At 45.0% G+C, this 57,671-nt stretch carries 42 protein-coding genes (1 of these 42 running past the window's edge); 9 read left to right on the top strand and 33 right to left on the bottom strand.

Features of this window, described 5'->3' with window-relative positions; all coding sequences use genetic code 11:
* Together OH455_RS19380 and OH455_RS19375 are read left to right on the top strand one after the other, a co-directional pair.
* Positions 1-124, top strand: the 3' portion of a protein-coding gene (locus OH455_RS19380) for an immune inhibitor A domain-containing protein (RefSeq protein WP_269982496.1). Its footprint begins 2,633 nt before the window's first position; the window shows 124 of its 2,757 coding nt (coding positions 2,634-2,757); its start codon lies beyond the left edge, outside the window; its stop codon occupies positions 122-124.
* A 478-nt stretch (positions 125-602) separates the two neighbouring features.
* Entirely contained in the window at positions 603-1,844 is a 1,242-nt protein-coding gene (locus OH455_RS19375; protein WP_269982495.1) for an SGNH/GDSL hydrolase family protein, read from the top strand.
* A gap of 54 nt (positions 1,845-1,898) precedes the next feature.
* On the opposite strand, the gene OH455_RS19370 is transcribed toward OH455_RS19375, so the two are convergent.
* The 9 genes from OH455_RS19370 to OH455_RS19330 all read right to left on the bottom strand — a co-directional run bounded on the left by OH455_RS19370 (position 1,899) and on the right by OH455_RS19330 (position 13,961).
* Positions 1,899-3,068, bottom strand: a complete 1,170-nt coding sequence (locus tag OH455_RS19370) for an MFS transporter (protein WP_269982494.1) — start codon at positions 3,066-3,068, stop codon at positions 1,899-1,901.
* Positions 3,065-3,757 (bottom strand): aspartate/glutamate racemase family protein, encoded by a 693-nt coding sequence (locus tag OH455_RS19365; protein WP_269982493.1) that lies wholly within the window; start codon positions 3,755-3,757, stop codon positions 3,065-3,067. Before OH455_RS19365 ends, OH455_RS19370 begins: the two co-directional genes overlap by 4 nt.
* Before the next feature lie 163 nt (positions 3,758-3,920).
* The gene (gene phaC / locus OH455_RS19360; protein WP_269982492.1) at positions 3,921-5,705 is read right to left on the bottom strand and encodes a class I poly(R)-hydroxyalkanoic acid synthase; all 1,785 of its coding nucleotides are present in this window, start codon (positions 5,703-5,705) and stop codon (positions 3,921-3,923) included.
* Positions 5,706-5,763: 58 nt separating this feature from the next.
* On the bottom strand, positions 5,764-6,111 hold the full coding sequence (locus OH455_RS19355; RefSeq protein WP_045976873.1) for a phasin family protein: 348 nt from the start codon (positions 6,109-6,111) through the stop codon (positions 5,764-5,766).
* 59 nt (positions 6,112-6,170) lie between these two features.
* A complete protein-coding gene (locus OH455_RS19350) occupies positions 6,171-7,379 on the bottom strand; it encodes an acetyl-CoA C-acetyltransferase (RefSeq protein ID WP_269982491.1) in 1,209 nt (402 codons plus the stop codon).
* An 11-nt stretch (positions 7,380-7,390) separates the two neighbouring features.
* Entirely contained in the window at positions 7,391-8,131 is a 741-nt protein-coding gene (locus OH455_RS19345; RefSeq protein WP_269982490.1) for an SDR family oxidoreductase, read from the bottom strand.
* Between the two features lie 628 nt (positions 8,132-8,759).
* Positions 8,760-11,831 carry an efflux RND transporter permease subunit gene (locus OH455_RS19340; RefSeq protein ID WP_269982489.1) on the bottom strand — a complete coding sequence of 1,024 codons (3,072 nt, stop codon included), beginning with the start codon at positions 11,829-11,831 and terminating at the stop codon, positions 8,760-8,762.
* Entirely contained in the window at positions 11,828-12,883 is a 1,056-nt protein-coding gene (locus OH455_RS19335) for an efflux RND transporter periplasmic adaptor subunit (RefSeq protein ID WP_269982488.1), read from the bottom strand. Before OH455_RS19335 ends, OH455_RS19340 begins: the two co-directional genes overlap by 4 nt.
* A gap of 1 nt (position 12,884) precedes the next feature.
* Entirely contained in the window at positions 12,885-13,961 is a 1,077-nt protein-coding gene (locus tag OH455_RS19330; RefSeq protein ID WP_269982487.1) for an efflux RND transporter periplasmic adaptor subunit, read from the bottom strand.
* Positions 13,962-14,147: 186 nt separating this feature from the next.
* Here OH455_RS19330 and OH455_RS19325 point away from each other — a divergent pair, with 186 nt between their 5' ends.
* Positions 14,148-14,870, top strand: coding sequence for a TetR/AcrR family transcriptional regulator (locus OH455_RS19325; protein WP_269982486.1), 723 nt, complete (start codon positions 14,148-14,150; stop codon positions 14,868-14,870).
* A gap of 156 nt (positions 14,871-15,026) precedes the next feature.
* Here OH455_RS19325 and icmH read toward each other — a convergent pair whose 3' ends face one another.
* From icmH to OH455_RS19300, 5 genes are read right to left on the bottom strand one after another with little or no spacing between them, the layout of a single operon-like run.
* Positions 15,027-15,818 carry a type IVB secretion system protein IcmH/DotU gene (gene icmH / locus OH455_RS19320; RefSeq protein WP_206373160.1) on the bottom strand — a complete coding sequence of 264 codons (792 nt, stop codon included), beginning with the start codon at positions 15,816-15,818 and terminating at the stop codon, positions 15,027-15,029.
* Positions 15,815-17,140 carry a type VI secretion system baseplate subunit TssK gene (gene tssK, locus OH455_RS19315; protein WP_206369125.1) on the bottom strand — a complete coding sequence of 442 codons (1,326 nt, stop codon included), beginning with the start codon at positions 17,138-17,140 and terminating at the stop codon, positions 15,815-15,817. Before tssK ends, icmH begins: the two co-directional genes overlap by 4 nt.
* 11 nt (positions 17,141-17,151) lie before the next feature.
* Positions 17,152-17,652: a type VI secretion system lipoprotein TssJ gene (gene tssJ, locus OH455_RS19310; RefSeq protein WP_084720252.1), complete on the bottom strand. Its 501-nt coding sequence runs from the start codon at positions 17,650-17,652 to the stop codon at positions 17,152-17,154.
* On the bottom strand, positions 17,645-19,036 hold the full coding sequence (tagH, locus tag OH455_RS19305) for a type VI secretion system-associated FHA domain protein TagH (protein ID WP_269982485.1): 1,392 nt from the start codon (positions 19,034-19,036) through the stop codon (positions 17,645-17,647). Before tagH ends, tssJ begins: the two co-directional genes overlap by 8 nt.
* Positions 19,037-19,048: 12 nt before the next feature.
* Positions 19,049-19,651 carry a hypothetical protein gene (locus tag OH455_RS19300; protein ID WP_269982484.1) on the bottom strand — a complete coding sequence of 201 codons (603 nt, stop codon included), beginning with the start codon at positions 19,649-19,651 and terminating at the stop codon, positions 19,049-19,051.
* A 498-nt stretch (positions 19,652-20,149) separates the two neighbouring features.
* Here OH455_RS19300 and OH455_RS19295 point away from each other — a divergent pair, with 498 nt between their 5' ends.
* Genes OH455_RS19295 through OH455_RS19285 form a run of 3 tightly spaced genes read left to right on the top strand, consistent with a single transcriptional unit; the run spans position 20,150 to position 25,357 of the window.
* A complete protein-coding gene (locus tag OH455_RS19295) occupies positions 20,150-21,472 on the top strand; it encodes a type VI secretion system ImpA family N-terminal domain-containing protein (protein ID WP_269982483.1) in 1,323 nt (440 codons plus the stop codon).
* A 2-nt stretch (positions 21,473-21,474) separates the two neighbouring features.
* Positions 21,475-24,870 (top strand): type VI secretion system membrane subunit TssM, encoded by a 3,396-nt coding sequence (tssM, locus tag OH455_RS19290; protein WP_269982482.1) that lies wholly within the window; start codon positions 21,475-21,477, stop codon positions 24,868-24,870.
* Between the two features lie 34 nt (positions 24,871-24,904).
* Entirely contained in the window at positions 24,905-25,357 is a 453-nt protein-coding gene (locus OH455_RS19285; RefSeq protein WP_045976860.1) for an Lrp/AsnC family transcriptional regulator, read from the top strand.
* Positions 25,358-25,419: 62 nt separating this feature from the next.
* Here OH455_RS19285 and tssG read toward each other — a convergent pair whose 3' ends face one another.
* From tssG to OH455_RS19220, 13 genes are all read right to left on the bottom strand, one after another.
* A complete protein-coding gene (tssG, locus tag OH455_RS19280; protein ID WP_206369130.1) occupies positions 25,420-26,418 on the bottom strand; it encodes a type VI secretion system baseplate subunit TssG in 999 nt (332 codons plus the stop codon).
* Positions 26,415-28,163 (bottom strand): type VI secretion system baseplate subunit TssF, encoded by a 1,749-nt coding sequence (tssF, locus tag OH455_RS19275; protein WP_045976858.1) that lies wholly within the window; start codon positions 28,161-28,163, stop codon positions 26,415-26,417. The genes tssG and tssF overlap by 4 nt, the downstream gene beginning before the upstream one ends.
* Positions 28,164-28,180: 17 nt before the next feature.
* Positions 28,181-28,591 (bottom strand): type VI secretion system baseplate subunit TssE, encoded by a 411-nt coding sequence (gene tssE / locus OH455_RS19270; RefSeq protein ID WP_045976857.1) that lies wholly within the window; start codon positions 28,589-28,591, stop codon positions 28,181-28,183.
* Between the two features lie 62 nt (positions 28,592-28,653).
* Complete coding sequence (gene tssC / locus OH455_RS19265) at positions 28,654-30,129, bottom strand: type VI secretion system contractile sheath large subunit (protein ID WP_045976856.1); 1,476 nt, start codon at positions 30,127-30,129, stop codon at positions 28,654-28,656.
* Between the two features lie 9 nt (positions 30,130-30,138).
* Positions 30,139-30,648 carry a type VI secretion system contractile sheath small subunit gene (gene tssB / locus OH455_RS19260; protein WP_045976855.1) on the bottom strand — a complete coding sequence of 170 codons (510 nt, stop codon included), beginning with the start codon at positions 30,646-30,648 and terminating at the stop codon, positions 30,139-30,141.
* Between the two features lie 27 nt (positions 30,649-30,675).
* Entirely contained in the window at positions 30,676-32,241 is a 1,566-nt protein-coding gene (gene tssA / locus OH455_RS19255) for a type VI secretion system protein TssA (protein ID WP_269982481.1), read from the bottom strand.
* A gap of 3 nt (positions 32,242-32,244) precedes the next feature.
* Entirely contained in the window at positions 32,245-34,239 is a 1,995-nt protein-coding gene (locus OH455_RS19250) for a serine/threonine protein kinase (protein ID WP_269982480.1), read from the bottom strand.
* 212 nt (positions 34,240-34,451) lie between these two features.
* Positions 34,452-35,405: a hypothetical protein gene (locus tag OH455_RS19245; protein ID WP_269982479.1), complete on the bottom strand. Its 954-nt coding sequence runs from the start codon at positions 35,403-35,405 to the stop codon at positions 34,452-34,454.
* A complete protein-coding gene (locus OH455_RS19240) occupies positions 35,402-36,385 on the bottom strand; it encodes a DUF2169 family type VI secretion system accessory protein (protein WP_045976851.1) in 984 nt (327 codons plus the stop codon). Before OH455_RS19240 ends, OH455_RS19245 begins: the two co-directional genes overlap by 4 nt.
* Positions 36,366-37,682 carry a hypothetical protein gene (locus OH455_RS19235; protein WP_269982478.1) on the bottom strand — a complete coding sequence of 439 codons (1,317 nt, stop codon included), beginning with the start codon at positions 37,680-37,682 and terminating at the stop codon, positions 36,366-36,368. Before OH455_RS19235 ends, OH455_RS19240 begins: the two co-directional genes overlap by 20 nt.
* A 19-nt stretch (positions 37,683-37,701) precedes the next feature.
* Positions 37,702-38,187: a hypothetical protein gene (locus tag OH455_RS19230; RefSeq protein ID WP_045976849.1), complete on the bottom strand. Its 486-nt coding sequence runs from the start codon at positions 38,185-38,187 to the stop codon at positions 37,702-37,704.
* Positions 38,187-40,265 (bottom strand): type VI secretion system Vgr family protein, encoded by a 2,079-nt coding sequence (gene tssI, locus OH455_RS19225; RefSeq protein ID WP_269982477.1) that lies wholly within the window; start codon positions 40,263-40,265, stop codon positions 38,187-38,189. Before tssI ends, OH455_RS19230 begins: the two co-directional genes overlap by 1 nt.
* A gap of 71 nt (positions 40,266-40,336) precedes the next feature.
* Entirely contained in the window at positions 40,337-40,855 is a 519-nt protein-coding gene (locus OH455_RS19220) for an Hcp family type VI secretion system effector (protein WP_006961152.1), read from the bottom strand.
* A gap of 449 nt (positions 40,856-41,304) precedes the next feature.
* On the opposite strand from OH455_RS19220, the gene tssH reads away from it, so the two are divergent.
* On the top strand, positions 41,305-43,977 hold the full coding sequence (gene tssH, locus OH455_RS19215; protein WP_269982476.1) for a type VI secretion system ATPase TssH: 2,673 nt from the start codon (positions 41,305-41,307) through the stop codon (positions 43,975-43,977).
* The gene (locus tag OH455_RS19210; RefSeq protein WP_269982475.1) at positions 43,964-45,664 is read left to right on the top strand and encodes a sigma-54-dependent Fis family transcriptional regulator; all 1,701 of its coding nucleotides are present in this window, start codon (positions 43,964-43,966) and stop codon (positions 45,662-45,664) included. Before tssH ends, OH455_RS19210 begins: the two co-directional genes overlap by 14 nt.
* Positions 45,665-45,931: 267 nt before the next feature.
* Here OH455_RS19210 and OH455_RS19205 read toward each other — a convergent pair whose 3' ends face one another.
* The 5 genes from OH455_RS19205 to OH455_RS19185 all read right to left on the bottom strand — a co-directional run bounded on the left by OH455_RS19205 (position 45,932) and on the right by OH455_RS19185 (position 56,103).
* Positions 45,932-47,356 (bottom strand): hypothetical protein, encoded by a 1,425-nt coding sequence (locus tag OH455_RS19205; protein ID WP_269982474.1) that lies wholly within the window; start codon positions 47,354-47,356, stop codon positions 45,932-45,934.
* Complete coding sequence (locus OH455_RS19200) at positions 47,353-48,315, bottom strand: hypothetical protein (protein WP_269982473.1); 963 nt, start codon at positions 48,313-48,315, stop codon at positions 47,353-47,355. Before OH455_RS19200 ends, OH455_RS19205 begins: the two co-directional genes overlap by 4 nt.
* A gap of 87 nt (positions 48,316-48,402) precedes the next feature.
* The gene (locus OH455_RS19195) at positions 48,403-53,166 is read right to left on the bottom strand and encodes an OmpA family protein (RefSeq protein WP_269982472.1); all 4,764 of its coding nucleotides are present in this window, start codon (positions 53,164-53,166) and stop codon (positions 48,403-48,405) included.
* Positions 53,153-54,424 carry a hypothetical protein gene (locus tag OH455_RS19190; protein WP_269982471.1) on the bottom strand — a complete coding sequence of 424 codons (1,272 nt, stop codon included), beginning with the start codon at positions 54,422-54,424 and terminating at the stop codon, positions 53,153-53,155. The genes OH455_RS19195 and OH455_RS19190 overlap by 14 nt, the downstream gene beginning before the upstream one ends.
* A gap of 23 nt (positions 54,425-54,447) precedes the next feature.
* Positions 54,448-56,103: a hypothetical protein gene (locus OH455_RS19185; RefSeq protein WP_269982470.1), complete on the bottom strand. Its 1,656-nt coding sequence runs from the start codon at positions 56,101-56,103 to the stop codon at positions 54,448-54,450.
* A 244-nt stretch (positions 56,104-56,347) separates the two neighbouring features.
* Between OH455_RS19185 and OH455_RS19180 the strand changes: the two genes are divergently transcribed.
* Positions 56,348-56,479, top strand: a complete 132-nt coding sequence (locus OH455_RS19180; protein WP_269982469.1) for a hypothetical protein — start codon at positions 56,348-56,350, stop codon at positions 56,477-56,479.
* On the opposite strand, the gene OH455_RS19175 is transcribed toward OH455_RS19180, so the two are convergent.
* A complete protein-coding gene (locus OH455_RS19175; protein ID WP_269982497.1) occupies positions 56,456-57,667 on the bottom strand; it encodes a hypothetical protein in 1,212 nt (403 codons plus the stop codon). The genes OH455_RS19180 and OH455_RS19175 overlap by 24 nt on opposite strands.
* Between the last annotated feature and the right edge of the window lie 4 nt (positions 57,668-57,671).

Raw genomic sequence — 57,671 nt, 5'->3', positions numbered from 1 at the left:
AAAAGTAAAACGCGGACGCGTATTTACCTCTATCTTCCCAAGCTACGGCAAGCAGGAAGTTCGTTTGACTATTATGGACAACAATGGTGATAAAGTTTCTAAAGTCATCACTGTCGATTTGTAAGGATTTCTCCGTTCCTTAACTTCCCTACTCCTCATATTTGAGTGAGATTTGAGCGCAACTCTGGTTGCGCTCTTTTTTTATCTTTGATTCTTAGTACTACCTATGACTTTTCCTATTCCATAACGCACTCAGCAATTAGTTGAATGAATACTTATTCACACCCCTCGATTCGTGCTTATTTATTGACCAATCAACCCACAAGCTACAAATACATTTGTCGTTTAATTTTGAGACTAAAACACCTTAACAAAATACATAATTAAAATACGCACAATTCAACCAATTGCACAAATAAGATTAAATAACAACCATATTGATCATTAATTGAACTCAATTGTTAATCACTCGTTTCTGTGTAAAGTTTGATCTACGTTCAATCTTAATCCATTTATCAATTGAATGCTTTGACTGCATCATAGTAAATATGCGATCAAAAGATGAGTAAACACTCTACAGTCAGAATGGTAAGTGAATAATTATGAAAAATACGTTAATTTTGGCTGGCTGTATATTGGCAGCTCCAGCCGTCGCAGATGACCTAACAATCACCCCTGAAACTATAAGTGTGCGCTACGCGTCTGAGGTGCAGAACAAACAAACATACACTTATGTCCGTTGCTGGTACCGTCCAGCACAAAACCATGACGACCCTTCCACTGAGTGGGAGTGGGCTCGCGATGACAATGGCGATTACTTCACTATCGATGGGTATTGGTGGTCGTCTGTCTCCTTCAAAAATATGTTCTATACCAATACCCCGCAAACAGAGATTGAAAACCGCTGTAAAGAAACACTAGGGGTTAATCATGATAGTGCCGATCTTCTTTACTACGCGTCAGACAATCGTTTCTCCTACAACCATAGTATTTGGACAAACGACAACGCAGTAAACAACAAAATCAATCGTATTGTCGCATTCGGTGATAGCCTGTCTGACACCGGTAATCTTTACAATGGATCCCAATGGGTATTCCCCAACCGTAATTCTTGGTTTCTCGGTCACTTTTCAAACGGTTTGGTATGGACTGAATACTTAGCGCAAAACAAAAACGTACCACTGTACAACTGGGCGGTCGGTGGCGCCGCCGGCACCAACCAATACGTCGCATTGACAGGCATTTATGACCAAGTGACGTCTTATCTTACGTACATGAAGATGGCCAAGAACTACAACCCAAACAACAGTTTGATGACGCTGGAATTTGGCCTAAATGATTTCATGAATTACGGCCGAGAAGTGGCGGACGTGAAAGCTGACTTAAGTAGCGCATTGATTCGCTTGACCGAATCAGGCGCAAGCAACATTCTGCTCTTCACGTTACCGGACGCAACAAAGGCACCGCAGTTTAAATATTCGACTCAGGAGGAAATTGAGACCGTTAGAGCTAAGATTCTTGAGTTCAACACTTTTATTGAAGAACAAGCGTTACTCTATCAAGCTAAAGGACTGAATGTGGCCCTCTACGATGCTCATAGCATCTTTGATCAGCTGACATCCAATCCTAAACAACACGGTTTTGAGAACTCAACAGATGCCTGTCTGAACATCAACCGCAGTTCCTCTGTCGACTACCTTTACAGTCATGAGCTAACTAACGATTGTGCGTATCATAGCTCTGATAAATATGTGTTCTGGGGAGTCACTCACCCAACCACAGCAACACATAAATACATTGCCGACCAAATCATTCAGACCAAGCTAGACCAGTTCAATTTCTAACTAAGCGAAACAAGGAGGCAGTTTACTTGCCTCCTTTTTTGTTTTCATACCGTGCTAAACTGTGACACGTTTTCCCCTGACAACGTTAATGCTAAACAAAGCAATAACAGCAAGCACAAAGGGCAATACGTAAACATTTAAGCTCTGCCACCCTACCGTTGCTTCAAGCCAACCCGATAACAACGCAGTGATAGTCACGCAGCTAAAGACAAAGAATTCATTAAAGGCTTGAGCTTTCGATTTGTTGTGTATGGCGTAAGATTGGCTGAACAGTCCAGTCGCGGCAATAAACATAAAGTTCCAGCCTACACCAAGTAGAACCAAAGCAAACGAAAAATGCCAAATAGACTGGCCATGGATATTGATCGCAATGCAAAGCACAAATAGGATCCCACCGGTGAGAATTATCTGCCTCGCACCAAACTTTTCAATCAATTTTCCAGTAAAAAATGCGGGGACAAACATCCCAAGCACGTGCCATTCGATAACCCCAGCCGCCTTCTCAAAGTCGAAGCCACAACCTATCATCGCAATTGGCGTTGCTGTCATAAGAATGTTCATCACTGCATAAGCCACCATGGCAGCAAACACCGCCAACATAAAGTTAGGTGCTTTGATAATATCAAGCAGTGGTTCAGCGTTATCCTCAGAAGCTCCTGTATGATGAGCCGGGAACTGAATCGTTTGTAGTAAACACAATGCCATAATATTAAGAACGATCAATGACATGAAAGCGCCGACGTAAAGCGAATCTCCTGTCATGTGTTGTGAGTACACGGCTAAATTAGGCCCAAGGATAGCCGCCAACACACCACCAGCCATGGATATAGAAATAGCACGATGTCTTGCATTTTCTTCACACACTTCAATGGCCGCAAAGCGGTACAATGTACCAAACCCAATGCCAATACCGAGTAAGAAGGTCCCAACACAAAAAAGATAAAATTGCTCACTATACAAGGCATAAGTCGCAACTGTAGCACCAGCAATGCCGACCAAGTTACCAAGACTAAAACCTTTACGCCGGCCAAACTTGCCCATAATCAAAGAGGCAGGGATAGTAGCAATCATTAGCCCTAAGAATTGCAAAGCAACAGGTAAGGTGATCATGCTTTCACTGGGTGCAATTTGTTGTCCCACTAGCCCAATCACAGAGATAAGTAGGATATTGCCCGTCATCAGTAATGCCTGACACAACGACAAAATCCAAACATTCTTATTCACTTTAACGCCTCGTTAACCGCTATGTTTGCGTGTATTTCAGTGGTATCAAACAATGGAATATCGCTATCTTGCTCTGATATCAGTAAGCCGATTTCGGTGCAGCCTAGTATCACGCCTTGCGCACCCTCAGCGGAAAGATCCTCAATAATGGTTTTAAAATCTTGCTTTGAACGCGCGTTAACATCACCTAAGCAGAGCTCATCGTATATCACATCATGGACAAGCCTACGCTGAACGCCATTTGGCACAATAACGTCTATTCCGAACTTATCGGTTAAACGTTGTTTGTAAAATGCCTGCTCCATTGTAAAGGCCGTACCAAGTAAACCCACGGTGCTGATCCCTTGTTCTACTAGCCGCTGGCCAGTCGCATCGGCAATATGAAGCAGCGGAATTGATACAGCTGCCTCGACCTGACTAGCCACTTTGTGCATCGTGTTAGTCGCAATGATTAGAAAGTCTGCGCCCGCCTTTTCAAGTGATTGCGCCGCTTTACTGAGAATAACTGCCGTTTTATCCCAATCCCCTTTGTGTTGCAGCGCTTCTATCTCAGCAAAGTCGACACTATTCAGAATGAGTTTGGCTGAATGCAGCCCCCCTTTTTCTCTCTTGACACTCTGGTTGATGAGTTTGTAGTAACTTGCTGTTGATTCCCAACTCATCCCGCCAATAATACCGATTGTTTTCATCACGACTCCCTTCATATAGATATTGTTTAATTAATCAAATGCATAACGAAATTACAAACAAAAAATGATCTGAGGTTGTTAACCGATAGCCTGTAAGATCCTCACTCCATAAAAAAACCCTGAGCGGTTCACTCAGGGTTTTCGTCTTTTCAGTAGTGTCACGCTAGCTAGTGACTTCTTCTTTTACGGGGAGCACTTGCTTTACATAGTTACCCGGTGCAGGCCCTAGTACAGGGAACTGTTCATTACCTGTGCTGAATGGCTCAACTTGCTCTTCAGGGCTAAAGCCTATCAACCACTGATGCCAATGTGTCCACCAAGAACCTTCTGTGTGAGTGGCATTACTCAACCATTCGTCTGCATTCTCGTCCAAACTATCGTTGGTCCAGAAACCGTACTTATTCTTCGATGGATGGTTAACAATACCAGCAATATGTCCTGACTCACCCAAAACAAATGTTTTGTTTCCACCCACATTCAGCGCACCACGATACGTCCCTTGCCATAAAGCAATGTGGTCTTCTTTCGTTGAAACAAAGTAACTTGGGATCTTAATTTTATTCAGATCAATCCAAACGCCGCCAATTTTGACACCTTTGTCCTGTACCAGCTTGTTGTTTAGATACAGTTCACGAAGCATAAAGTTATGACAACTGGAGCTAACATTGGTGCTGTCGCTGTTCCAATACAGAAGATCGAAGTCTACTGGGCTTTGGCCCTTGAGATAGTTATCTACGTAGTAGTTCCAGTAAAGACTGTTCTCACGCAATAAACTGAAAGTAACGCTTAATGAACGGCCGTCCATATAGCCTTTTGCATTGTTTTGCGCTTCAATGGCACTGACAATGGTGTCATTAATGTATGCACCAACTTCACCAGGTTGCGAGAAATCTAACAAGGTGGTGAAGAAGGTCGCGCTCTTAATACGCTTCTTCATACGCTTAGCCGCATAGTAAGCAATAGTACTAGCCAGAACCGTACCACCAATGCAGTAACCCGCAGCATTGATTTGTTCCTGACCCGTGATGTCCTCTATTGCTGATACTGCTTTCGCCACACCTTCAGTCACATAGTCACCAAATTCTATCTGACTTTGCGCTTTACCCGGGTTGCGCCAAGACATCATAAATACCGAGTGTCCTTGTTCAAGCAACCAGCGAACCATAGAATTCTTCTGACGCAAATCCAGAATATAGTATTTGTTAACGAATGGCGGCACGATCAATAACGGCGTCGCATGAACTTTTTCAGTCATTGGACGATATTGAATTAGCTCAAACAGTTCGTTGCGATACACCACTTCACCTGCCGTATTCGCAACATCGTCACCCAAGCGAAAAGCGTTATTATTGGTCATGCGGATCTTAAGAATATCTGCACTCGATTCAACATCTTCCTTCAGTTGTTCTAAACCTGCCAACAGATTTTCGCCATTTTGCTCAAGAGTCAGCTTCAACAACTCTGGGTTAGTTGCGATGAAGTTACTTGGAGACATAGCGTTAATTGCCTGACGAGAGAAGAAACTGATGCGCTCTTTTGCTTTCTCATCGAGGCCTTCAATACTATCGATTGTCTGTAGGTATGTTTTGCTGAAGAGTAAGTATGACTGCTTGATGAAGTTGTAAAACACATCATTTTGCCATTCTTCGTTCGAGAATCGCTTATCACCCTTTTCCGCTTCAACAATGGATTCACTGTTTTGCGCAAGAGCGACGTTTTGCCAAATTTGCAACTGCTGTTGCCACCATTCAGCTTGGATTTTCAACATTGCAGCTGGTTGGTTCGCAACACTTTCGAAGAGCTGAGTCGTATCTTCGAAATTCACTTCTTGCATTGCTTTATTCAGAGGGGAATTGACGGCTGCCCTGCTAAGTTCTAGATCTTCCCACCATTTTTGATTGGTTTCCTGGAGCTTCACAAGGTAGTCCGAAAAGAAGTGTTGATACATATTGCTACTCCTATGATCGGAAAAAATGCCGCCTTGCGGCGGCACAAACAAGTCAGTGTTATGCGGGCGTCACTGTCTTAAGATTTTCCGTTGTTAGCTGATCAACGTCATCTTTGAACTCTTTAGCAATAGACTGAAGCTTGTTGCTGTCATCCATCATTTGTTGAGAAAGCTTAGTTAAAACTGAAAGCTGCTGGCTGTTGAATGCGGTTAGAGAAGTCACGTCTTTGATTTCACTGGCTGCTTTCATTTGAGTCAGACCCATTTCGCTGTATGTGCGAATAGCGTTCAGTTGAAGTTCAGTCATAACTTCAACATTCTTAGTCACAAGTTTGTTGAACTTTAAGTATGGTTCTAGGCTCTTTTCAGTTTGGTCTGTGAAAGATTTGAAAAAATCAGTGTACATAGTCTTACTCCTGGGTTAATTCCATTTTAATTTGGCTAAAATTCAGGCTCGATTTGAATTTAAGCGATAGATTTGATAACGACTGCGGTTCCCATACCACCACCAACACATAAGGAAGCGACACCATAAGTACCGTTACTTCTGTTAAGTTCGTGAACAAGGGAAACCAAAATACGGTTGCCTGATGCACCTAGAGGGTGACCAAGAGCAATTGCACCGCCATTGACGTTAGCTTTGTCTAATATTGAAGATACGGATACATCGTGTTCTTGCGCTAGCTTGTGGATGACACCGAGTGCTTGCGCAGCAAACGCTTCATTCAGTTCATAAACACTGACATCACCTGTTGTGATGTCGGCGTTGCTCAATGCTCTAGTCACAGCGTCTACCGGACCCAATCCCATGATTTCTGGGTTTAGACCAGATTGTGCGTAACTTGCAATCTCAGCAATAGGCTGCAAACCATGCTTTTTAACCGCCGTTTCGCTTGCCACTATGATGGCACTTGCACCATCGTTAATACCCGACGCATTACCAGCGGTGACAGTGCCTTCTTTTTCGAAAGCCGGACGAAGCTTTTCTAGACCACTCAAGGTTGCATTCGCTTTTGGGTATTCATCCGTATCAAACACAATCGTTTCTTTGCGTTTTTTCACATCAACAGCAACAATTTCATCAACAAACTTACCTGCCTCAATCGCCGCAACGGCCTTCATTTGACTCGCCAGTGCGTATTCGTCCTGCTGCTCACGGCTGATGCCTACTTCACGAGCAACATTTTCGGCTGTTTTGCCCATATGATATTGATTAAAAACATCAGTCAAACCATCATTAATCAGCAGATCAGTCAGGTTCATGTTGCCCATTTTGTGGCCATCACGAATGTTGCTAGAAACAGTGAAAGGAATTTGCGACATCACCTCAACACCAGCTGCAACTACTACAGAAGCATCACCAGATCGGATATGACTGACGGCGTCCATAACCGTTTTCATTCCACTACCACACACCATATTGAGAGTGTATGCAGGTACCGATTCAGGAATACCGGCATAAAGAGCTGCCTGACGGCCAATACCCATGCCTTGTCCCGCGCCTACAACGTTACCAACGATAACTTCGTCAATAAGTTCAGGAGCAACATTGCCTTGCTCCAATGCCGCTTTGATCGCAATTGAGCCAAGGTTTCCTGCCGAGATATCTTTTAACGTTCCGCCAAATGCACCAATTGGCGTACGCTTCGCTGCGACAATATAAACTTTTTCCATTTCTCTAATCCTTAGTGCATGTATAGGCCGCCGTTCACAGACAAGGTTTCGCCTGTAATGTACGCACCGGCATCACTTGCTAAGAACGAGACTGATTTAGCAATTTCTTCCGGCGTTGCGAGACGTTTCATTGGGATTTGGGCTTTGATTGATTCGAGCACTTCTGGCTTCATCTGCTCAACCATAGGCGTACCTGTGTAACCTGGAGCAACAACATTAACCGTCACCCCGCTTCTTGCTCCTTCTGCGGCAAGCGCTTTAGAAAAACCAATCATGCCCGCTTTCGCCGCCGAGTAGTTTGCTTGGCCAAACTGACCTTTTAAGCCGTTGACTGAAGAGATATTGATAATGCGCCCATTACCTTTTTCACACATCGCAGCGAACAGTGGCTGTGTGACGTTGAATACACTGTTAAGATTCGTATCAATAACTTCTTTCCAAGCCGATGCTGTCATCTTTTTAAATACGCCATCTCTAGTGATGCCCGCGTTGTTAACCACAACATCGATAGTCCCTTCCTCTTCTAACAAAAGAGCTAAGCGTTCAGCGCACTGTTCAGTATTGGTGACATCCAACTCGAACAAGCGAACTTGATCTTCATTGAATCCTTTGTCGTTAAACCAATCTAACGCACACGAATAGTTACCTGTAAAATAAGTGGCAATAACACGATAACCATCGTTAACCAATTGAGAAGAAATTGCAGAACCAATTCCGCCTTTAGATCCAGTGATCAAAGCGATCTTTTTCATTAAGAGACTCCATTCTTAATAGCAAAAATAATAATTTACTTGCCATTAACCGGTGCCAGCAATAAGCACCAACCAACGTTATTAATAATATTTAAATAAGGAACTTTCCGCCCTTGCTCTGTTATTTAAAACTAATGTCTTAATGTGACAGTTCAAATACTTTTTTAATTTAGTTGCATAATGTTGAACGAGATCTCATAAGGAATGTAATGTTATACAGTTGTTAATCTTACATAAGCCGTTGTTTTATATGAGCATTTTTTAAGGAGCACTTTTATCAGCAATAGCTAAAACACTGTTTTAACTTGATTTTTCCTCATTTACACCTATTTCATCAGTCTTTATCACCTTTTATGATGTATTTATTTTCGTTGCCGATGGGTGCACATTGATATGATAAAATAACCATTTTGTTATTAAACTTTGGTTTAACTATGTAATCCATTACTATCTACAATGTAGTTAATTAAACTCATAAGTCCATGTTTATTTTAATATATGTTTAAATTGACGTTATTTATACTAAAGTAGAACAAAATCATCGAACACTGTGCTTAGTTTATAAAGTCTAGACGCAAAAAAACCCGGTAAAACTTACCGGGTTAGCCAATATCGAATCGTCTTCCTATCAGTGAATTGATACGGCAGAGGATGGTTTGATTCGATAAAAAATGGCAAATAATACTGGGACGACGATCAGTGTTAACACCGTCGCAAACCCTAAGCCAGCCATGATTGTTATTGCCATCGAGCCAAAGAAAGCATCGAACACAAGTGGAATCATTCCTAATATCGTTGTCAATGCGGCCATACTTACTGGACGTACACGAGATATCGCGCTGTCAAATATCGCTTGATAAGGCTCTTTACCCAATTTCAACTCAATATTTATTTGGTCCAATAGAACGATACCATTCTTGAGAATCATGCCACTTAGGCTCAGCAAGCCAAGGAATGCCGTAAAACTAAAGGGCATGTCAGTCACTAATAATCCTATAGAGACGCCAATGATTGATAGTGGAACGGTCAACCAAATAACCAGTGGTTTGCGCAGTGAGTTAAATAAGAACATGGTGATAATAAACATCAGCATGTAACCCATAGGCAATGAACCAAACAATGCTTCTTGAGCATCCTTAGATGATTCATATTCTCCACCCCAGCTAATGCTGTACCCTTCAGGTAAGCTCATCGCCTGTACTTTAGGCTGAATACGAGCAAATAGACTGTCAGCCGTTTCATTCCCCAATACATCATGGTCAGCTAATACCGTCAAAGTACGCTTGCGGTCGCGACGCTGGATAAGTGGTTCTTGCCATTGAAGGCGTACCCCATCAACCACCTGCTCCACTGGAATATACGTTTGTAGTGATGGGCTCCAAATCTTTACATTGGCCAGTGATTCAAAGTCAACGCGTTCGCTTTCAGGTAAACGAGCGATGATCGGCAACATATGCGTTCCATCTCGCAACAGGCCAATTGGCGTTCCACCAAATGCCATTTGCAGGGTATTAGACACCTCTTCTTTTGAAATACCCAAACGACGAGCTTTAGATTCATTAAACTCAGGTACGAGTTCCTTCGTTCGTTCACGCCAGTCGTGACGAACATTTCGAGCACCAGGATCGGCTAATAAAATGTCTTCAACCTTAGTCGCAATCGAGCGTAGAGTCTTAGGGTCAGGGCCCGTAATTCGTGCTTCAATCTTAGAGGCTGGCGACGGACCAAACTCCATCAACTTAAACTGGAACGTAGGCTGATTGAACTCAACTGAGAGTTCTTTATCAAGTTCCTTAAGCAGCGAGAACATCACTTCTCGATCTGTTGTCCTGACCTGCAATTGAGTATAGGCTTGGTAACTTTTTTCTGGCTGATAAGTCAGTGCGAATCTCTGCAAGCCTTGACCTGTTGTAGTGGTTACAAATTCAACATTATCTTTAGCACGAATGTACTGTTCGACCTTCTTCGTTTCCTCGACTGTTTTGCGAATGTCCGTGCCTTCTGGCATCCACATATCTACGTAAAACATGGGGGTATTTGAAGGTGGGAAGAATGACTGCTTAACCATACCAAATCCAATCACGGCAACCACTAGTAGTCCAACCATGCTAGCGACCGTTAACCAACGGAACCGAAGTGCCAACCTCAAGCATGCGCCAAACACGGTAAACAAGATTCCTTTGTACGGATCTACGTCTTCGCCGTCAGCATTCGTTTCATTTTCCTTAAGCAATAAATTGGCGAGAAAAGGGGTCAGTGTAAGAGCCGTGATCCAGCTTAGGAATAGTGAGAAGCACAACACCCAGAACAAGGACCCCATAAACTCACCGGTCGCATCTTGCGAAAGACCAATGGGTGCGAATGCGGTAATAGCGATGACTGTGGCACCAAGTAACGGCCATTGGGTCTGCTTAACAATATCAATAGAGGCTTGAAGCTTAGTCTTGCCTTTCTTAAGCCCGACCAAAATACCTTCAACAACAACAATGGCATTATCCACCAGCATACCCAAGGCTATGATCAAAGCCCCCAGAGAAATACGGTGTAGTTCCACATCGTACTGTTTCATTAAAATGAAAGTACCCAATACGGTCAGTAGCAACACGGCACCAATGATCAAACCACTACGTAGGCCCATTGCGAATAGAAGAACGATAATTACAATCATAACGGCCTGCCCTAGGCTGACAATAAAATCACTAACAGAATTATCAACTTCAGTGGACTGATTGTAGAAATAATGTATGTCTACCCCTGCTGGCTTAATGTTCTCCAATTCTACCAGCTTGGTCTGTATCGCATTCCCCACCTCGACAACATTGACACCAGATCTAAAAGAGATCGCAAGATTGATTGCTGGTTTGCCGTTGTATGTTATTACATTGGAGGGTTTTTCTTGTATTCCACGCGACACGGTTGCCACGTCTTTCAATCGAATTAGGTTACCTGTATCGCGGCCGTGAATAATCAGGTCTTCCAGTTCACGTTCCGAGTTCATGGTGCCGTTTGGTCGAATCGTCAACGACTGACCATTCACCATCACTTCACCTGCAGCTTGTACGCTGTTCTGCTGACTAAGCAAACCGATTACAGTGTTCATATCCAAATTTAGAGCAGCGAGTCTCTCGAGAGAAACTTCCACAAACAATTGTTCTTGTTGATCACCCGAGATAGTGACCTTGCCAACCCCATCAACGAGTTCCAGTTCACGACTTAGATAGTCTGCATAACGTTTTAGCTCGATATAGTCGTAACCATCACCAGTCAGCATTAACATAACGCCATATACGTCACCAAAATCGTCAATGATCTGGACAGAATTCACGCCACTTGGCAACGATGGTTGAAGATCATTAATTTTGCGTCGCATTTCATCCCAAATTTGTGGCAACTCATCTGGGCCGTATTCCATCTCCATACTAACCATAATCTGTGACATGCCATTGGAAGACGTGGAGGTGATCTTGTCTATATAGGGCAGCTTGCGAATTTCTTTCTCAAGTGGGTAGGTTAATTCTTCTTCCACTTCTTGTGAGGTTGCCCCCGGGTATGTCGAGATGATCATCGCATCTTTGATCGTGAATGCTGGATCTTCTAAGCGACCAAGATCCATAAATGACGTGTAGCCCCCCACAGCCAAAATGACCAGAAATAGCCAACTGATGACTGTGTTTTTTATTGAATACTCCGCAATGCTCACTGCTGCGCTCCTTTAATTTCCATACCTTCACGCAGCTTGCGTAAGTGAGAGTTAATAATCACGTCACCAGCATTAATGCCTCCGGTGACCAGCGCACCAGAGCCGTTAATCTCGCTCACCGCAATCGGATAGCGATGGGCAATATTATTTTCCAACTTCCAAGTAAAAAAGTCCTGTGGATTAACACCTGTGTCGACCGCCGTGATTGGCAGTTGATATCCTTGAATGGTATTTAGCCCAGCTTTAACCAAGTCAACCGAGACTTGTGCGCTCGTTCCCGGCAAAACGCGTTGCTCGATTTGAGGCATAGACAACCAAAACTCATACGTTTTGCTATCAGGATGCAGTTCACTCGTGTGCTCAAGATAAGATATGGTGTAAGTGCCATCATGGCCCGCAAACGTCGCTGTCGGCTGGTAGCTGTCTGAGCTCAATTCAGGTTTGAGCATTGCGAGCACGGTATCAGAGACATTGAGCTTGACGTAAACTTTGTCTTCTTGATAGACAGCGACAACCGTCTCGCCAGGGCTGGTGTTCTCAAAGTTTTGCTTATCGACGCTTGAAACGACACCATCAAATGGCGCTTTTAGGCGCGTGTAAACAACTCGAAGTTTAGCGGTGTTTAAATTCGCCTCCGCCAGTTTGAAATTGGCACCTAACTCATCAAAGTCGGCACTTGAGATCATCTTACCAAATCTTAAATCCTGACCACGCTTAAACTGTTTCAGTGCCAGCTCGTATTTTGCTTGTGCATCGGTAAGGTTTTGCTTTGCTTTCGCATCATCAAGAATGGCAACGACCTGCCCTTTTGTTACAGCGTCACCTTCCTGAACCAATATAGAAGAGATCTCTCCATCAAGTCGGAAAGATAACGGGGTCAGCTCAGCAGGCATCACCTGCCCGTTAAAGCTACGATGCAGACTGGTGAGAGGCGAACCAACTTCAAAAGTATCAACACGAAGCGGATTTTTGTCTCTGTGCTCTACAGAAGGTTTACAAGCCGCAAGAGCTAAAACAGAGGTTGCGATGATGGAAACTTTGTACCATTTCATATCAGATCCCTCCCTCTTTTTTCCAAGCTTTAACCTGTTGACCAGAGGCCAATTTGTCTACGCCTGCTTCTACAATAAGGTCGCCTTTCTCCAATCCGGAGATAACGTCACCATGTTCATCTAGCGTTACTTGAATTTGTTGGATGGTCTGATTTTCAGAATTAAATCGATACAAAAGTCCAGTGGTATCGTACTTTGAAATCCACGCAGAAGGCGCTATTTTTAGCGTCGCTTTCTTTTCAGTGTTGACCAAGCGAACTTGGCCCGTCATTCCAGGTAATAGGTTTAATTCTTGTGGTCGTTGAATCGTGACGCTGGCGCTGTAACTGTTGGTATCAACGTCAGGTTGCGTCGAAATTTCTTTGAACTCAGAAGGAATATCAACATCACGATGACTGTCCATAGAGACGGCGAGTGTCGAAGCGCTGAACTTGTCTAATCCATATTGCTCGATGTAAGTCACAGGTACGGTGAAAACAACGTCCATGACACTGTTATCGATCAGGTTTAGGATCGGTTGATTTGTGCCAACGACTTGATGCGCTTTTGCAAAGGTAATAGAGACAACACCGTCAAAAGGGGCAGTAATACGGGTATAGTTTAAGTCTGTCACGGCTTGTTCATAGGCCGCTTTTGCCGCTTTAAACTGAGTTTCCATCTGGTCAAAGTCATCCGTACTGATAAGTTTTTTTGCGTACAGTTGGTCAGCACGATCAAACGCCGTCGATGCTAAACGATACTCTGCCTGACGTGCATCCAACGCGAGCTGATAATCGTTGGGGTCAAGAATAGCAAGCACATCCCCTTTTTCGACCACACTGCCCATTTTGACCTTAAGACTCTCGATTTCACCAGCCACCTGAAAAGAGAGGGTCGCTCGGTCAGTCGCATCGATTTTAGCAATAAAGGAATCGACCTGGCTTTGGTTCACATCTGGTACTTCCATCAGCTTTACTGGTGTCACAACGGATGTTGTCACTTCTGACACGGCTTTATTGCAGCCAGCAATCATCATTCCCATCGCACCAGCAATAAACAACTTTGCTGCTGGTTGAATTCTGAATACAGATTTGATCATGTCGTGATCTCATTATATTTTTATTACACAAGCGTGCAGTATATAAATAAAACATATGAAATCAATGTTTATTTTCCACATGTACAGTATAATTTTTTAGTAAGCTTGTTTTATAAGTGATGTATGAGATGAAATGCGCTGCGATTTCTGTTAGAAATACCGCGTCACAAGCAATTGAATGAGAAAATGACTGAAAGAAAGCAAGGCCGCCGAAGCGCCCAAGATGCAGAAAAGACAAAATGTGCAATCATGAAAGTGGCAACAACACTCTTTTGTGAGCTCGGCTATGAACGTGTGTCACTGCGAAACATCAGCGAAAAAGCGGGGGTTTCGCATAGTTTGATCAGGCACCACTTTGGTAGTAAAGAAAAAATCTGGTATGAAATTAGTGATAGTCTCCATCGCTATATGGAAACCTATATGCGCACTATCGTCGAACACATGCCACAAGACACTACCGCTAACGTTAAGCTATATTTATTCTCTGTCCGCCTACTCGCGCATCTGTTGACCTTTAAGCAACCTATCCAGCTAATCGCCGACGCGGTGCGTCAAGAAGACACGCTGTTCGACTATTTCATCGATAACTCAGGTGAATTAGAAGATATGGTTAACCGTATCGCTGATGACTATAACCAAGCCTTTCCTCAAACTCCGGTTAAGATCTGGGAAATCAAATGGCAAATGATAATGTTCGCCCATGGTGCCGCAAGCCTAGGGCCATTTATGCTTGAAACCTGGGTTGACGAAACGCAAGATTATCAGCAGTGTTTGCTCAATCACTGGGGTATGTTTAACCAAATGATGGCGTGCCGTTTTCACATCCCACAGGAATACATTCTTTCTCCAACCAAAGTCGCAGACTTGGTCTTTGACGTACCTTGCGAAGTGTCTGAAACGCCTGCTTAATGACGTTAAACATTGACAATGCCAATTAGAGACAACCAAACCCTTCATATGTATCAATGACTTAAACAATTGGATGGTTGTGTTCAAACATAATAAGCCCAAGTACAGTAATACTTGGGCTTAGCAAAAGACTCATTGCTTATATTAACAAGGCGATCACTGGAAATTAGCGATTAGGTTTTGAAAATTGGTATCAATGATCAAATACGTGGCCGCATACATAATAGAAAATAGGATAGCTGAGACGCCCAGAGTCACTCTTGGAGGGATCACTCGCTTCAAAGGTTGTTTAAGGTATTTCGCTTTGAGGTTGACGAGAGAAACTTTTTCATTTTCTGCCAATCTTTCATCTTTAATCAGACGATAAATCGTATTGGCGATGTCAGCAAGCTTCTCTTGCCCACGCTCCTCTCGACCATACTTGCCCTGAAAACCTAACTGAATAAGAAGGTAAAGTAACTCTATAACATAACGATAACGACGTGGATCCGCTTTCAGACGTTCGAGAATGGTAAAGAACTTATCACCACCAGATGTTTCGTTGTGGAATTCGGCCAACAAGCTATTTTGGCTCCAATTACTGTTTGTTCCCCACTCTTGACGACATACCGCCTCGTCAATTGCGGCACAAAGACAATAACGGATCACCAATATAGAGGCACGATCCACTTCCATTTCGTTTAGCTTGCGCTCACCTTTGCGTATTTCGCGCGCGATTTGCTCACGAAAAGGCATCGGATCTTCTAGCCACGGGATAGAAGACATACACGAAAGACTAGCAATAAGCCAAGAAAATTGGTCTACCAACGGGTTGACACCCATCTTCTCAATATTCGGGTCTTTAACCGCGATATTTCTCGATAAGTCAGGCGCGGGCATCACCTCCATAGGCTTACCCGGCTCTGGCTGGAACAATACAACGGTTACATCGTTATCTATGTAACTCATGCTCTAACTGCCCATAACTGTAGGGATAAATTCGCGAATTCACCTGACACATGCACAGCAATTGCTGATGCACTTTCTAAACCAGCCCATTCTTCACTCGCTCTGTCGAGTTCAAAGTATGTGTAACCAGCATGATAAGGAAGTGCACGTGGAACGACTGGCATTGGTTTAATACCGATCCCCGGAAGCTGTAAGTTAATCAGGTCGCGGATATTATCGATAGAGCCAATCTTAGTCTGAGTAACAAACTGAGTATGAAGGACATCAAGCGTGACATCCGCTTTAACCGCAAGAATAAAGGTCGCAGTCTCGACCACCTTCTTATCTGGAATAACAGCAGTACGAATACCGAAGTTCTGTTCCTTAAGTGTCAGCGGTATAGCACGTTGTTCAGACATAACGCTTAACGTACGCTTGGCATTCTCCAGTGTATGAGACAGACAACTGGTCAAATCGCCATGATTATACTCGATAAACTGAGGCGGTCTGCGCGATGTCGAACACAGAGTCGAAAGCTCACCTTCAGCCTGCAGCAAAATGCGATACAGAGATTCAGGGTGAACCCCTTCGACACTCGAAAAATGCCAGAATAGCGGTTCATAGCGATTCAACGCTTGGAGTAACATAAAATCAGATACCGTCGAAACACCTTGCTGATCGACAGTCCCCAGACGCTCTACAATTGACTCCGCGCGATGTTTTAGCATGGAAGCAAATTCCTTGGTGAACTTGCTCAACACTTTAGAGGCGTTGATATCAATACAAGTAGGAATATAGCGTTCATCGAGCACCACGGTGCCATCCGGTTTAACTTCTGCGATTTTTAGAATTGGAATCGCAGTGTACGCGCTCCGGTCTTCATCTTCGGTCATCAAACGGAATTTAAGCTGCCCAACAGCAATATTCGCGGTATCTTCACTTGCGTAAACGGCATCGACAGCATCTTGGTGATGAACAAGATAGCGTGCACCATCTTTGTCAGAGCCGAACAGCTCTTCCCTTTCGGAAGGGAGCGGGCAACAAAGATAAATCACTTTATCTGTAATCGAAGGGTCGACTTCTTTTACATCTGGCACCTCGGCCAACAAAGGCAGATCGAAAGGCGTTTTATCTTGAAGAACACCAATAGCCCGTGTGACTGCGATCTTTCCTTGAGTCAATAATTCAGTGTTAATCTCAATTTGATTCACACCCCAGTGCAATGGCGTACTACTGGCAAACAGCATTGTGCTCAGTTTTGTCTGAGCGCGGTCAAACTGCTGAAAATGCTGTGGTTTCATGAACATGCCATCTTGCCACACTACAGGATTATATAATGACATCTCGTTGTCCCTTAAAAGTAAGTTTGTTCGATTCCACGGGTAGAGTTGAACGACAACTCGCTTCCCTCTAGCTTCAGTTTTAAGAAGTACTCCGACTTCTCCTCAATTATTTCGACTTTTCTCCATGACGAACCGTTAATGTCGCGAAAAGCCGCTGAAAAGCCCAAGGCTCTGGTTCCAGGATCAAGAATGAGCATCTCATGGATTTTTTCGCCTGGTTTCAACTGATATTCATACCGTTTAATGTATTCATCACCCAATGAGGATTTGTCATTTTCAAACAAGGCAAAAAAGTCTAGATTTCGGAACAAAACCGGAGAAGTCAATTCATGAATTCGAAGTATGACCGGAGAAGGCTGCCCTCCCTCACGTATATTCAACTGGGGAGAAGCTTCAATAACAAGCTCAATAGATGACGTTTCCGGCGTAATGCCGCTCGACTCCTTGAACTGGTCCCACATCGAGCAACCAGTTAAGGAGAAGAATAAGAAAAGGACGATAAGTTTACGCATATTTTTCTTTTAGCAGTCGATTATAGTTTTCTTGAACGAGTTTCTTAGTGCCTACACCGTGCACACCTTTCAAACTCTCCAAATAATGCAGTTTGTATGCATCCCACAACTTTTGTTTGGCCAAAAAGCCTTTATTTTCGCTTTTCTGCTCAAAGTTTATTGGATCATATTGGCTAATACTCTGCTGCACATAGTTATTCAGTGCCTGCTCGTACAACGACTTATGCTCACTAATCTCATCAAGCATTTGCTCTACCAACTCATTCGGCGATAGCATACTTTGCTTGTTAAGGTCGAGCATCAAGCCAATCAAATCAGTTTCAGCGGGCGTAGGAGACTGTTTTAATTCCTCTATTTCGACAAGTTCATGTTGTAATCTTGTCATACACAAACGAAGGCAGACTCCCATCTGTTCGAACAAGTGAGGATCCGCTTCTAACAGTGCATCATCAGTCACACCCAGCCCCCTCTTAAATGACGACAATAAGTCGCTTTCAGAGCGTTCAGGAGTCGCGACACTAAACGGTTTTTCAGAAACGTCTGGAGATTGAGCATCCGTAGTTGGAGCGACTTCTTCCCACTGCTCACTGTGTACCTTTATTTCACTTGGCACCGAAGTCATGGTCTGCTTCGGAGTCGAGACTGAGGTAACTGTTGTTTTAGGTTGCGCTTGACCAGCTAAAGATGAGGGGGGGTTCTCTACTCGCTTAGGTTCCACATCCGCACTGCCCAGCCAGTCTTCAGGAATCATGCTTGGCGCATCAAACTCCGAGTAAACACTCAGGCTATCATCGGCTATTTGACGAGTGGATTCATTGGTTACCGCAAACTGATTAATTTCATCGTTTTCCGAGCGGATCAAATGGTCTTCACTTTTATCCAATGATAAATCTAAATGTGTCATTGGATCAGAAGCGTCGGATTCATCAGACTTAGTCTCAAGAAAAATTTCTTCTAATGGACCTTGCTGTTCAAGTTCAGCAGGCACTTCATCCAAGTTTGCCAAAGGATCGGTAGTATCTCGGTCAGGCGTGATATCAAATGCAATATCAGCTGTGTTTGTAGTACGCTCCACGCTCACTGACAATTCATATTGCCCCAGAACAATGCTATCCCCTTCGTGAATTGGAATAGGTTGATTTTTCAGCAACTTATTCCCATTAACAATGAGTCCATTGGTACTAACATCACTGATGTAGTAAGCGTCACCATAGATACTAACCAAACAATGTGTACTTGATATATAACGATTGTGGTCTACCAAAGGGACGGAACACCCTGGGTTTCGGCCAATAGAGCCGCCGCTTTCCGGCAACTCTACAAACTTTGCTCCTGTGTACTCTTCAGGATGCTTTGATATGACTATAACCAAGCGCTCTAACAAAGCTCTTATCCTCTAAAATAGCAGTGATACTGAGAACTCGACACCACCTAGACCATCGTTATAAACAGGCAGGATGTACGAGGCCTGTGGGATAATCTGAAGGTGCGCATCTGGGTTACTACCTAGTTTGATAACCGTACCAATGGTCGCTACCGCCCCTACTTCAAATTGATCAATATCGTCGAGTTGAGAGCCATACTTGTAGCCCTCGCTATCCACTACCCAACGATTAGAATACTGGCTATAACCCGCTGATAGACCGGCACCAATATATGGCGTAAATACTGACCAAGTGCCCAAAGCGTATTGAGGGACAACACGTAACTCGTAGTTTGTGGTTTCTTGATAAATACCGTTAGCTGGCGCATCAATTGATTCGTTGAGGTAGTTAAAGCCCAGCCACCATCTCCAACGATTATTGTCTTCATCGATTGGTCGAGTATGGACAAACCCGTATCTCATCGCGTTCGCCGTGCCGCTATCTCCTTGTTTGTAATCCATGCTGTCAATACTCAGCATGTTGATGGAACCACCGTAGCGCTCCCCTTTCGCGTTAGCCGCGACTGACACTGTACATGCCAAAGCTAATAAGCCAAATTGACTTAACTTGTTCATCCTTTTATTCCTCAAAAGGTCTACAGCCAAAAGATAAATTTAAGATGCAACAAAATAACAGGCTAAGTAACAAATTCAATAGCGAAAAAAAATGCCAGTGCAATTAAGAGCATTCGACTAGCATTAACTTCTTTTCTCCTATCAAAACGGACATTTTAACGGTTGTTCAAAGATTGACCAAAGGGCCAAATAAACCTAAAGAGATCGGGGGCACTAGATATAGATAAAATTGTAATCAAAAAATTTATAAAATGACGCTTAGTTAATCATACTGTAAATTTATCATTCTCTTTAATTTATAGTTTTATCAATTAAACTTTAGTAGTAACGGATAGTCGTCACATTTAATAAACTTTAACTAGTTTTAATCAATATCTTATCTACAAATTACTTTTCTCCCACGTAAAATCCACCCCTTGATAATTAATCATTATTAAATAAGAAACGATCAGAAGTGCGGATACATTTTTATAACTAATGTCATTTGGGTAGGATTTAATGTACTTTTCAGACTTTGCTCGGCGGCCAGTGGACGAGCTCACTCCTTGTGGAGTAAACCCAAACAATCTCGAAGAGTTTGAGGAAATAAAGCGTCAGATTAATAATATTAACAAAGTTACTGGTCGCGTCTCATGGAAAAAGGTCCAGCAGCTTTCTAAAGATATTCTCAAGAACAAAAGCAAAGATTTACGCTGCGGTTGTTACTATGCCGTCGCCTCTGCACACAATGACGGCTTAAACGGCTTTATTGATGGATTAAATTCCATCCTAGATCTTTGCGTTATCTATTGGTCATCGTCATACCCTGAAGTGTCTAAAACCAGTGCAAGAATGGGCGCCTTTGAATGGCTAGTGGAACACGCAGAGAGACGGGCTAAACAATTCAAAGTCGGTATTGAAGACCGCGCTATGCTCGAAGCTGGGCATAGAGTCTGCCTAAGATTAGAAGAAGAGCTGAGATTGCATTACGGTCACAAAGCACCGTCGTTAGGTACAATTCGCAGACTCTTTAGCCAATACATCGAAGAAATTAAAGAACTCGAAGATAAGAAAGAAACGGAACGGCAACAAGCGAAAGAGCAAAAGGCAGCCAAGGTACCGGCACCCGGTGGTATTACTGTTAACGTAAAACCGCCAATCGCAGAAAAGCCTGTCCAGGCTCAAACAGAAGTAGAAAAAAGTCGCTCTACCGTATGGACAGTAGCTATTGTTGTCGGGCTGTTTCTATTTTCTTTAAGTGCTTACTATCTGCACAAGGACCAAAAGCTAAACAGCTACAAACAACAGATCGCATCAAACAATATTCAAGTCATCCTTCAAGTCACTGAGAGCTTAAGTCTAGAGAACAAAGATACTCTAAATAACCTTAAGGATCCCTTAATTAGCACAATTGACGCAATGGTTTATGACCTAGATAAGTCACCTGAAAAAATTGGCCAGATATCAAGCTTAATTAGCATTACTAATAATTTATCTGAGCTTTATGCTGATTCATCATCGGTTCAGGTTTTATCAGCAGAGCTTCAGCGAGTGAAAAACCAGTTAGAAAAAGACTTTCTCGACATCAGCACTCGATTTTCACGTGCGAGGACCGCTATTGCTAATCTCAAGCTAAATTCTGATGACAAGAATACTAAGCTCGCCTATCAATACAGTAATTCTCTATTCCCATTGTTGGGGCGAATAGAATATGCAGAAAAGTCAAACAACACCGATGAACTCGACCGTTCATTAGTTTTAATCAACGTTTACTTGCATAAGATCGCTCAACTAAAAGCGTCACATGAGAGTCAAGCATTAAACCAAGTAGTGGCAGAATAACCATGTTTAAAAATATAATACGTCATCCGATATTCATATCTTCGCTACTTGCTATCATTTTAGTCGGTATTTTAACAGCGTTACATTTGTTATACCCAGATACCATTTCTGAGACTATCTTATATTTCGGTATCGGCATCGTTGCTTTGGCATTTTGTGCTTATCAAATCGTTCTTTTCGTTAAGAAGAGAAAACAAAGCAGAGAACAGCAACTAGAAACAGAAGAAGAAGCTTTAAGCTTAGTCTTGAGACCATTGCTAATCAGCTCCAAGAAAAAACCAATTTATCTGATGATTGGTAACAAATCAGCGGGCAAGAAGCAGTTCCTATTCAGTTCAAATGCAATCAAATCGATTGATACTGCTCGTACGACAAAAAACGACTTTTTCGAATGGTATGAATCTGACGAAGCCGTCTATTTAAAACCTGACCAGCGTTTAGTGTTCCAGGAAGTCTCCGCCGCTGACTCTCTGCTCTGGGATGCGATGGTGTCGGAGGTCATTCGTAATCGCCCACGTAAACCCTTTGCTGGCTGTCTGTTCTTTACAGACATAGAGTTTTTGATTATTTCGGAAGAAGAACAGGTCGATTACGCTCTTACCGCTTTGATTGAACGAATTACCTCCATCTGCGAGCGCACCAATACGGCACTGCCTGTGTACATGGTGATGTCGAAGCTGGATAAGCTTCAAGGTTTCAAAGAGTATGTGCAGCTTAGCCCTCTAAAACACAATGTCGAATATCTATCCATCCCACTCAAGGATTCGAAAGGTGTCTTAGTTGACTACTACCGTGATAGCTTCAACAACTTAGTCAAAGTCATTGAGCAAAACGCACTAGACTCAACGTCTCAGTCTAATGACACCCAAGAAAAACAAGCCATTCTGTCATTCCCAAAACAGTTGGAAATCTGTCAGAAAGAGATCGAGTATGTCGTTCAGAGATTGAGTGAAGTCAACCGCGGGGCATACTTTCTTGATCTACGAGAGATGTTCTTTTCTTCTTGCCTGCAAGGTGGGAGAAAGTACAACTTACTTGCCAAAAGCTGTAGTACTTACTTTAACTTGCCTATTATCGCGTCTGAGCACACTCAATTATCTGAAACACCGTATTTCACGCGTTTTCTTGTCGAGTCTCAAATTTTACCAGAAGCCGATTTTGCTGGTGAGAACAAAACCTACCTGAAGAGAATACTGCGCCAGAGCCGATTGGCTATGGTGGCTTCTATCGTATTCTTGGCGGGCGGAGCATACATGCTTGGTACGACACTAGACAGCAATCTAAGAGTTATCTACCAGCTATTGAACATTGAGACTGACGATCGAGCAGCAAACTCAGGTCGCTTACTTGATGATAAACTCGCTCGTGCCATTGCTCAGATTCAGCCAGTGTATGGCGCATGGGTTGAAGGTAGTGAGGCCCTAGACCAAGAACTAGTATCCCTTAATGTCAGCCGCCTAGAGCCAACAACCAAGATGGCATATCAAACACTGCTGAAGTCAATTCAGCAAGAATTGATACCAGTGATCGAACAATCGTATCGTGTTCAGTTAACTAAGTACCAAGACAAGCCGATTCAAGCGCTTCCTGTCCTAAAAGGATACTTAATGTTGAAAGAACCGAGCAAGCGTGATTTGCCCTTTATGACGGCGCAGACTCAATTAACTCTTTCAAAGGTGATTGGCAACTCAGAACAAGTGAATGACGCGATGAAGTTTCTTAATGCTTACTTCAGAACAGACTTCGAGCCGGTCAATATCAACATGGGCATCGTACGCGCTACTCGTCGCAGCCTATTGTCACAATCAAACGTTGACTTGGTTTATGCGCAGTTAATCAACCAAGCAAACACTATAGACTTGGGCACGTTGAACATTGAACGCGCTGTTGGTTTCGACTTCAATAACATCTTTAATGATCAAATAGACCAAGAGCTCCTTGATATCAGCAAAGTGTATACCGCAACTGGTTTCAGCACTTTCTATCGTCCTCGTGTTGATCTGATGTCAAAAGATGTCATCACCAACAACTGGGTATTGGGTCTATCTAAGAATGTCACACCAACCAAAGAAGAGCATGAAGCATTTAAAGATCAAATCCGTAAAAAATACACCGACGACTACATTAGTTACTGGCGCAATGCGCTGAGTGAACTTAAGGTGAAAAAATACGACTCGATTGGCGATTTGACCAACGCTATCGATCTGGTTTCTGGCCCATCTTCACCATTGACCACGGTATTGAAACAAGTCTACTCAAATACTCACTTTTCTCCAGTAGGCGAAAAAGAGCTGCTCGCAAACAAATTGCCAAAAGTCGCCACAGAAGCGATCGACAAACTCACAGATTCGGCAGAAGAGCTTGTTCAACCTGACTACCTGTTAATGCAGCGTGTCGAACAAGCGTTCTTTCAACTGAACCAGTTACAGATCAACGAAACGCCTAACTCCCCTACTCCTTGGGATGAAATTGTGACTGCGTTGAGCCGTTTGCGAACCTACATGAAAGATATCGCTGACTCACCGGATCCACAAATGGCATCGCTCTTGGCAGCGCGCTCACGCATGCAAAGCTCAGAAGCCGATCCAATTATTCGTTTGAAACAGATCGCACAAAAATCACCAGAGCCAGTGCGTAGCTGGTTATTAGGAATGGTTCAGCAAAGCTGGTCTGTGATGATCGCAGAGTCAGCTAAAGGCGTTCAAACTCAATGGTATAGCGATGTCTATACAAAGTATCGTGATTTGGCTCTGAACAAGTATCCATTCGATTTAAATGCTGAAGAAGAGATTGCACTAGAAGATTTTGAACTGTTATTCGCTACAGGTGGCATAATTGATACCTTCGTCCAAAACAATCTAGCATCGTTTTACGATACTAACCTTTGGACACCAAAGCGTGTCGATGGTGAAACCATGCCATTAACACCAGAACTTCTGGTTCAACTTAAAAACTACAATGTGATACGCGACACTTTAATCAACAAGAGTACCAACCGTGTCTCGATACCATTTAGTACCAAGATTCTCGACTTAGACTCTAGCGCTATTCGTGCAACCGTAAAAGTCGCAGATTCTCAAATGAGCTACTACCACGGTCCAAGTCGCATTAGGGAACTGGAATGGCCACCTAAGAGCGGCGACTTCAACGTGAGTATTACTATCCAAGACGTAACTGATGAGGGCAAACAATACGTACTAAGCAAGAATGGCCAGTGGGCAATCTACAGGCTATTAGGCCAATCCACACTAACGAATCAACATGATGGAAGTTTTGTTAGTGATATTACCGTTTCAGGTCGTGACTTGAAACTACGAGTGAAGCCACTCTCTCAAAGGAATCCATTTACCTTAGCGGAGCTGTATAACTTCTCTCTACCCGAAACCATCAACCTATAAAATATACATATAAAAACAACGTAAGGCAGGATATATGATGTCAACTACTAACCTTCAGGGTTTAGACAAACTAGATCGGAAAATTCTATCTACTCTTTTGTCTAATGGCCGAGAGTCAATCGCTAACTTATCGCGAAACATTGGCTTGTCGCGTACCGCCGTCGCTGAACGTATCAGCCGACTGGAAAAAACCGGTATTATTAAAGGCTATACTGCGCAGATCAGAGTGGAAGAAGAAAGCGGCAACGCAGCCAGTTACTTGCTGATTTCATGTGAAAAAGGCAAGAAAAATGATGTCACGGAAGCACTTAAAGAGCTTCCTGAGGTGAGACTAACCAGTATTGTTGGTGGTACTTACGATATTATTGCTCTCATTGAAGCGCCGGATCTTCAGTCGATACATACCCTGTGTAATGAAATAGAGTCGTTTAGCGGCATTCAGTCACTCAACAACACAGTGGTTTTACATCAACCTATCCGACGCTAACCTTTGTCAAGGTTTGTGTAAGACATATAAAAAAACCCGCGAATGCGGGTTTTTTATTACTGTTAAAGCTGGCCGATTTGTTTGATTGAGGCATCTTTTGTACCTGGGTCGCCCAACCATATCGTCTGACCCAGTAAATTGCCCTCACCCTGTCCCAGTTCATTTTTAGGGATGGTATCAAGCCGAACTTTCATAATCAGATCCCATGCCAGCGGATCGCGTAAGATGAATTGCATTAAGCCTATTAAGGTCTTGTAGTTCTCCCTACCCGGCAGGAACGTTTGGTAAGTTGAAAAATCTATATCTTCTATACGCAGATGAAACTTACCCACCAAATCCGGCACTGTTTTTCCCAAGTGCAGATCCTGTCCAAGCACGCAATTGACGTGATTCAGCTTGTTTCGTTGCGACTTGTGGATAGAGACCCGGCGGTAGATCCACTCATCCACACTCACATCGTCCAAAGTGAAGTAGTGTGCCACAATGCCTGATATCAATTTCGGAGAACGTGTCCGAGTGGATAATTGACTTACGTATGAAAGAAGCTTTGCTCTGTCCAGCTCACTAACTTCAGCTTCTTGCATCACTGATGACAAGCCAAGTAGGTGTAGCATCCGTCCAGAAAACGGATCTTTGGCTTCACTCTGATATTGAATGTGGTAGCGGTACTTCTTCCAAACCCGATAAACCAACGAAATATGGCGATTGTGGAAAAAGTCAAAAAACTGTTTTACTGGGTTTTCTTCATCATCACGCCCAGCCAGTTTCTCGGTATAAGAAGAAGGTAAAGGAGAGCTTGAACCATGAAGACCAAGAAAAGTCACCTCTACTCGTGAATAAGGGTTACCGTCTACTTCATAATGCGACACATAGTCAATATCACTTCTCGGAAAGGCCAAGCTCGGCGAAACACTGAAACGAATATGTTCTTGCGAAACGTACTTGTTCTGCCCTATCCCGTTATAAGCGAATTCTGTTTGAGCTTGATAGTATTTTTCCAGCAGTGATACTGCTTGAAAAAAGCCAAACTCATGAGTTTTGTGTTCAATTTGAGTAATCATAGAACCGTCTGTTGCCCAGCCAGACTAGGCCAATGGTAGTTTTCACCCGTTTTCTCATCGAAAACTTCGAGCTCAGTGAACGAGTTTAAACTTGAGTACAAACGGATAAACTCGTTCAACACATTAACTAATAGGAACATATCACCTTCGTTAACAAAATGTGCAGAGTCAACCGTTAACGTAAACTGTGTTCCTCGAATTGCAGTACCTCGGAACACCCGATCTACTGGTTTCATTTCTGATTTTTTGATGCCATCAAGACGTTGTATCGACGCTCGGTGAGCTTGACGATCCACCCTAGAGTGGAAATCATAGGTAGACAACAGTACTTTAAGTACATCAATGTTGGCGAGTGATAGGTAGTTGAGCGACATATTAGCGATCAACTGCCATTGCAATTCACCATTAACCTGTGGGCTCACAGATTGAGTCGGTTTGGTAATATTGGAAAAACTCGCGAATGTAGTAGAGTTAGGTGACATGTCTTCCACATGCCCAACAGACAGACGCTCAGCAAGGTCACCGTTGCTACAAGTTAACTTCATCAACACCGTTTCGGAGCCCAGATCGGCGATATCACTGTTGTGGGTATGGAAAGAAATATAACGCTCCAAACCTCGCCCACTGATTCGTTCTGAAACCTTAGTTTTATAAAACTCGCGCTTATCACGCTGATTCACCTGATGTTCGAACGATTCAAACTCGATTAGCTTCTTACGGGTTCGCTCACTCTTGCTCCAAGTCTCTACATTCTCAATCGAGTAGACTTCGTAGTGATCCTGATTAGAGCTTTGTGGTCGAACCTTATACTCACTGCGGCGATGTTCGAGACGGATTGGGTCAGCATCTATGTCGAAAAGGTTAACAGCAGGCGTACAATGTAAGCGTAAATGCTTGTTCTTTATCACAACTTCAGAAGGTAGCGCTCTTTTGAACACAAACGACATGGTGAGGCTAGAACGGCTAGGCACACCACTTAACCAATCCAAATCTGTCACGTCGAAAAACATGAACTTCTCAGGCAGAGAAAAATACTCCTGAAGCAGACGATAACCGGCAAAAGAGTTGGCACCATAAGGTAGCAGGGCTTCGTCATCGCCAAAACCAACAGGTTTAATACTGCTCGCAGGGAGTTTTCTCTTGACCCCACCGCCTACATCGACCTCAATGTAATCAAGGTAACGGAATAACCACAAATACAACGTCCGTGTCACATGGACTTCGCCATGTAAATGGAAGCGCAATGAATCCATTTTTAGCCTAGACAGCTCCTGCCCATATTCGGTCGCAATCGTCACATCGACGTTTGAGCTCGTTCGGCTATTTGACTGCTCGATGTTCGTCAGGGTGATAGGATACAGCGAGATATCGTAACAGGTACGAAATAGGCACTCTGTCTCTTCAACCGGTTTACTCGCCATCTCGACGCCGCGTTTAACGACGATTTTCTCGGTCATACTTCCGAGATGTGGCTTGAATTCAGAGATACACATCGAAGGCACAGAACGCATGTAATGAGGCCAAAGCAACGTCATCAATGACTGTGTCAACTCTGGCAACTCATCGTCTATTTTTTCGCGAATACGTCCGGTAAGGAAAGCAAAACCTTCAAGCAGACGCTCGACATCTGGGTCATAGACACCTTCACCGAGAAAATTGGTCAGCTTTGGATGATACTTTGCAAATTCACTCCCGGCTTCTCGAAGATACGAAAGTTCATCTTGGAAATATTTACTGTTGCTCACGAAGATTTCTCCTGAATTTACACGTTGAACTGGCCATCAACGCCCATGAACACATTGATAGACATTGGTACCTGCCCACCGTTGTGAGAAACCTCACCGGTGATGCCAAAACTCAGCTGCAAGGGATTATGGAAGTCCTGTCGATAAGTGACTTCGATATCACCCAAGCGAGGTTCAAACTTAGCAATGGTCTCGCGAATATTCTGCTGAATATGACGCACCAAGTTTGATTGGCTGGCTAGGACATCATTAAAGTCAGGAAGACCATAATCATTGTCTATCATTGCATTCCCGGCATGCGTGTTTAGCAAGTCAGCGAGATGAATGTGAATAGATTCAATAAGATGTTTGTGAGAAACAACTTTTTCGTAGCAATTCTTGGGTTCACCCAATTCAATGCGTTCGAGTAAGCGATAACCTTTTTCCATACTGAACTCTAAAAAGAGCGGTCAGAAAAACTGACCGCTCGAAACTTAAACATATGCTCTGATTACTGGTCCAGTTTACCAACTAGAGACAGATCGAAGCTCGCACCCATGTACTTGAAGTGTGGACGAACAGACATTGATACCTTGTACCAGCCCGGATCGCCTTCAACATCAGATACTTCAACCTTCGCAGCGCGAAGTGGACGACGACCACGTACTTCTGCTGGCGGGTTTTCCTGATCTGAAACATACTGACGAATCCACTTGTTGAGTTCGATTTCTAGGTCAGAACGCTCTTTCCACGAACCAATTTGCTCACGCTGTAGAACTTTGATGTAGTGGGCAAGACGGTTGATAATGAACATGTATGGCAGCTGAGTACCCAGCTTGTAGTTCATTTCTGCGTTTTTACCTTCCGGCGTATTCGCGTAAACCTTAGGCTTTTGAATTGAGTTAGCAGAGAAGAACGCTGCGTTGTCAGAACCTTTACGCATAGTCAGCGCAATAAAGCCTTCCTCTGCAAGTTCAAACTCACGGCGGTCAGAAACAAGGATCTCTGTCGGGATCTTAGTTTCGATTTGTCCCATTGACTCGTAGTTGTAAACTGGTAAGTCAAATACAGCACCACCACTTTGAGGACCGATGATGTTCGGACACCAGCGGTACTTCGCAAAAGACTCACTGATCTTAGATGCCATCGCGTACGCTGAGTTACCCCACAAGAAGTGGTTGTGGTTGTCTGTTACCAACTCATCATAGTCAAATGCTTTGATTGGGTTGTCTTCAACAGAATAAGGGTTACGTAGCATGAAACGCGACGTACACAGACCTAGGTAACGTGAATCTTCATGTTCACGTAGACCACGCCATTTCGTGTACTGAGGACCTTCGAATACCGACTTCAGATCTTTCATGTTTGGCAGCTCTTCGTAGCTGTCTAAACCAAAGAACTGAGAAGATGCAGACGTGATGAATGGCGCATGCGACATTGCACCAACGTTCGCCATGTATTCCATCAGCTTGATATCTGGGCTAGAAGACGTTAGCTGGTAATCACAGATTACTGCACCAACTGGCTTACCACCAAACTGACCGTACTCACGTGTGTAGATCTGCTTGTAAAGGCCTGATTTTACAACCTCTGGAGCGTCTTCGAAATCATCCAGCATTTCGTCTTTCTTAGCTGAAATCAGTTCGATAAGGATGTTCTCGCGGAAATCCGTGTGATCAACCAAGTACTTGAGACCACGCCACGTAGATTCGATCGCTTGTACTTCTTCGTTGTGAAGAATCGCATCGACCTGCTTTGATAGCTTTTGGTCAATCTCACCAATCATCAAATCAACCAGAGACTGATCAACTTTTTCGGCAGACTTGTTACTTAAGAGTTCACCAATGAACGCTTCAACACCACGCTTTGCAACTTCAAAGCCTTCGTCCTGAGGCTTCAGGCGTGTTTCGGTAAGAATGCTATCCAGAAGAGAACCAGATTCGACCTGAGTCTCACTTTGTTCTGGAGCTTGTGCTTCTGTTGTCATAATATCCTCTTATTCGGCCTTTTCAGCGTCTTGGTTTTCACCAATGCTGAGTTCTTCTAGTAATTTCTTACGAGCTTCTTCATCCTGAAGAACAGCAGCGATCTTCTTACGGAAAGCAGGAACGTTGCCTAGTGGACCTTTTAGTGCAACCAGTGCTTCACGAAGCTCTAGCAGACTGTTGAGTTCTGGAACACTTTTAGCAATCGCCTCAGGAGTAAAGTCCTTCATGTTCTTGAACGTTAGATCAACACCAAGCTGTGCACCCTCTTCATCAGAAAGACGGTTTTCAACATTAACTTTGAGGTTTGGAGCATAGCCTTCCAACACTTCGTTAAAGTTGTCTTTATCAATATTAATTGGCGTACGTTCTTCAATTGGTGTCTCATCAGCACGTGCTGTGAAGTCACCAACCACCATCATATTCAACGGCAGTTCAACGTCTTCTTGCGCATCACCAGTCGCTGGAACGTAACGGATATTAATTCGCTCTTTAGGAGCTACCGAGCCATCGCGTGACATAATTAGTTCCTTATCTAATTGTGTTGTTTAGTTATAGATTGACTCCCACGCCTCAAACTTTGCAGGCAGCAATTCCTTGTTTGGATACAGCTGCTTCAGAATTTTTTGAGTTAATTCGTCTAATTGCAAAGAGAGGTGTGGTTCCCAGCCGCTAAGACTCATTTCGTCCCTGATAACCCATAACTTTTCAAGATAAGGCAAACAGAGCGCATAAAGACCAACAGCTTGGTAAGCTTTTACGATTTGTAAATGCAGCATAAATTGCCCTCGCCCTGAGCTATCCAGTTCAAGGTTTTGCGCGACTTCTGCTACGCGTTCTCCCAAGTTTTCGAGAGTTACATCGTCCATTGACACCAAATCGCCTTCTTGCACCACGACGCTAGGCAGTACTTGCTGCCCGTTACCGGTCGCCGATGAACGCGCTTTATTCAGCCATTCAATCGTTGCTTCGTTGGCAAATGGAATCGAATTCTTAAATGACAGCACTTCAATACCCGGCAGAGACTGGGCGAAGGCTTTTACCTCTTCCGAAACCGCTTGAGCCGCTTCTTCAAGGTTGAGGTTTTTTAACATCTGATAAACGTAGAAATGCCCAGTGAGCCAAAAAGGCGCATCCGTCAAAGTACGTTCAAGACGTTTAATCGTATCAAGATCACTTTCTTGCTTGGCTTTATCTCTATACTCAGACTGTTTGTCTTGCGAGACAGCAAGGATCAGCGGCGTTTCGTTATTCTGATGGTCTGGTAACTCTTCTATATCTGACCAGGTCAAATGCCTATGGATACGATAAGACAAAGCCAACTCAGGCTCTGCACTTAATAGGGTTTCGGCCACTTTTTTCAATGTACGCTTCGACGCCGTCGGCGATGAAAAATCGGTGTCAATGTCCACTTCTTTTGCGGGGCGTCTTATCGGTGCAGCGACCGAAGGCTTGGGTTGTACAGGTGTCACCTGAGCAGCTTTTGGCTCTGGTTGAGTTTCGGCAGGGGCTGGCTCGGTAGCCACTGGCTCTTGCGCCAGTTCCGGCTCAGTAGATGCCGAGTGTGACATGTCAACATTTGCGGATTGCATCAAGCGGTTGATCTCAGTGCGTAGTTCAAAGAAGTCCGCTTCCGAGTCTTGAAAAACCTCATCAAAGTGACGCTGAATCTCTTCAACACGATCATTACACTGTGACAACGCTTGCCAAGTCAGTTGTTCATTGGGCAGTTTAGGCAAGGCAAGCTTAAGCTGATGGTTAAGCCACTCTACGGCGCCGTCTCGACCACGTTTACGACGTGGGTACAAATCCGCACCAAAGCGCGCTAAAGACTCAGCCAGCAGTGAGAGCCCCTTTTCGAGACCACTTAATCCGTCACTTTCAACCATAGCGCGCGACAGGTAGCACATGGCTTTGAAGTCTTTACTATGCTGAGTAATCACTTCAGTGGCATGATTTTGAACCACTGACCAGTCAACCGTTTCACCAAACAAAGAACCAAACTTCTTAACTTCCGCTTCCATCATTTCGAAGCTAAATTCGTAACGGGCATCTTCACCGGTCGGTGATGCCTCATTGATAGGTTCTAAAAGCGCGTTAATTTCAACAGACATCCGTTAGCTCCTTGCATCTGGCTCATAATCGCTAATTGCACGTTTGACCGCCAACGCGCCTCGTGCAGGCTTGGATTTTTTATGACTCTTGCGGATAGCATCACTCGCCATGCTATTCAGTAATTGAGTGACTTCGCTGAATTTTTTCGGTGCATTGACTTCGAGATCGTTGAGCGATGAATTAAGCTTCGCCTTCTCGAAAATCACTTGCTCTGTCACCGTGCTGAATAGAATGTACTCGCTACGCGCAACCTTGAGTGCGCGAACCTTAGCGTTCAAATCGGCAGTATTTCCAAAATACTGCTTGGCGGCTTCTGCCTGATCAATGGCGCGTGAGTAATAATGCTGCTCAGCATTAGCATCAATGGTTGCGTAAACCTTATTCAAGACGGCACTAGGTAACACTTGGCTATAGTAATAAGATTCAGCCTGATGATTGGCCCATGCACTCTTCATGTAATCATCAACGGCTCTAGCTTGGCCACTCAAGATCAAACTGACTAGTTCAGCATCCTGTTTACCCATGTAACTAGTCATTTTTTGCGCTTCAACCGTTAATGTGTTCAGGTTTGACATCACCTTGTTGAATGAACGCTCGGATTTTGCAAACAATACGCCATCATTGTTCAAACTTGCATGAAGCGAAACAAGTTGGGAACGCATCTCGTTGAGTACCTGAGGAAAACTGCCCGCGAGTTCGCGTCTCAAGTTCAACGCGTCTTCATTATGCTGAAAAACATTAAGCAGTTTGGTTTGCTGCACTTGATAGGCATCCTGATAAGGGGCCATCATGACGACATCATTCGACATGTCATTTAATGCTTGCTCAATTTGCCATGGTGATTGTGCAAGAAATGATGCAGTTTGAGCAGGTTTGATTGTATTGGCCAAGGCGCTCGATTCACTAAAGCCTGGCTTGGCTGAAGGCTTCCACTCGGGCTGCATATAATCGTAAAAGTAAGTCCCCGTTACCAGAAGAACCGAAGCCACTAACGTCGCTTCCAAATACTTAAATCGACCGAAGGCAAATTTGTCACTCACGCTGTGCTGCGTCAGTACCAGATCGGCATTTCTAAGATTTGAAAAAATAGGCGCACTGTTATCCGACTTTAACGCCTGCGTATCAATACGGGCTAATGCCTGTGCAAACGAAATTGCCGTGTAGCCATGGGAGCGAGGTCTGTTAATAACACTTTTAAGCAGTGACCAAACATGTTTCGGTATCAGCTGGCAACGCTTGTTTTGTCCCAACAACTGACGCCAAACGTCGCCGTAGGACGAGCCGAGGAAGAGATGACCTGTCAATAAGGCTAATGAGTAAACGTCATCTTGCGGTTTCGCTACGCCACTCTCGACATACATAGGTGAGGCGTAATTCATACTCACCTCTGCTGGGCCCTGCGATTCCTCAGTGTAACGAGCTGCGCCAAAATCAATCAGTTTGACGCTATCATCTTCAGCCACCAGCACATTGGCAGGCTTAATATCTAGATGGCATACGCCTCGGGTGTGCATGTACTCCAGCGCACCAGCAAGCTGATAAATCATCCAGGCGATATGATCGTGACGGAAGCCCTTCTTCGAGTGTCTTTCTATTTTTTCAGCTAAGGATTCACCATGTATCCATTCATACATGATGTAGGGGCGATCAAACTCGTTACCGATCTTAATAAAATCAGCTACGCTTGGATGCTGAGAGATTTCAAGCTTACTGGCTTCACCAATCAGTGACGAATGTTCATGGCTAGAAGTGCCTTCATTGGCAACTTTACAACACACCTGTTTATCAGGCTCACCTTGTTTTGCTAGGTGATATAAGGTTGTATTGCCATTTTTTGAAGGAAAAGATTCAAGCACGTCGAATTGTGAGAATAAAACATATTCCAACTTGGGCTTGTTTCTCTGCGCTTCCTGCAGCTCTAGCTGTTTTTTTCTCTCAATCGCTTTATGAACTAGCTGATTGATATAGCTGTCGCTTGATCCATTTTGATCAGACACGTTCCACTCTTTAGCCAAATGATAATAATAACTAGGGAAGCATAATAATTAGTTTAAATATTGCTTTTCAACCGCATAAAAATAAAAAGCCCACTATCCCTATCAATTTAGGCATAATGACTGTAGAACCGACCTTACGTGTTTCTATTTTGACGGTTTGAGAGCAACACTTTTTATTCAAATGGATCTACCATCCAGTAGATTTAAACCAATTAGGCATCTTCACACCGAGATATTCTTAATAAACCGCGATCACCATCTAACCCATACATAAACAAGCAAGCTGGGTCCGATGAAGGATGCATTTGGGAGAAGCTGCACAGCAAAGCCATCGCAGACGATTGCCCTAATGTTCCCCATAAACCATTGATAAGCACAGGCTGCTCAGGGTTAGTGAATTTCTCTGCTCTTGCGCCGAGGGCAAAGCCATAATCCTCGGTATGATGTCGAGAATTATTCAAGTCAGAATAGATATAGCCTAAGTGGTCAAAAGCCGCTCCAGCTTTGCGAACCAAGCGCATCATACCTCTGCGATCCGACGTGTTCCATTCAGCCACAAAGTAGTCAAGCGATGCAACGGGCTTTAACTTGAGAGTGTCAACAATGTTTTTCTTAGTGAAAATGACACCCCCACCACCTTCACTGGGGATCAACCCCCATGGATTTTGAGTTCCTTGCACATTGTCATCGGCAATCAGTGGGGCTAACTCACTAAATAAAGAGTCAACCGCGATACAAAGAACCGCATCTTGCTGATTTAGGATAGTTAGGGAATCATGGATAAAACGCGGTCCGCCAATATGGGTAATGTCGATCTTTGACAACCATTTGGCGTGTTTACTCGCCTCTACCCAAGCTTGTAGACGGTTATTATCCGTCGACTCAGGGACAGAGATCACCACGGGAACAGGCCTAAGCGTTTTGGGTAGCTTAGCTAACATAGAAGAAAGCAGCGAATCGATCATTTCGACTACCCTTTCTTGCTTTTTGTCTGCTTTAATAAAGTCCGCTTTAGCGAAAGTAAACTTATCGATACCATTTTCAGCGGGGTGCTGATTGAATCGTGCAAGGTCAGCTTTGGCGACAGCGAGTGAAATATCTAGGTTCATGCCCATTGGCGTCAATACATCAACATCAAGAACGTATCGACCATATACATTACTCATGCGCTTTCTCTCGCTTTAGAAATCGTGGAAGACACCAGCAGGTGTTCTTTGCCCTGACAAGGGAATGAAGCGTTGTAGCTAATCGTAAGACGTTGTTCTTCAGTATCAACAAACAGTGTGTACATTGCCATAGCAGCGCTCAGCTTCTCTTCACCAAAATCGGCCACAGCGACATACTTCTCTGCCGGAATGCGAAAAGCCAACACGTCGTCATGAGAGAAACCACTCATCATCAGGCGCTCACCACCTTCTAAGAAGCCATTACACTGCTGGTCTTCAGGGGCAGATTGGTAAAACTTCGGGTTAAAGTCTTCGGGCAATAAGGGGCGTCTATGCTCTTGCCAAGCATCATCAAATGTCCCTGCGTACTTAACCCTCTGAGTAAAAAAGGGCGGGATAGGCCCAAGGCCTGCTACGCGCAAGTTTTTGGTGTTAGGTGCCCATTCTTCATTAGGATAAAACACTGACGGAACTGGCATTGCCATCAACTCAGCACTGCTTTTCGCCACGCCACAACCAACACGGTTACGCTCATCCCCACCCAATGCTCTAGAGTAATCAATCTCAGCTTCAACATACGCTGTTGGATGAGAAACCGTCACTGTACCACCGTGTTCGACCCACTTACGTTCACCATGAACAGCAATCGTCTTGTCGATATGACTATCGATGAGGAGACGACACTCGTGATAAGTCACTGGGCGCTTAGCGTAAGCGCGTGCTTTGCCGTACACCAAAACGTCGGTATTTTGCTTTGATACTGGAAACTCATGGTCGACTTTCATCGCCGACATACCAGCTTCACCGAGATAAACAGGGTCATCGTAGATCTCCTCAGCCGGGACCTCTTGCCATGAACCCTCGTTGAGCTGCCATTGTCGTTTAGCCGCTATCACCCACACTTCGTGACCATTTTGATCACGCTGGAAGCGACCTTTTACTAGCAATTCCGTTTCTTGTTCAATATCCCAAAGTTGCATTCTGATTCCTTAGGTTAAATCGTTCAATCGCAGCGGATTGCTCAGATAGCTTACTAAACAGCCAGTTTTGTTGTATTGCAGGCATGGCCCAATTCCAAGGAATGTAGACACGACCATGAATACAGAGATGACGCCATATCCAGGTTCGGTAGTTAGCGGGGATATTGTGATCCATCATGGCTTGGACACTCGATTCAAACGTCACAGGCACGCCATGGCGAATCGCTGTGTTGACATCGCTTTCACCACAATCACACCAGTTTTCAAGCACCGCCACCGCTTGTTCCCATTGATACTCAACCCCCAACAGATGTGGGTTGAGCGGAAAGCGCTCACCGTAGACAACATAAAGGGCAAACAACCACTCCTCCTGCCCATCTTCCAGCGTCATGAGGTGTTCCAAAGCCGTTTCAATCCAGTCTGGGCGGCCGGTTAACACCATCTGGATTGGCGCCATTTCGAGACTAGGATCAAACTGGTCAAACTCGACCAACTCAAGCAATTTAGCGTATGTCGCCACCTGCTCACTGAGCAGCGCTTGCTGTTCAATACCAAAACGCTTTCTAAACCAAGTTCCACGATCATGCTTACAGAGCAACAACTCAAACAAGTACTGTTCATCGTTGTCGATTTCATTAATCCACTCGATACTGTCTTCGACATCAAACTTGGCTAACACCGGATGCACTTCCTGTGCTTCAAGCGAGGTTTCCTTCAACCAGTGTTTGGCCAAACCAATACTTAATGTCTGGCGCAGCCGCAACGCTTCAAAGCACAAGCTTCTCATTGAGACTTTGCCCTCGACAAGCTGCGTTAATGTGATATCCAGCGTGTGTCGTTTGGAGTGCAGTAACAACAGAGTAGCCTCATTGGCGTCGATGGTTTCAGCCACCTTTATTGCTGCAAGAAGGTAGGCCGTGTGCGGCTCGAATTCAGGCTCTAACATCAGCCAAACGAAAAGCGCTGGTGCGGTGTCTTTTAGCTCGTACACCAGCCCCGGATGAAGCTTATAGAAGGCGATGTAAACCTGCTTAATCTCTGCCATCTGGCGTTCAACCAAACGGAGGTAGTCCTGCGAAGTCGCTGGATATCCTTTGCGATGCAACCTTACCCATTGCTTAAACAGAAAGGACAAGGACTCTATCGCGACCGCTGATTTCTCATGACAAAACTCAAGCCATGCTGGGCGCATATCGCTCAGTAGCGCTATTTGCTCATCTAATGTTTGTATGACTTGGGTTAAATCACTGTCACTTAACGCTGAGCTAAGCTGTTGTTTGGTAATTCTTTGTCTCATACTCTATCTGCGTAAGTGGTTAGTTGATGGCAACCGTACCGCCCTGAATTTTCTGCGCTTTTTCTGCTTGCGAAGTCACATACTTCGCTTCAGTCGTCACTCGCCCATCTCTGCCGCTGTAGCGAGTTTGGGTATCACCACTTTTTAGCGTCAGTTCTTGATTGGTTTCTATTGTCATCTTCTCCGCGCGAAGAATGATCTCTTGATCCTCGCTCAGCATAGAGAAGAACACATCCGTCACTATGGGTAAGCTGATATCTTGGTTAACGAACTCAATACGACAATGAAGCTTGTTATCCATAGCAAACTTAAGTTCTGATCGAGTAAAGCCTCGGCCTAGCTTTGCAGAAAGAGGCTGACCAAATGGGTTTCCTTCAAAATCGACTCTGACGCTATCTTTCGCTTCATTCACGCCGACTATCGTGCCAAAACGGGAAAAGCAAGCCGATTTCTCGGCTTGCTGCGTTTCTTGTTCAAACTGTTGTTGGTGTATTTGTTGTTTCATTAGTTAATCGCTACATTGCCACCTTTAATCACAACTTTGTCGCTGCCTTCAACCGTAATCGAAGAACCAGTCAGCTTGATACTTCCATCGCTATTCATCACTAAGGAAGAGCCGCCGGTCTTAAGGACAATTTTGTCACCACTGACCACCTGAGTTGCAGCATCGGCTTTATACGATGTGTTGCCTTTTACTGAAACAGTGAGGTCGCCACCGACCGTTTGGTTATCGTCTTTACCAATGTCAGCAGAGCGCGAAGCACCAACGACCAGGTTGCTGTTCTCACCGACGTCTAGATCGTCGTTTTTGCCAATCTTAGTCGAGCGGTTATCGCCAATCTCAAGTGTTGAGTTGTTCTTAACAGACTGTGTTTCATTAGCGTTATAAGTAACGGTCACATCCTGTTCAACGGTTTCAGTAAAAGTGCTGTTCACCTGAGTGGTTTTGTGACCATCGATCGTTTCTTTATGGTCGCCATGAACTTCGTTAGTCTGGTTGCGGCCCACTTCAAGGAACTCATCCTGACCAATATCGCGGTAACGGTTGTTGAGTACCTTAGTCGCCATGTCTTTTTGAGCATGGAAGTAAATCTCTTCCTGATTCGCTTCATCCTCAAAACTCATCTCGTTATAGCCAGTGCCCTTGTGCGTTTGGGTACGGAATGTGGTACGAGTTTTGTTCTCTGGCAATGAATACGGAGGATAGTGCAGACCATGGTAAACAGCGCCTGTAACCAGCGGACGGTCTGGGTCGCCTTCAAGGAAGGTGACCACGACTTCATGGCCAATACGCGGCAGGTACACTGCCCCCCAAGACGGCGCTGCCATCGATTGGCTGACACGAATCCAACAACTTGAATTTTCGTCATTGTTGCCGTATCGATCCCAGTGGAACTGAACTTTAATTCGTCCAAGTTCATCGGTATAAATCTCTTCGCCAGCAGGCCCGACCACAACCGCAGTGTGAGGCCCCTCAACTACAGGTGGAGACGGTTTTTTTGCTTTAAAAATCACATCACGTGGGATGCAAATAAAACTGTTATCGTAATGCGTCGGCAGACCACTGTTTTCATCTTCATGAACTTGGGGATCATGACCATTGTGGTTGATAGATAGCATGGTGTAGTCACGATTGACCGCACTGCGTGGATGCTCACTAATATTGAAACTATAACCCGGCACCACGCGCATAATGTTCGACACCGCGGCGATCTGATTATTATCGACCTGATGCTCAGCGATCCATTCTGATGCACGCACCTGCCCCATCACTGGGTCGACGTAACGACCTGGATAGTCGAACAATTTAAGATCCTGATCTAGAGTGCCGTCACTCGACATTTGTTGTGGGATCTTTGGCTGTTCATAGTTGTAATCGGTGTAAGTCGTGCTGCCGGTTCTCACTCGGTTGATGGCCGTCAAATCGACAATATGTTCCCGATCAGCAACACCACCCGCATCTGAATGATAAACCAACGGGCCTAAGTAAGAGGCGTTAAGCGGAGTACTGAGCAATTCTGGAATGGCATCGTTGCTATCGACGATCACTAAGGTGTGATTGCTTTCAGTATGCTCGTAGTAGTACCACATACCATGTTCAGCCAGTATTCGGTGCACGAATACACTGTCGGTTTCACGATACTGAAGAACGTATTCTTTTTGTGGATACACACCAGACAATTCAAGACGATAGTCAGTAACAGACGCGTCGTCCAAGACTTGAGAAATGATATCTGGAGCCGCTAGATTTTGGAAAATGCGACAATCTTGGCGTTGGGTCAAGAACCAGCTTTGTGGCACCAGAATAATCTGGTAACGAGAGAATCTCCGGCCTGTGCCAAGGAATCGAACCTCATTGACCACACCGTGGAAAAAACGAGCAGAACCCACACCTTGACCAAACAGAGTCAGCAGTGCAGGCTTGCGGATAAGTTCTTCAAATGTAATATCAGCATCAAGTGAAAGTAATGAGAGGCTGACTTGAAAGTCTTTAGACAGTTCTTCATTCACTTGAAAACTTTCAACACGAAATTCATGCTCACTGCCTTGAACTTCAAACTTAAATTCTACGTCTATTGTCATACCTTTTACCTGATACAAATAATGAGATCAGGGCCAACATAAGTTGGCCCTTAGCGTTTGGTAAGACAAGCTTACGCTTCGCGTGGAGCACGCCAGTCGTCGTTACCGCCTTTACCCATAACTTCGTGAGTTACTTCGATTGCGCGGTAAGTGAAGCTAAGTACTTCTTCAGTTACACGATCAGAAGTTGCAGCATCTTGACAGTGAGCCATGCGAGTTTGCATATCAACTAGAAGAGCATCAATCAGTTTGATTGTGTAGTAGTGCTCTTGCTTACCTTGTACAGAAGTACGGTAGAATTTGATGTTACACTCAGGCAGTTTCTCACCAGAAACTAGTGCGTTAAATAGAAGCGGTGAACAGCAGTCTTGTGCTTTAGTCACAATTACTGGTTTGTGAACGCGTTGACCTGTTGGCTGACCGCTTTGTGGATCACGTGGAATAGTTAGTACGTGATCAAGTTCTTGAACTAGGAACTCATCAACGTGAGCTTCTTGCCAAGAGTTACCAACTGAGTCAGCTGAGTAAGCATCTTTTGTGATATCGCCTTGAGTTTCACCTGTGATAGACATATATGCAGGAGTTGGCATCTTGTATTCCTTCTAATTTATTTAAATTTACCAAATCGCTTAACCGCGACGCTATTAACCTAATACAAAGAGCGTGCCAACTTTACAACCTATATAAATCAATAACTTAAAGTGTTTATCTTATTATTAGATAACCTTATCAATTCAATAAATTGGAAAATTTCACAACTTCTTGTGTTCAGCAAACAATTTATTGTTACTTATCCATTTTGATAAAACAACGATAGGCAATCGAGTAAAAAAAGCGTTATTAACGGGCATTTAAGACAGAATAACTAACACAATAATCATAGTGACTATTACATATATCAAATTTGGTTTTGATCTAATCAATATCGCCTGAAAAACAACCATAAAATAGTGGTTAAAATAGTCTATCAAAAAAAACTATTTTTAATATTTAGTATAATCGAGCCAATTTTAAACAAACCATAAGCTCGATAAAGACAATGATAAATATTAATCTCTCTTCATTAATACAACGTCTGCACCCTATCGCAAAAGTCGCGCTAGAAGACGCCGCCGCTCTGGCTGTATCAGAAAAGGCTAACGAAGTTCGAATTGAACACTTACTGTTAAGCTTACTTGAAAGACCAAACAGTGATTTCGACGTTCTACTCGCACACTTTGACTGTTCGGAAAACATTCTACGTCAATCTATTCGTTCTACTTTAGATACAAGCCCAACAGGTAATGGTGGCAAACCTGTATTTTCTGCTTTGTTGATCGAATGGCTACAAGAAAGCTGGCTAGTGTCTTCTTTAGACTTATCACAAACGCAGATCCGCTCAGGTGCGCTACTACTGACTCTTGTCAGCAACCCACTCCGTTACGGCCAGCATAGCTACTCTGACCTTCTCGACAATATCAGTGCGGACAGCTTGAAGCGTAATTTTGGCGAACTGACTAGCCATTCACTTGAAGCACAAGTGGCAACATCTGAAAAGACACAAGCTCGTGAAGAAGGTTCAGCGCTCAGCAAGTTCACCACCGACTTTACTGGCAAGGCACGTAAAGGCGAGATCGATCCAGTATTCTGCCGCGATCAAGAGATCCGCCAAATCGTTGATATTCTTGCGCGTCGTCGTAAAAACAACCCTATCGCTGTCGGCGAACCTGGTGTCGGTAAAACCGCCGTGGTTGAAGGTCTGGCACTAAAAATCGTACAAGGTGAAGTGCCTGATAACCTTAAAGGGGTAGAACTTTATGGTTTAGATATGGGCCTACTTCAAGCGGGCGCGAGCGTCAAAGGCGAATTCGAAAAGCGCCTCAATGCAGTACTCGACGAAGTGAAAAACTCACCAACGCCTATCATCCTCTTTATTGATGAAGCCCACACGCTTGTCGGTGGTGGTAACCAAGCTGGCGGTAGCGATGCCGCCAACCTACTCAAACCAGCCCTAGCCCGTGGCGAAGTAAAAACCATTGCCGCGACAACTTGGTCTGAGTATAAGAAGTACTTCGAGAAAGACCCTGCACTAGCGCGACGTTTCCAACTGGTTAAACTCGATGAGCCATCTCCACAGCAAGCGGCGCTTATCATCCGTGGTCTACGACCAGCGTACGAAAAGTCCCACAACGTTTACGTACGTGACGACGCCATTACTGCAGCGGCAGCGCTTTCCGCGCGTTACATCTCTGGCCGTCAACTACCGGACAAAGCCATCGACGTTCTAGATACCGCCTGTGCACGGGTTAACATTAGCTTAAATGCGGTACCAGCGTCGGTTGAATCCTTACAACAAGAACTGGCCGCGCAAACTCGTGAGCTAGAAGCCTTGGAACGTGACCAACTGCAGCAAACGGGTGACAAACACAGCCTAGCGTCTATCCCAGATCTCAAAGTGGCGATGGAGAAAACCCAAGCTGAGCTCGACATCCAAGAAGCCCAGTGGAAGAGCGAGAAAGAGCAAATCGAACAGATGATCGCGTTGCGTACTCGTCTTCATGAACTGGTTTCTGGAGAAGAAATTGAAGTTGCACAAGCGGATGAAGAAGGCGAAGAAACAGAAGCTTCCCCGTATGCAGAAATGGACGAAGAAGAAGTGCGTATCGCCATTGCCGCCTGTCAGGAGCAACTAGATGCGATTCGTGGTGGTAACCCGCTGGTGCATTTCGAAGTTGGCCCAGATGAAGTAAGCCACGTGATCTCTGACTGGACTGGCATCCCTATGGGTAAAATGCTTCAGGATGAAGCCGAAACCACGCTGAAGCTAAAAGACAGCCTCACCAACAATATCAAAGGCCAAGAGTACGCCATCGATGCCTTAGCAGAAGGCATTCAAACTGCCAAAGCTGGACTCGGTAACCCAGATGCACCAACAGGCGTATTCTTACTTGTCGGCCCAAGCGGCGTCGGTAAAACCGAAACTGCGCGTGCAATTGCCGATCAACTGTTCGGTGGTGAGCGCTTTATGACCACCATCAACATGTCTGAATTCCAAGAAAAACATACGGTATCGCGCCTAATCGGTTCACCTCCGGGTTACGTCGGTTACGGCGAAGGCGGCATGCTGACCGAAGCGGTGCGTCAACGTCCATACTCTGTTGTCCTGTTAGATGAAGTAGAAAAAGCGGATCCAGAAGTACTGAACCTTTTCTATCAAGTATTCGATAAAGGCACACTCAACGACGGTGAAGGTCGCACTATCGACTTTAAAAACACCTTAATCATCATGACCAGTAACCTTGCGACTCATGAGATTGAATCACTCGTTCAGCAATCGAAGGACATCAACGCTGGCGTGATTGCCGAGGCAATTCGTCCAACGCTAAACCAGCACTTCAAGCCAGCGTTATTGGCGCGTATGTCAGTGCTGCCGTTTGTTCCTCTGTCTGACGAAGCCATGACTGACATCATCCACCACAAGTTGGGCAAAGTGTCAGAGCGTCTGCAAAGCCACCATAAACTGTCGTTGAACTACGAAGACACCTTAGTGGAATTCGTACTTGGCAATTGTCGCTTGGCAGAAACGGGAGCACGTAACATTGATGCGGTGATTAACCGTCAGTTACTTCCTCAGCTATCCACACAGCTGCTCGTGCACGACAGGGATGAGTCGCACAGTCAGATCACTGTATCTGTCGATGAGCAAGGAACGCTATCTTATGCGTTCAGCTAATCAGAACGATCTGAGTAATGCGTTACTAGCGATCAGCCAGTCTCTGGCTGATCGCACTCAGCTGGCGCAAACTTTGGACGCGGTGCTCACAGCAGCGCGTCAGATGACGTTTTCTAAACACGGCATCATCTACGTTCTTGATCAAACGGGACAGGCACTCATACCGAGTATTGTGCATCACAATGAACAAGCTCTCGTTTCTCACCCATGGCAGCCGCTATCGTTTAACCAAACCAGCCAAACCGACCCATTCAACTACGCCATCCAAAATGGCGAAGTGGTGTTGATCAACGAGCTGTATCAGTACAACGGTTACGATTGTGAGGCCGTGTATGAGACAGAGTTAGCGCTCGGCATCAAAAGCAGCAACCTCCTTGCTTGGCCCTTGGTCGATGACAGCGGTAAAACCATAGGTTTGTTGGCGCTGTTCGATTTGAGCGTCATCGACAACGAATCGGCACTCACTGCGTTTTGTAATATGGCGGCTAACAGCATTCGACAAGCCGTTTGGCTCGAAGAATATGGCCATATGATCAAAAGCCTGAGCGCCGATAACGCTGCATTAGTGCGCGAGAATGAGCATCTTAAAAAACGCAAACAGAGCCATTACAAAGGCCCGATTGCGGAAAGTGAACAGATGCTAGAAGTACTGCGTCGGTTAGACAAGGTGCTGGCATTGCCGGTAGACGTACTGCTACGCGGTGAAACCGGTGCGGGTAAAGAGGTGATCGCCAAGTACATTCACGACAACTCCAACCGAGCTGACCAACCGCTAATCGTTCAGAACTGTGCTGCCATTCCGGAACAACTGCTCGAATCAGAGCTGTTTGGGCATAAAAAAGGCTCATTTACCGGTGCAGACAAAGACAAAGTAGGTTTGTTTGAAGCCGCTCATGGAGGCACCTTATTCCTTGATGAGATTGGCGACATGCCATTGTTGCTGCAAGCTAAGCTATTGCGTGTTTTGCAGGAACGCAAAGTGCGTCCGGTAGGTGCCAGCAAGGAAGTGGAAGTCGATGTACGCGTCGTAGCCGCTACCCATTGCCATTTGATGGATAAAATCAAAAATGGCGAATTCCGTGCCGACTTGTTCTATCGCCTCAATGTCTTCCCTATCAACCTTCCTCCTTTGAGAGAGCGTGAAGCCGACATTTTACCGCTGGCGGAACACTTCGTAAAACAGAGTGCCGCCAACTTGGGCCTAGCTCAAGCGCCCGGTTTAAGTGCAAACGTACAGCTGCAACTTCAGCAATACCCTTACCCGGGTAACGTTCGTGAGCTAAAGAACATCGTTGAACGGGCTTTGTTACTCTCAGATTTCGAAACCATCAATCAGGTTGAATTTGGAGAAGCGGCAGCACTCGCCAATCTCCCTCAACCGACACCACAGGCGCCAGAGGTCTCCCCTCAACCCGTCTTGGAACGCGAGCCGCAACCAGCCGATCAGCAAGAGCCAGCATCGACAGATTCGCCCCAGCCAGAGCAATCACAGACCACACTGGAAGCAGAACATATGGACTATTCCAAAGGTCTCAAAGAAGCGGTCAGCGAGTATGAGAAAACCGTCATTATTGACTGTCTCAACTCATCAAACTGGCAAATTAAACGTGCCGCCGAGCAGCTTTCGCTGCCAATCAGTACATTAAGCCACAAGATGAAAAAGTACGATATTTCTACCGCAGGTTAACCACTTCTCCGCCGCTCAACATAAAAACCGCCATCTCTGGCGGTTTTTTTACACCATTTACTCAACTGTCCCCCTTGCTCTCTGGTGTTGGTCGTTGCGCCTAAAAATCGGCTTCACTATTGGCGGGGGTTATGGCAGCAAATAAGGAAAACTAGCGCAGAAAAACGCCAACCGTCAGATAGAATAGCCAAATAGACAAAAACACCAGCGCTAACGACATTTTACCTAGCCTTTTTCCATAGGTAGATATCATAAATAGTTTTCCCATTAGCCACGGCGATTCTCCTTTGTTGACTGACAATTAACAGCAATAAAGTGACTGCCATGCCTTTCTATCTGGCATAGGCTTTTGCAGCCATAAATATCCATATCGCTCCATTTACCCTCGTGTTTGGTTTGCCATAACTGCTCACACTTGTCTAATTGCTCTTGGTAATTGAGGTCAAACGCGGTTTGATATTGGCCGTAAGTAGGTAAAGCGGGCAGCTGTTGCACTAGGTTATAGTGGTTAAAGTCCGAGCTGATAGTTGGTGGAACATACAGTGAAAAACCGTAGATTTTATCGCGCGGGTTAGGCAACTTATAAAAGTAACGCAGTGTATCTATTGGCGATGACTCATCTGGCTGACGCTGACGACCAAATCTAGGTGTGACATCTTCGTGACCGCTCAACACCCCAAGCTGAAGCGGGTAGCGAGTATTATCGGCCAGTAAAGCAGATTGACTTAAGTCATTCGCATTATAGCCACGATAGCCATCAGCGGTATTGCAGCTAAAGGCGCCGCCATCTTCACGCCAATAAATATAATCTTCACGAATGCACTCTTGAGGATAAAAACTCTCTTTTTGGTAGTGTTGCCAATCGCCAACGTTATAACTTAAATAGGTCGGCTTAGCGTTTACCTGTAGGGAGGACTTGTTATAACTAGTCTTGATATTAACCACTAGCTGAGTGCCATTATTTACCAAGCGTACCCGTTTTATCTTATCTTTCGCATGGTCATTGCCATCAAACCAGGCTTTTCTTAACTCTGGGGTATCTGGGTTAGGCACAGCAAGTGGTAAAGGGCTTATCGTCATTGCCGCAGTATCTATTTCATACGCTGTAACCAGCTCGGAAACATAGGCTTTACTACTATCAGGTAACCAGCCACCAAAGTTACAATCGCCGCCAAAACGTTCGATTTGACGGGTTTTTAAATCCGCTAAAACGCAACCTTTTTGCTGGGAAAATAGCCCTGTATTAAAAAACACATAACGGCCATTGGGTGAGCGCTGTGGGCGCAGATTCTTTGTAAAGCTTATCGAACCTTTGACTTCGTCAGCGGTTAACAGCGTTTGCAAGTTAGTCCCATCGAGGTTCATGGTATATAGGCCAGCTTGCTTTCTATTTTCTTGCTCATAAATTTGCGTCATTAGCTGCGGTTTATCGCTCGGTTTGTCCCACTCGGCTAGCGGTGCAGTTCTTGGGTCAGCGACCGCTAAAACCCAATCAGTCAAAGCTGATGATTCTTCAGGAAAAGAATCCATATATGAAACGACCGTTTTTAAAGCCGCATCGTATCTTGCTTGTTTTGCTTGTTCTTCGGCTCTGGCTTCTAACCACTGGTTAATCTGTGGCCGATAAGCGAGACCGACACCCAGCGCCACCGCCACTAGGGCCGAGACACTGAGAATGATTTTTTTGTTCATTTTGATAGTCCTAATTCTTTTTGCCACAGCGACATATAGCTTTTGAGGTTCTCCACTGCGGCTTGATCTTCGGCACTCACTTCAGGCCGCGGTTCCAGCGCCGGAGCGGGACTAGCTGATTGAGACCATGCCAGTATTTGCTCGAAGGTTAGGTCACTAAAAACCAATTCAGAATGGTGGGTGTGCCCTGACGAGGAAATTTGCAAAGTAAACTTGCCCTTAGGTGGGAAGCCGCCCAATATCGCCGTCGCAAAATGGGGGTTGTCTTCGCTGTATTCTAATGGCTCACTCAGTACCCAATCACTTTCACTGTCAGACAGTACGGCATAGTGGGTAATGGCGGTATCAAAATCCATTAGCCCAGTCTCGACGGAAAGTTTAAAACCACTATTTTTACCATCGACATAGGCAATCACGGTATTACTCTTGTCGAAGCTGCGCACTAGCAGTTGTTGATCACTCAGCCATGGCATATCGTCTTCACCAACCGCATGGACTTTGGCGCTATCAACGTCTGAGGTGTTGTCCTGCGCAGAAAACGCCTGCGCTGAGCTGTAACTCGCGAGCTCATCAAGGGGGGTGCTGGATTTGTCGAGCAATGCAGGATCAGATTCTAATGCCTCTATCTGATTGAAGCGCTTCGGTTTAGGCGAAAATAATACTTTGACGCCATTTTCCCCTTGTTGCACTTCGCCTAGAAGCTTGTAAGGCACCCAAAAATGCGGCAGCGGAAACCCTTCCGCTTCACGATGAATCGCTTTCGGCTGCTTTTTCGCCTGTTCCTGTTTATACAAGGCGCGGTAATACTCGACGTCGATATCCTGATAGTAGCCTTTGTCGGTGATTACCAATTCACTATTGGCGGGTGTTATGGCAGCAAACGAGGAAAACTGGCGCAGAAAAACGCCAACCGTCAGATAGAATAGCCAAATAGACAAAAACACCAGCGCTAACGACATTTTACCTAGCCTTTCACCATAGTGAGAATCAGACAGCACAGCAGGCTGTTAGTGTAAAAAAAACCGCCATTTCTGGCGGTTTTGTTACTAATCGAGCTCGTTATACAACCAATCTCTCAACATGCTCTTACGTTCATCAGAAAGTGACAGATCTTCAGCTTTCACGTAACTCAATAACTCAGGCGAGGCTTTGATCCAGTTATTGAGTTTGGAAGATTTGTGTTTAATCTGTTTATCTTTTGACGACTTGATGTTCTCATCGAAATCATCCGTCGTGGACGCAGTGTAGGCTCTTACATTATCAAAATCTTGCTTGTCCATTTCATACCATTGCGGCTTGAAAGGAATATTGTCACTGTCTTCATTTACGCCAACAACAGACACTTCTTGTGAGGACGCACTTAAGCCTAGGCCGTCTTTACCTTCCATCTCCACCCAAATACATGGCTTCTCATCATCGTTAGCAACAAACGGACGCATACCCGGAGTTTTGTTACCCGTTGCATTGACGTATTCGAGCGATACTTCCATTGCGTAGAGATCCGTATCGACTGGCTTAGCCTCCCAGTCAGTAAAACTGCTTTCGGTTATCGCCAGATCCTTAATAAGGCTTACGGCATGTTTTTTAATATGCTGCGACAATCGCACAAAGTTCTCTGTCACTGGCTTAGTCACAAAGCTGACTTGTCTGTTTTCAGCATCAAAAGTCAGTGTACCCAGTGGATGCAAGCTACCAGATAGAGACACTTTATAATCCCCTTCAGTATCATTCGCTCTCAACCATGTGTCGACGACGATACTTTCTGTGTCAAAACCACCATTTTTAAGCAGCGTTTGCGCGTTCTTCACAGACTTGGTACTCACCAACATCAAGAGCTTCGTCGCTTGGGTTGAAAGATCTCTTACTGGCCTTTGCTTTGTCCAGCCCAACTCTTCCATTGGTTTAGTATGGCTCTCACCCGGTATGAGTGATTGCACATTGGTATCGTGGACGTAGAGCCCCAGTTTAGAGTCTTCAAATAGCTCAGGGTATTGACGTTTTTTCTCTTCCGTTCTGGTTAAGAAGGTTTTCTCGTATAGGAACTCATGCTCTTTTGACATCGCGAGCTCAAACATTGAAGAATTGTCTGCCGAGATTTCCGCTCTCTTACCATTGTTGTCGGTGTAGTAAAGACGTCTTGTAAACGTTAAGCCCTTTTCGGTATCAGAGTTATTGGGTACCCCAACTTCCAGCAAGTATCGCATAATGTAAGAAGCGCGTTCTTGTTTATTCGCCGCACCAAAGACCGACTCCCAATCCTTACTGCCGTAATCGTCAGACATAGGCTTGATACCATTGATGACATTGATACCCAAGTAATAAGTCGGTGTAATACAAACACCAAATAGTGGGCTATCATCTGCAAGTAAGCCTTTCTCAGAGAGATGATTCCGTTCCAGCTCGTGCAATGAGTCGGGAGACAATTGACGAACATATTCCGTTGTATATGCGCCAACATCATCAATAAATCGGTTCTTCCTAACTGGCCTTACACCGATTGGTACCAAACTTAAAGTACCTTCCTGTTTAAATTTCGCTAGATTCTTATCCTTCATGTCGAGAACTACCAGCACTCTGACAGGGTCAAGTGGCGACACTTGTTCGCCAGCGTTAACGATCATCTCCAGCGACTTCCACACCCCATCTTTCTGGATAGAAACAAAGTGAGTAGTATAAATATCCTCACCTAATTTGCCCAACGCTGGGGTTTTAATAAGCTTTCTAATTTGGCTTAACGATGGGTCAGACAGCGTATGAATCGGACAGTATTTTTGATAACTCTGAGAGTGTTCAAGTGCCCTTTCACCTAACTCAGATTGCTTTGCTTTGTAAACAAAATAGCTTGTCGAGGCAAGAAAACTTTTGATGCTGTTATCCGCACTGTCAACGTCATCCTTTGTTTCCAACCAAGCCTCATCTAAATGAAACGAAGGCAACCATGTACCACCGATATCCCAGTCATCACTGAGAAGATAGGTTCGAATATAACCTAAGATATCAAGCTGTTGGGACTTACTAGAGGTATTGGCGTAAGCGGTACTTACCGTATCACTGCCAGCGATAACTTTACTTGCCTCTTCCGGGTTTGAGGCTTCCAAGAGCAGTAAACGTACCAAACCATTAAGCGCAATGGCGCGTTTAATGTACGCCTTACTCAATACACTCAACTCATTAAAAGCGACATCATCTTTCAGCAATAATGCCTGGCCGATAACGTCTAATTCTGAATACTGCTTTTGCGCTTCCTTGTATTTGATGATGTCCTCATTGAGGATCTGTTCTACCCCTTGGTAAGCAGAAAGGAGCACGCCGCCTCCCCAATAAAAAGTGTATGCGATAGCAGCAGACGGCCCCAAAACAGGAGCGGCTAAACCAAGCGCGATATCAAAGGCTTGACCGGCGAAGTTCCACACTTCATCTTGTACTTTCATTTCTGCCGACACGGACACCTGACGACTTTTCTCTAGGCCCAGTAACCAGCTGCGACAAGGAGGATAATCAAAGGCAGAATTGAGGAAAAAGCGCATTTCTGCACGTCTGCTGGCACGACGCTGGCTCTTGTCGTTATTCGGGGCAACCCCGCGGCCAACCACCAGTAAACGGGGTTCCCATTTTGCTGCATCCGTCGCTAAACGGCTTAAAATAGCCGATTTGAGGGCTGAGGCTCGCTTTTCAGACAGCACCAAGTTGTATTCCAGCGTACCAACATCACACGTAAAGCCGTTAATTTCGAGCACCATTTCAGACGTCGTGTTGCGCAGATAATCAGCTACTTTACTCACTAATTGCGTGTCCGATGGCGATAATCGGTCTTCAGCACTATCAAACTCAAACAACAGGGTTAAGTAACTCGCCTCACCGGGTTTGGCGGCTTGTTTTTGAGCAATTGGCTTACCATTAAGCAGCACTTTATGCTGGTTGGCACGGTCAGAAAAGGCATTCAAAAGGGCTTTTTTATGCTCTTCTTCAGCTTCGAGCAACCGTTGCTGTTCCGATTCTTCACTTAAGGCAATCGTTGAAACGACAGATTGTGTCTTCTGGCTGTACTCGATTGACTTGCTATTGTAGGCAGCAAACGCCTTTTGCGCGTCTTGGACACCGTTATAGACACTGAGCCCTGATGAAACAAACTCAGCGTAACCAAAGGGTTTGTCTAAGCTAACCTCAATCACTTTTGCGAAAGGCTTTAACGGTGTCAGTATCTTGTCATCTACCTTGTGCCAAAAATGCTCCAAAGCTGGCGGAATAGTAAACGCGTCAGGTATGTTTGAGGCGATCACCCCACTCCAGTTAAGTTTCTGGACAATACTCGTGACCATCGGAACCCGCTCTTGCGTTGGCGCTGACAGTCCTCCGGCAAAGTCTAAGAAATCTCGCGCGCTGGCATCAATACCCACCGCCAGCTTGATGACTTCCCCCAAGTTACCCGCCTGAATATCATTCAGACCAGCACTAAAGGCTTTATGCACCGTGGTCATACTGAATGGGTCCATCACCCCAGAGGCCGACGCCTCTAGCAAGCCTTTATAGGTACCAAGGGTATTCAGAATATCCAGTGAAGGTTGGCTAACGGAGTCAACCTTGTTGTCACCGGTGTGGGGCTGATTTTTGCTCCAATCGACCCAGTCGCTAAACAGGCTTGGTGCATGTTGAAACAATGCCTCTTCAACACAGATAGGGTCGCCGGAGACCAGTACACTGCGCCCAGCAATCGAGAATATTGGCAGGTGCAATACTTGCTCAGATATCGAGTATTGGTTATTGGGAATACGTAATTTACTAACGGAGTCTAATGCTCTGCTCGCCGATTGCTTGTCACTCCCCCAATAATCTTTAATACTGTCTAAGTTGATATCAAAGCGTATTAGCTGTTTAATCTGCTCATCAGAGTCGAGATGCCCGCCTATGATCCAAAACGTCGCGACATATTGAGTCACTTGTTCGGCTTGAGCCGCGTCATCGGTTTGATTGGCAATATCAAAGTAGGTAACTGGCCGCACACGGCTGGTGATCCTATCTTTAATATCGTCGGCGTCACCTGTGATGATTAAATTTTCCGGCTGGCCTGATAGCGTCACTTGCGCGCCTTCAAAATACTCCGCGGAGAAAAACAAGTTGATTGTCCACACTTGCGGAATACGCAAATAGTGAAAGTCATGTTTGTAGTCGCCACTATAGAGCTGCTGGTAAAGAGTGCTATAGGCGCCAGCGTTAAGCCCGAGTTCCTGTTCGGCCTTTTCCGCAGTTTGAATAAAAAATGCAGCCAAATCAGGGTCTAAAAAACGCCGCAGCGGCTTTTCGCTGTCAATATCTCTAGTGATCACCTCGTTTGAAACGGTAGAAATTTCGATCTCATTCGGCGCCCCACTTGCTAAGCGCGCATCCTGAATATTTTTTGCATACGAGACCAGCTTAGTTGTCCAGTCTTGCTCTTGCGACATCACCGCAGCTGGGATTAAGTAAGGTGGAATAAAAACCGGTTTCAGCGTGGTCGTATTAGGCAAGACCGTTAACGGTGAAGAGGAAAGAGAATACGACTCCCCTTTCTGTTGCTTGCCTATACCAAGTTGCTCAACGGAACGAATTTCACTGTTCCAGCTTTGCAGCCGCCCGGCCGAATCACTAAAGTACAGCGGGGCGCTGTTAGTACTGCTACTCTCATCCGCCACTTCGGCGGCAACCCGCTCTGGTAATGCAAAGGTAAAACCGGGTAATGGGTAGAGGCCGTTACCGTCAATCACCTTTCCATCCGGCCCAACCAATTGCCCCATCAAGTAGAGAGCTTTATTTTCGATTTTAGCGATCGCCATGATTACGCTCCTGTAAAACCAACTTGGCTTTTTCGAGATCGTCATAAGTCGGTAATGGGTACAAAGATTCACTCCAACTATCACTGTCTTTATGTTCAATCACATAGCGGCTAAAGCCAAAGCCAAACGCCGACATTTCTGCTTGCTCACCATCGTGCAAAGCACGGTGGAAATAGACCATCTCTTTGGTCGGACTGTTTTCACTTGGCTGTGCTAACACGCGTGAAATTCTTCTCTGCCTCAGCTCAGTCAACCAGATATCACCGCCGTTTAGCGCCAGTAAGGTCGCGTTTGCTGGGTGTTGGCCGACCTGTTGGGAGGGTCTGCCGACACGAAAGACTTTGCCCTCGCCAGCACCCGAGCAGTAAAAGCCATCGGAAAACTTGCTGCCCCTGAGGTGGCAATAGTAGGCATTGGGGCTAAAATCGCCGCGGTCAACCAATTGCAGTGTTTTAGCATCAATCACCAAGGTATTGCCGCAATTAGGTACACCATGGTCGCCAAAGGTTGCAATATAATCCTCAGACTCGCCGCAATAAAAATTGCCCCCCGCCATATCACGGTCAAAACTTAGATAGATCATTTGCTCTGACTGGCTCATATACGCGCTGCCAAACAGCGCAGCTCGTCTTGCTAATGGGCCGTTTACTTCATTAAATTTAAGCACCGCTTTGGTGGCTAATTTCACCAGCAGTAGTTCCTCTCCTTTTTTAACCACTACCTGAGTACTGTCGATATCCCACATGCTGTGATGGATATCTCTGCCAACCTTACCCAGCTTGGTGATTTCGCCATTGGCGAGGTCATACAAGACACTACCGCCTTTTTGTGGAATCACCAGATAACGTCCATTGGGCGAGCGCGACATATATTTACTAAAATCTATATTGCCCCGACGCGGCGGTGGTGGCAGAACCCCATCAGGGATCAATAATTGAGGGTTGGTGCCATCAATACTCAGCGCCCAATAGCTGACCTTGGTTTCATCTTCTGGGTTAGTTATGGTAAATAGAATCTGGGGCAGCGTGAGCTGCTCGGTATTCCAGTCGGCCACTGTGGGGTTATCTGGAATATCAAAATCATAAAGGTAGTGCCAACGTACTCCGCCAGCATATCGAGTTTTATTTCGATATTCTAACTGGTCAGCAAGCAGCTCTATGCGAGCTTGTTCGGCAAAATAGGGCTTAGTGACCAAATAACTGACGCCAGCGACCAGCGCTGTGGCGACACCAAGCCCAAGTAAGAGTTTCTTGTTCATTTGTGTTTCACTTTATTATTCAGTTAAAACGACCAATCCATAAATAACGACTCAAAGCGCTGCTTATCTTCGCGGCTTAACGGCTTGGGCATCTGATCCGGTGTAGGGCTTAGCTCAGGTTCAGCAAAGCCTTGTGGTTGTGCAAACAAATCTTGATAAGCCACTTGATCAAACAAGATATGTCGGCTGTCGGGGTCTTGGTCGCAAACCAGTGAAATGGTAAAGACACCTTCTGGGGACAAGCCGCTTAACAGGGCTTGCTGCCAGTTATGATCCGGGCCATGAAACAGTTCCAGTTCAAACGCATCTTTATAGTCACTGTTATGGTCGACAATATAGAGCGTGTTCAGCGCTGTGGTACCGGAAGTTCCAACGTCAACTCTAAACATCAACCCATCGTTTTTACCATCGACATAGGCAATCACGGTATTGCTCTTGTCGAAGCTGCGCACTAGCAGTTGTTGATCACTCAGCCATGGCATATCGTCTTCACCAACCGCATGGACTTTGGCGCTATCAACGTCTGAGGTGTTGTCCTGCGCAGAAAACGCCTGCGCTGAGCTGTAACTCGCGAGCTCATCAAGGGGGGTGCTGGATTTGTCGAGCAATGCAGGATCAGATTCTAATGCCTCTATCTGATTGAAGCGCTTCGGTTTAGGCGAAAATAATACTTTGACGCCATTTTCCCCTTGTTGCACTTCGCCTAGAAGCTTGTAAGGCACCCAAAAATGCGGCAGCGGAAACCCTTCCGCTTCACGATGAATCGCTTTCGGCTGCTTTTTCGCCTGTTCCTGTTTATACAAGGCGCGGTAATACTCGACGTCGATATCCTGATAGTAGCCTTTGTCGGTGATTGCCATTTCACGCCACAACTTACCTTTCCAGAACACGTAAAGGTAACCGCCACGTAATTCAGACGCTTTGTCTTTATTTTTGCTGCCATCGAGATAAGCCAGCGGCCGGACTGGCACTAAGACGTTATCCCACTCTGGTTTATCGACGCTACCATCTACAGGCTCGACATTTTTGGCCAGTAACAGCTTAAGCGGCATAGGTAAGCCACTCATAGGTATCGACAAATACAGGTTGCGAGGCTCATCTTCGAGATCTTTAAACACCGACACGCTGCGATGACTTTTACTGCTGTCTTTCTGCGGAGTGGCGGTGGTTTCAGACTGACACTCGGTCTTCGTCAACAGAAGGCGGGCAGCGTGAGACCGCCACTGGCCAGCAAACTCGACCACTATCTTTTTGTCTGGAGAAGGCTCAACCGGTGTATAACTGATGTTTGGTGCCAAATAGACGTCGTCTCTTACGGCATCGTAGTTGGCTTTAAGGAATTTCTTCGCTGGCTGGGCGGCCAACCGCTCAACCCGCTTTTTGAGTAAAGGGTAACGGATCAGGTCCGCTTCTGAGAGCGGGTATTGCCGCCTAAAAGTAGATAGCGCCAACCAATCACCTCGTTCGAGGGACTGTTTAATGCTCGACAGTAAGCTGTAGTTGTTTTTTTTCGCCGAATCAGGAATAGAATCAGATAAAGGTTTAGGTAGCGCTGTGAGCAAATCCTTAGGATTGTGCGCACGCGAAAGCTGCCCGATACATTCATCTGGCGAGAGTAAGTAGTCTAGCATTTCCCGAGAAGCCGTGTTCCCTGGGACAAATTTGCAAACTAATAACATTTGAGTTCTCCACAACCATCATTAATGTGTTTTGATTGCGGTAACGGATAAACCCGGAGGTTTACTTAACGATTTGGTAATCCACATCCTAATCACTTGGCAAGACAATAGCAACCAAGAAAAAGAAAAAAGTCATATAGAACAGTGAAATAGGCAATATCACTAGCAATATAGTTATTTTAACCAGGCCATTAATGATCTATTAGGTGGCAAAAGCGCCTCAGCAAAACAAAACGGGGGGTTAATGGTGCCACTCACCGCCAGCGAAATGGTTGCCGGTGCTATAGGCCCATGGCGAGGTGTTACCCTCAGTTGTGTTACTCCGCAAGGCGATGGCAACGCAACCGCTGTGTTAGCGCTGGTTGCGTTGCTGTAATACGGCTTTAGCTTTTTCAAGGTCATCATAAGTCGGCAATGGGTACAAAGATTCACTCCAACTATCGCTGTCTTTATGTTCAATCACATAGCGGCTAAAGCCAAAGCCAAACGCCGACATTTCTGCTCGCTCACCATCATGCAAACCACGAAATGTATAGAGCATCTCTTTGGTCGGGCTGTTTTCGCTTAGCTGCTCTAAAACACGTGAAATATTCCTCTGTTTCATCGAAGTCATCCAGATATCACTGCCGTTTAACGCCAGTAAGGTCGCGTTTGCTAGGTGTTGGCCAGCTTGCTGGGAGGGCCTGCCAACACGATACACTTGCCCCTGCCCATGACCCGAGCAGTAAAATCCATCGGAGAATTTACTGCCCCTAAGATAGCAGTCAAAAGCACTTGGGCTGAAATCGCCGCGATCGATCAATTGCAGTGTTTTAGCATCAATCACCAAGGTATTGCCACAATTAGGTACACCATGGTCGCCAAAGGTTGCAATATAATCCTCAGATTCGCCACAATAAAAATTGCCCCCCGCCATATCACGGTCAAAACTTAGATAGATCATTTGCTCTGACTGGCTCATATACGCTTTGCTAAAAGACGCTGCTCGCTGTGCCATTGGCCCATTTACTTCATCAAACTTAAGCACAGCTTTGGTGTCCAATTTCACCAGCAGTAGCTCCTCTCCTTTTTTAACCACTACCTGAGTACTGTCGATATCCCACATGCTGTGATGGATATCTCTGCCAACCTTACCCAGCTTGGTGATTTCGCCATTGGCGAGGTCATATAAGACGCTACCGCCTTTTTGTGGAATCACCAGATAACGCCCGTTGGGTGAACGCGACATATATTTACTGTAATCAGTGGTACTTCTGAATGGTGGTGGTGGCAGGACCCCATCAGGGATCAATAATTGAGGGTTGGTGCCATCAATACTCAGCGCCCAATAGCTGACCTTGGTTTCATCTTCTGGGTTAGTGATGGTAAACAACACCTGTGGTAATTTGAGCTGCTCGGTACTCCAATCGGCCACTGTGGGGTTATCTGGAATATCGAAATCATAACGGTGGAGCCAACTATCGGTCTTACCTCTATTGGTTACCAACCATTCCGCTAAGCCCTCTATGCGAGCTTGTTCGGCAAAATAGGGCTTAGTGGCGAAATAACCGACGCCAGCGATCAGCGCG

The sequence above is a fragment of the Vibrio sp. T11.5 genome, assembly GCF_027587155.1.
In the GTDB taxonomy this organism is placed as follows: Bacteria; Pseudomonadota; Gammaproteobacteria; order Enterobacterales; family Vibrionaceae; genus Vibrio; species Vibrio neptunius.
This window is presented reverse-complemented; position numbering and strand designations above follow the sequence as displayed.

Bases quoted from the DNA above. Each gene is read 5' to 3' on its own strand.
- OH455_RS19375 (WP_269982495.1), top strand. From the start codon at position 603: ATGAAAAATACGTTAATTTTGGCTGGCTGTATATTGGCAGCTCCAGCC.
- OH455_RS19365 (WP_269982493.1), bottom strand. From the start codon at position 3,757: ATGAAAACAATCGGTATTATTGGCGGGATGAGTTGGGAATCAACAGCA.
- phaC (WP_269982492.1), bottom strand. From the start codon at position 5,705: ATGTATCAACACTTCTTTTCGGACTACCTTGTGAAGCTCCAGGAAACC.
- OH455_RS19355 (WP_045976873.1), bottom strand. From the start codon at position 6,111: ATGTACACTGATTTTTTCAAATCTTTCACAGACCAAACTGAAAAGAGC.
- OH455_RS19350 (WP_269982491.1), bottom strand. From the start codon at position 7,379: ATGGAAAAAGTTTATATTGTCGCAGCGAAGCGTACGCCAATTGGTGCA.
- OH455_RS19345 (WP_269982490.1), bottom strand. From the start codon at position 8,131: ATGAAAAAGATCGCTTTGATCACTGGATCTAAAGGCGGAATTGGTTCT.
- OH455_RS19335 (WP_269982488.1), bottom strand. From the start codon at position 12,883: ATGAAATGGTACAAAGTTTCCATCATCGCAACCTCTGTTTTAGCTCTT.
- OH455_RS19330 (WP_269982487.1), bottom strand. From the start codon at position 13,961: ATGATCAAATCTGTATTCAGAATTCAACCAGCAGCAAAGTTGTTTATT.
- OH455_RS19325 (WP_269982486.1), top strand. From the start codon at position 14,148: ATGACTGAAAGAAAGCAAGGCCGCCGAAGCGCCCAAGATGCAGAAAAG.
- icmH (WP_206373160.1), bottom strand. From the start codon at position 15,818: ATGAGTTACATAGATAACGATGTAACCGTTGTATTGTTCCAGCCAGAG.
- tssK (WP_206369125.1), bottom strand. From the start codon at position 17,140: ATGTCATTATATAATCCTGTAGTGTGGCAAGATGGCATGTTCATGAAA.
- tssJ (WP_084720252.1), bottom strand. From the start codon at position 17,652: ATGCGTAAACTTATCGTCCTTTTCTTATTCTTCTCCTTAACTGGTTGC.
- OH455_RS19300 (WP_269982484.1), bottom strand. From the start codon at position 19,651: ATGAACAAGTTAAGTCAATTTGGCTTATTAGCTTTGGCATGTACAGTG.
- OH455_RS19295 (WP_269982483.1), top strand. From the start codon at position 20,150: ATGTACTTTTCAGACTTTGCTCGGCGGCCAGTGGACGAGCTCACTCCT.
- tssM (WP_269982482.1), top strand. From the start codon at position 21,475: ATGTTTAAAAATATAATACGTCATCCGATATTCATATCTTCGCTACTT.
- OH455_RS19285 (WP_045976860.1), top strand. From the start codon at position 24,905: ATGATGTCAACTACTAACCTTCAGGGTTTAGACAAACTAGATCGGAAA.
- tssG (WP_206369130.1), bottom strand. From the start codon at position 26,418: ATGATTACTCAAATTGAACACAAAACTCATGAGTTTGGCTTTTTTCAA.
- tssE (WP_045976857.1), bottom strand. From the start codon at position 28,591: ATGGAAAAAGGTTATCGCTTACTCGAACGCATTGAATTGGGTGAACCC.
- tssC (WP_045976856.1), bottom strand. From the start codon at position 30,129: ATGACAACAGAAGCACAAGCTCCAGAACAAAGTGAGACTCAGGTCGAA.
- tssB (WP_045976855.1), bottom strand. From the start codon at position 30,648: ATGTCACGCGATGGCTCGGTAGCTCCTAAAGAGCGAATTAATATCCGT.
- tssA (WP_269982481.1), bottom strand. From the start codon at position 32,241: ATGTCTGTTGAAATTAACGCGCTTTTAGAACCTATCAATGAGGCATCA.
- OH455_RS19245 (WP_269982479.1), bottom strand. From the start codon at position 35,405: ATGAGTAATGTATATGGTCGATACGTTCTTGATGTTGATGTATTGACG.
- OH455_RS19240 (WP_045976851.1), bottom strand. From the start codon at position 36,385: ATGCAACTTTGGGATATTGAACAAGAAACGGAATTGCTAGTAAAAGGT.
- OH455_RS19235 (WP_269982478.1), bottom strand. From the start codon at position 37,682: ATGAGACAAAGAATTACCAAACAACAGCTTAGCTCAGCGTTAAGTGAC.
- OH455_RS19230 (WP_045976849.1), bottom strand. From the start codon at position 38,187: ATGAAACAACAAATACACCAACAACAGTTTGAACAAGAAACGCAGCAA.
- tssI (WP_269982477.1), bottom strand. From the start codon at position 40,265: ATGACAATAGACGTAGAATTTAAGTTTGAAGTTCAAGGCAGTGAGCAT.
- OH455_RS19220 (WP_006961152.1), bottom strand. From the start codon at position 40,855: ATGCCAACTCCTGCATATATGTCTATCACAGGTGAAACTCAAGGCGAT.
- tssH (WP_269982476.1), top strand. From the start codon at position 41,305: ATGATAAATATTAATCTCTCTTCATTAATACAACGTCTGCACCCTATC.
- OH455_RS19210 (WP_269982475.1), top strand. From the start codon at position 43,964: ATGCGTTCAGCTAATCAGAACGATCTGAGTAATGCGTTACTAGCGATC.
- OH455_RS19205 (WP_269982474.1), bottom strand. From the start codon at position 47,356: ATGAACAAAAAAATCATTCTCAGTGTCTCGGCCCTAGTGGCGGTGGCG.
- OH455_RS19200 (WP_269982473.1), bottom strand. From the start codon at position 48,315: ATGTCGTTAGCGCTGGTGTTTTTGTCTATTTGGCTATTCTATCTGACG.
- OH455_RS19195 (WP_269982472.1), bottom strand. From the start codon at position 53,166: ATGGCGATCGCTAAAATCGAAAATAAAGCTCTCTACTTGATGGGGCAA.
- OH455_RS19190 (WP_269982471.1), bottom strand. From the start codon at position 54,424: ATGAACAAGAAACTCTTACTTGGGCTTGGTGTCGCCACAGCGCTGGTC.
- OH455_RS19185 (WP_269982470.1), bottom strand. From the start codon at position 56,103: ATGTTATTAGTTTGCAAATTTGTCCCAGGGAACACGGCTTCTCGGGAA.
- OH455_RS19180 (WP_269982469.1), top strand. From the start codon at position 56,348: ATGGTGCCACTCACCGCCAGCGAAATGGTTGCCGGTGCTATAGGCCCA.